The organism is Natranaerovirga pectinivora (assembly GCF_004342165.1).
GTDB lineage: Bacteria > Bacillota > Clostridia > Lachnospirales > DSM-24629 > Natranaerovirga > Natranaerovirga pectinivora.
The window spans coordinates 1-57,671 of the sequence record NZ_SMAL01000003.1 but is presented as its reverse complement, the minus strand read 5'-3'; the positions used below and the strand labels follow the sequence as shown (position 1 = coordinate 57,671).

The window sequence follows — 57,671 nt, the reverse complement described above, 5'->3', positions numbered from 1 at the left end:
TGTTCTCTATCTTTAAGTAATCCTTCATAATTAATTAATTTAGTAAACTCACCAAAAACAGTATCATAAAGCAAATCGTAACCTGCTTTTGATAAGTGAATGCCATCTTCTTGGAATAACAATGCCTTAGAAGGCGTGTTACAGGTAATTGAGAAAAAGTCGATTACAGGACAAGAATAAGTGTTACCTAATTGTTTTGTAATATGTACATATTGATGCAATCGATTATTTGATTTGTCAGAATTTAGATCTTCTTTAATAATACAAGGAGGTGTTATTAAAAAAGGTATTGGAACACAATTGTTTAATCCAGTTCTATTATTAAATTCAGAAATAAGTTCTAACATATTCTGTGTGTTTTTTTCAAATTCATCAATAGTTCGGTGCATTGCATTATCTAATGAAATATCATTAGTGCCTAACATAATCATAACAATATTTGGTTTAAGTGGTAAAATCTTATCTTTTAATAAATCCAATCCCTCGCGAGTGGTAATACCAACTTTGCTAATATTATGGATACTCCATAATATTGAAGGATAGTACTTAGGTAAGTATTTTTCTAATCTGTTAATATAATTATCCCCACCTATCATTCCGTAACCTGAAGTTAAACTATCTCCTAGACCAACAATAGTTGTTTTAATCATTAAATTACCTCCAAATGGAATAAGTGTACAATTAATAAATTTAGTTTACTTAGATAATTTCTCTAAATCATTAAAAAATCCTGGGTAAGAGATGGCTATACAGTCACTATCATTAATCGTTGTTGAACCACTAGCAGATAAGGTTGCAATGGCTAGAGACATGGCAATTCTGTGGTCATGGTAACTTTCAACAGTTGCCCCTTTTAATTTGTTATTGCCATTTATAATCATGCCATCATCTGTAGCAACAATATCAACATTCATTTTTGATAAGTTTTCCACCATAGCATCAATTCTATTAGATTCTTTAACTTTTAACTCTTCTGCATTTTTAACAATGGTTTGACCATCTGCATATGCAGCAGCAACAGATATAATTGGTATTTCATCAATAATATTTGGTATAATATCTCCTTCAAGAACAATACCTTTTAATGTACTAGTTTCAGCTAATATATCTGCTACAGGTTCCCCGTTTTCTAATCGTTCATTTAGAATCTGTATATTAGCATTCATTCGTCGATAGACCTCTAATATACCATTTCTAGTTGGGTTAATACCTACATTTTTAATAAGTATACGTGAATTAGGAACAATTAATGCAGCTGTTATTAAAAAGGCAGCTGAAGAAATATCACCAGGTACAATGATTTCTTGAGCTTTTAGCTGATTAACTGGCTCTACTGTAGTTTCTAAGTCCTTTGTAGTAATTGTACCACCGTAATATTCTAACATAATTTCGGTATGATTCCTAGATGGAGCAGGTTCAATAACAGTTGTTTTACCATCAGCATACAAACCAGCTAATAAAATTGAAGATTTTACTTGAGCTGATGATACAGGAGATTCATAAGTTATGCCCTTTAATGGTTGGCCTGTTATTTTTAATGGTGCACACCCATTATTATTGATGCTTTCAATTTTTGCTCCCATTTTTGACAATGGATCCATAACTCTTTTCATAGGGCGTTTTTGAATTGATGAATCGCCAGTAACCATTGAATCAAAGGCTTGTGCAGACAAAATGCCTGTCATAAGCCTTAATGTTGTGCCGCTATTGCCAACATCTAAAATATCAACAGATGGTTTTAACCCATGAAGACCATTTCCTTCAACTTCAACAACATCGTTATTAATTATAATATTGATGCCTAGTTGTTTAAAACATCGTATAGTTGATAAACAGTCATCACCTTGTAAAAAGTTACGGATAATGCTTTTACCATCAGATAAGGAACTGAACATTATTGCTCTATGAGAAATAGATTTATCTCCTGGTACAGATAATTCACCAGATATTTTGCTAATTGGATTGATAATCAAATTAGTACCTCCTAACGTAGATAAATTGTATAATTAAGTAATTTTAAGATATCTATACTTTTTAATTGACTTTTTTCATCGTAAAAAACAATTTTCAATACACCTTGTTCATATTCACGGTTATGAACAATTCCTATGTTTTTTATACTGATATTATGATTGCTTAATAAAGTAGCGATTTTTGCAATGATTCCTAATTCATCCGGAATATCTACCATAATTTCATAAGATTTTTTTATACTGCCCAAGGATGGATCTAAAAACTCTGATCTGTAATCATTAGCTTCATCAAAAAAATTAAAGATATAGTTGGTATCATCAGTATCTAACATAACCTTAAACTGTTCTAATATCTTAATATATTCTGATATAATTTGCAATATCTTATCTTTATTGGATAAGGTAATTTGCTTCCATAAACTTGGAGAGGAAGAAGCTATTCTTGTTAAATCTTTAAAACCACCAGCTGCTAATTGTTTCATAAGACCCTTGTCATCTAAGAGTTTAACTAGATTTACTAAACTAGACGCTATTATATGTGGCACATGGCTAATAGCGGCAGTAGCATAGTCATGGTCTTCCCAATTTATAATGACTGGGATTGAACCAAAAGCTTCTACTAAATCATATAATTTTTTTATTTTATCTTCGGATACAGAAGAAGTGGGTGTTAGTACATAGTATGCATTTTCTAATAAAATATTAGTGGATGCATTATACCCAGATTTTTCTGATCCTGCCATTGGGTGGCCGCCAATGAAATATTTCTCTAAATCCATTTCAATAATGGAACTATGAATCATTCCTTTAACACTACCAACATCTGTTAAAATGGTTGTGTCAGAAATACAGTTTTTAAGGATTGATAATACTTCGTTATTATATTGGACTGGAGCACATAAAAAAATAATGTCTAATTCTTGAAACCTACTATTAATGTCATCGAAATAATCATCTATTATACCTTCATCTTTTGCTTCTTTTAGAGTGTCTACATCTGCATCATAGGCATATATGTTAATAGGCAGGTTCTTAAAACGTATTGTTTTTGCTAAAGACCCACCTATTAAACCTAAACCTATAATACCTATGTTTTTAATTGATATAAAGTTTTTTTCCTGAAAGTTCAGCATAAGGCTTTAATTCCTTGCATAGAGCTTCGAAAGAATCGAAGGTTAAAGATTGAGGACCATCAGATAATGCAGTTGCCGGATCTGGATGAACTTCAATCATTAAACCATCTGCTCCTGCTGCAATAGAAGATTTTGATAAAGGTGCTACATAATCTTTTACACCTGTAGCATGACTAGGATCGACGATAATTGGTAGATGACTTTTTTCTTTGATAACAGGAACTGCACTTATATCTAAAGTATTTCTTGTTGCAGTCTCAAAAGTACGAATGCCTCTTTCGCATAATATGACATTTCTATTGCCTTCACTCATGATATATTCTGCAGCATTTAACCATTCATCAATTGTAGCTGCCAAACCTCTTTTTAGTAATACTGGTAAGTTTGTTTTACCTACTTCTTTTAATAAATAGAAGTTTTGCATATTTCTCGCACCAATTTGTAACATATCTACATATTTAACAGCAGATTCAACAGATTTAAGACTTGTAACTTCGCAAACTACGGCTAAACCGGTTTCTTGTCTTGCTGTAGCCATAAATTGTAAGCCTTGTTCTTCAAGGCCTTGGAATGAGTAAGGAGAAGTCCTTGGTTTAAATGCACCACCTCTTAGAATGGTTGCTCCAGCTTTTTTTATGGCGTGTGCTGTTTGGAGAAGTTGTTCTTCACTTTCAATGGCACAAGGTCCTGCCATTATAGCAAGTTCATCTCCTCCAATAGAGGTATTACCAACTTTAATGACAGAAGGATTAGGATTGAATTTTTTATTAGCCAGTTTATAGGATTCTGTAACAATAACGATTTTTTCAACGCCATCCCATAACTCCACATTACAATCACTTAGTTGTGATTTATCTCCAATTACGCCAATTATAGTAACTTCAGAACCCTTTGATAGATTTGTTTGTAATCCTTTAGATTCTATACGAGATATAGCGCTCTTAATAGCTTCGTCTTTTGCGTGTTGTTTCATTACAATAATCATAGAGCTCACTCCTTATATATAGATAAAAGTGGCTAAGCCACTTTTAAAATTTAAACTTATTTAAACAAGTAATTCTGTTAATTCAGTAAAGAAAAATTCCATTTGTTCTTGAGTGCCAAGAGTAACACGTAACCATCCCTCTAAGCCAAGGAAACAGCCAGGTCTAATAATTACACCTTTTGATTGTAGTTTTTTAAATGTGTCTAATGTATCTATCTTAATATTGATCATAATAAAATTACCAAAAGTAGGAATATACTCTAAACCTAGTGTTCTACATTTATTGTAGGTCCATTCTTTTATTGTATTATTAAGGGTTATGGATTTCTCTAAAAAAGCTTTATCATTCAAGCTAGCAATGGCTGCTTCTTGAGCTGCTGAAGTAAGATTGAATGGTCCTCTTACTCTATTTAGCAATTCAATAACTGGTTCTTTTGCAATGCCATAACCTACACGCAGTGATGCTAACCCATAAGCCTTGGAGAATGTTTTTAATAATATAATATTTTCATATTCTGCTAATAAAGGAAGTGTGTTAGGAAAACTCTCATCTTCAATATACTCAGAATAGGCTTCATCCATTACTAATAATATATTTTTAGGTACCTTTTTAATAAAATCAAGTTGTTGTTTTTTGGTTATAATGGTTCCAGTTGGATTATTTGGATTGGCAATAAATATGACCTTAGTATGTTCTGTAATAGAATCTAAAATACCATCTAAGTCAAAAGTGAAATCTTTAAGAGGTACTTCTATAATAGTTCCACCCATTAATTTTACAGCAGATGCATATCTGGGAAAACTAGGCGTACAAGTAATTGCTTCGTCTCCTTCTCCAATAAATACCTGAGTGATGAAAGTTATAAGTTCATCTGAACCTGCACCAAAAATAATTTGCTCATCTTTAATATTAAAATGGTTTGACAAAGTTTTTCTTAATTTTGTAGCATTACCATCAGGGTAGATGGCTACATCTTCAAGAGATTTAATAATTGCTTCCTTTGCTTTTTCTGAGCAACCTAGAGGATTTTCATTAGAAGCTAATTTAATAACTTCTTCTAGTCCGTATTCTTCTTTTACATCATCGATAGGTTTCCCAGGTATGTATGGTCTTAAAGTTTCAATAGATTTTCTGCATTTAATCATAACACAAATCCTTTCACTAATATACTATAGTATTTAATATAATCTAGTACAGCTATTCTTTCTAACATTTTACACGTATAAAAAAGGCATGTCAATACTATAATGCGTTAAAGTCTAAAAGTCAACGTAATTAAGAAATTTTAATGTCAAAAGAGATTATATAGTCAAAATTTAGGTAAAAATATATGTATAAATCAAAGTAATATTAATTAACAGTAATAAATTTCACAAAAGAGTTGATGTATAGAACTGTTTTTAGTAGAATATATAATATAAGTGATTTAATTATTGAAGATTGATTTATATGACCTTTTTAATAAATAATTGTACAACCAATTCTGAAATTTTATTAAAAAGTTGTATACAATCGGAGGTAATATAATACAATACTTATGATTTGCATTTAATTACTTTAATTTAACATAAAATGTTCCAACTAGTTAAGTATAAAATTATCTTAGATTGGAGGAAGTAATATGAATGTTTATTCTTCAGATCAAATTAGAAACATTGTTATTCTTGGTCATGGTGGATGTGGAAAAACGAATCTTGTTGATGCAATGGCATTTGTAACAGGTGCTATTAACCGTCAAGGAAGGGTAGAAGAAGGCAATACCATTAGTGATTTTGACAAAGAGGAGATGAAACGAAAAATTTCAATAGGAACTTCTATTATACCTGTAGAATGGGAAGGGTGTAAAATTAATGTTTTAGATACACCTGGATGTTTTGATTTTGCAGGAGAAGTTAAAGAAGCTATTCGAGTAGCAGATGGAGCAATCATTGTAATATCAGGAAAATCAGGTGTAGAAGTAGGTACAGAAAAAGCTTGGGAATATGTTGAAGAAATGAATATTCCTAAAATGTTTTTTGTAACGGATATGGATGATGAGCAAGCTAATTTGTACGATGTAATTGATAGTTTGAAAGAATTGTATGGTAAAAGAATTGCGCCATTTCATATACCCATAAGAGATGAAGGTAAATTTGTTGGATTTGTAAATGTAACAAAAATGGAAGGAAGAAAATTTGTTAAAGACCATGTAGAAACCTGCCCCATACCTAATGATTTAATAGATGAAATAGAACCCATTAGAGAAATGATTCTTGAAGCAGTTGCTGAAACAAGTGACGAGCTTATGGAAAAGTATTTTGCACAAGAAGAATTTACATTAGAAGAAATCCAATCTGCCTTACACAAAGGCGTCGTTGATGGAGAAATTGTACCTATACTATGTGGATCAGGAATGAATAATACAGGCGTTCAAGTTTTGTTAAGTTCAATAGTAAAGTATATGCCATATCCAAAGGAAGAACATCCTTTTGTTATAGGGAAAAATCCAGAAACTTTAGAAGAAATAGAAGTTATATGTGGGGAAGAGCAACCCTTATCTGCTTTTATTTTTAAAACGATAGTAGACCCTTATATTGGGAAATTATCATTGTTTAGAGTTTATTCAGGCGTATTTAAGTCTGATTCAATGGTATATAATGCTAATAAGGATATAGATGAAAAAGTTTCACATCTCTTTTGTTTAAGAGGTAAGGAACAAATTGAAGTAAAACAGCTTGTTCCAGGGGATATTGGAGCAGTAAAGTTAAGCAATTCTTCAACAGGCAATACCTTATGTGATAAAAAGAATCCCGTTTTATTAGAGGCCATTAATTATCCAGAATCATTAGCCGTAATGGCTATTGTTCCTAAAACCAAAGGTGATGAGGAAAAAATATCTGTTGGATTACAAAAGTTAATGGAAGAAGATCCAACAATCAAAGTTGTAATGGATCCTGAAAATCATCAAGAATTATTATACGGTACAGGAGACCAACATTTAGATGTAATTGTTAGTAAATTATCAAGTAAGTTTAAAGTAGAGGTTGATTTAGTAAAGCCGAGAGTGGCTTATAGAGAGACCATTAAAGGAAAAGTTAAAGTTCAAGGTAAACATAAAAAACAATCAGGTGGGCACGGTCAATATGGAGATGTACACATTGAATTTGAGCCATCAGGGGACTTGGAACATCCATATATTTTTGAAGAAAAGGTATTTGGCGGTTCAGTACCTAAAAATTACTTTCCAGCAGTGGAAAAAGGCTTACAAGAATCTGTTCAAAGAGGCGTGTTAGCAGGCTATCCAGTTGTTGGTGTAAAAGCAACATTAGTGGATGGAAGTTATCATCCAGTTGATTCTTCTGAGATGGCTTTTAAAATTGCTACAACTGTGGCATTTAAAAAAGGGTTTCAGGAGGCAAAGCCAGTTTTACTTGAGCCCATTGCAAGTGTTAAAATTTTAGTGCCAGATGTATATATGGGCGATATAATTGGTGACTTAAATAAAAGACGTGGTAGAGTTTTAGGAATGCTTCCAATGAATGGAAAGCAGGAAATTCAAGGAGAAGTTCCTATGGCAGAAATGTTCGGTTATTCTACAGATTTACGTTCCATGACTCAAGGACGTGGGACATTTACAATGAAATTTGAAAGATATGAGCAAGCGCCTTCAGATGTTCAAGAGAAGGTAATAGAAGAAAGTAAAAAAGAAGCTTAATATAGAAGGCTTTTTAAATTTAAAAGGTCTTGACCAGGATATTTTAATATGATAGAATGCTTTTAGTATTATAAGGGAAAGACTGGGAAAAGGAGTAGTAAACAGTAGGTCGATTTTAGAGAGCTGTTGGTTGGTGTAAAACAGTATTGAACTTTGTTGAACTCGCCTTGGAGTCCTTTAGCTGAAACTTAGTAGGTTAAGGCGGTAACTTGCCGTTATAAGTATTAAGGGTATTCTGTCATTACTAGACTATAGTCTATTTTTGCAGGGTAAATTAGAGTGGTACCGCGGAAGTTAACTTTTCGTCTCTATTTATTTAGAGATGAAAAGTTTTTTTGTATTTCAAAAGGTTTATTAAACGTAGCGTCGGATGCCGCGTTAGTGGCTTCGCCAGAATAAAATTAAACCAGAGTTAAAACACCAAAATTCAAAAAGAACATACTTAGGAGGTTACTATGAGTTTTACGTATAATCATAAAGAGATTGAGAAAAAATGGCGTGATAATTGGGATAAGAACCCAGTTAATGTAGAAACAGAAGATAAGCCAAAGTATTATTGTTTGGACATGTTTCCTTATCCATCTGGAAGTGGATTGCATGTTGGTCACTGGAGAGGTTATGTTTTAAGTGATGTTTGGAGTAGATACAAATTACTTCAAGGGTATTATGTGCTACATCCGATGGGGTGGGATGCATTTGGTTTACCAGCTGAGAATTATGCTATAACCCAAGGGGTTCATCCAGCAATTGCTACAGCTGAGAATGTTGAGAATTTTAAGAGACAGTTAAAAGAAATTAGTGCTATTTATGATTGGGATAAAGAAATTAATACAACAGATCCTAATTATTATAAATGGACCCAATGGATTTTTGTAAAGATGTTTAAAGAAGGATTGGCTTATGAAAAAGAAATGCCAATAAACTGGTGTCCTGATTGTAAAACAGGTCTTGCAAATGAAGAAGTAGTTAATGGTGAATGTGAACGTTGTGGATCTGATGTTACAAAGAAAAATCTTAGACAATGGATGTTAAAAATAACGGCATATGCTGAGAGATTGTTAACTGATTTGGACCAATTAGATTGGCCAGAAAAAGTTAAGAAGATGCAATCAGACTGGATTGGTAAAAGTTTTGGTGCAGAAATTGATTTTGACGTGGATAATAATGAAGAAAAAATAAAAGTATTTACTACAAGACCAGATACTTTATTTGGTGCAACTTTTATGGTTTTAGCACCAGAACACCATTTAGTGAATAAAATTGCAACAGATGATCAAAAAGAATCAGTAGAAGATTATGTGTTTAAAGCTTCGTTAAAATCTTCAGTAGATAGAATGCAAGATAAAGAAAAAACAGGTGTATTTACAGGAAGTTATGCCATTAATCCATTAAACGGGGAAAAATTGCCTATTTGGATTTCTGACTATGTTTTAGCAGATTACGGTACAGGGGCTATTATGTGTGTGCCTGCCCATGATGAAAGAGATTTTGATTTCGCTAAGAAATTTGAGTTGAAAATAACACAAGTTATTGCTAAAGAAGAAGATGATGTTAATAAAGAATTAAAAGAAGCTTATACAGAAGATGGTATTATGATTAATTCAGGTGTTTTTGATGGCATGAAAGCTTCAAAAGCAAAAGAAGCAATCATTAACTATCTAGAAGAGCATGAAATAGGAACAAAAACAACCAATTACAAATTGCGTGATTGGGTATTCTCAAGACAACGTTATTGGGGAGAGCCTATTCCAATCGTTCACTGTGATAAATGCGGTGCTGTTCCTGTTCCAGAAGAAGAATTACCAGTTAAGTTGCCAAATGTTAAGTCATATCAGCCAACAGGAACTGGAGAGTCACCTTTAGCAGCTATTGAAGAGTGGGTGAATACAACTTGCCCTACTTGTGGACAAAATGCAAAAAGAGAAACCAATACTATGCCACAATGGGCAGGGTCATCATGGTATTTCTTAAGATATGTTGATGTTCATAATGATAAAGAGTTAGTGTCAAAAGAAAAAGCAAAAGAGTGGTTACCAGTTGATATGTATGTTGGTGGTATTGAGCATGCGGTATTACATTTATTGTATGCTAGATTCTATACTAAGTTTTTATATGACATTGGTGTAGTGGATTTTGCTGAACCATTTAAACGTTTATTCAATCAAGGGATGATTTGTAAAAATGGTGCTAAGATGAGTAAATCAAAAGGTAATGTTGTATCACCAGATGAGTTGGTTAATGATTATGGTTGTGACTCTTTAAGATTATACGAACTATTTGTTGGACCACCTGAATTAGATTCAGAATGGGATGATAGAGGGATAGATGGCGTATATAGATTTATTAACCGTTTCTGGAATTTAGTAATAGATAGCAAAGATAAAAATGTGCAACCAACGAAAGAAATGGAAAAAATAAGACATAAGATGATTTATGAAATTACTAATCGTTTAAATAATGTTAATTTAAATACTGTAATAAGTGGTTTTATGGAATATACAAACAAACTAAATGATATAGCAAAACAAGAAGGTGGTATAGATAAAGAAACCATTGAAAAGGTTATTACTTTAATTGCACCTTTTGCACCTCATATAGCAGAAGAACTTTGGGAAATAACAGGTCATACGGATAGTGTGTTCAATACATCTTGGCCAGAATATGATGAAGAGAAGATGAAAGATGACTCTGTTGAAATGCCTGTACAAGTTAATGGAAAAGTAAAAGCAACCATTACAATAGGCTTAGAAGAAGATAAAGATTCTGTGTTACAAAAAGCAAGAGAAGCTATTGAAAATAAATTAGAAGGCAAATCAATTGTAAAAGAGATTTATGTGCCTAATAAAATCATTAATTTAGTTGTTAAATAAATTATAATAAAACCAATAAACTAAAGTCTTAGGACTTTAGTTTTGTTGGTTTAACATACTCATCATATTAATCATCATATCAATTTTATTTCTTTCAGCAGGAGATAATCCCTCTTTTAAGGAGTTCATAATTAAGTTGGTTTCGTTTGTAGTGAATTGAAGGCCCATTTGCTTCATTTTCATACCATAAGAAAATAATACTTGGATTTTTTGGTCTGTTGGCTTGGATCCCATTTCATTAAACATTTCTACTAAAACCTGAAGTTTTCTAGGATCAATATTTCTAAATGCCTCATTATTTAATATATTACTACTCATTTTTATCATTCTCCTTTTGATTATTATTTATTGAATTCATTTTCATCATTGTACTAAACATATCTACCATATTTCTTTGTTCTGGAGACAGCATACTTTTTAAACCTTCTATCATTGTATTATCCATTGAAGGTTTATTTTCTGATGGTGGTGGCGGTGTTTGTTGTTGCGGGGTGTTAAAATTAAAGGGGGTATTGGACGTAGTTGTTTCAGTCGATTCATCTTTTACATTAGTCTTTGGTTCTTCTTTCTTTAAGGTTTCTTGTTGGAGCCTTTGATAATTCTGCATTAATTTGTTGATGTTTAACATGTTTAAAACGATATCAACTAAGTTTTTATTGCAATCAGAACAGACTGATCGTATATTGCTTAACATAGCTTCACGGTTGTTGCTACCCAGATTTAGTTGTTCTACTTGCTTATAATTGTCATTATTATATAAGTTAAAAGTATTTTTAAGTTCTAAAAATTTGACCATTATTGCCAACTGTTTTTGCATATTATGTTCTAAAAATGGAATAGCTGCTTTAATAATCTGCATATGTTCATTATTGGTTACTTGGTCCAAAGCAGATGCTTGAGCAAGATATTTGGGAGGGGATGGAGTAGGTGATTCTTTAGGAAGCATATTTAATAATTTATTTATATCAAAACTAGTGTCTTGATTACTTTGATTAAATTCACTCATTTCTATATGACTCCTTTCTAGACAAAAGTCTATTTATAAAAGCATACTATGTCATAGTAATATTCTATGTGTTAAAGTCCAAATACTTGACTAATATTGGAAAGTTTTATAAAAAAATAGGCAGAACAAAGTTCAGCAGAATATTTTTGGAAGTCATTTTGTTCTGTGTACATTAAATTATATGAAGAAAAAGTGTGCTAAGATTAAGGAAAGTTTTTTATATATTGAAAAGAAATAATGGGTTCAGGGCATATAAAAAAAATAAAGGTTTTAGTTGCAAAATTATGGGCATAAACATATATTGAATTAAGATATTTATATTGGAGAGAGTGAGCTTGGGCGAAAGAGAGAAAATAGAAGATATCGTTAATATTATGAGTGGGCAAGTGGATATGTCAGATTTTTTTAATGAAATCGTATCAAACATTAATAAAGTAACACAAGAAAAGTTTTTAAACGGCATTAAAGAAACTGTTAATATGTATAAAGAAAAAAGCATGCAAGAATCTATGAAAGAAATTAACTTGCTAAATGCAATGAAAGCTTTTATGCCTGAAAACAGTAGAGGTGAAATTGATAAATTCACCAATATGATGGGGGAAATCAAAGCAATAACTGGTATTTTAAATGATGTTCAACAAACTCAAATTAAATCTCAAGAGAAGAAAAAAGAAGCAGTAAAAGAAGATTTAGATACATTGATTATTGAAGGCAATACCGTTTATGAAATAGATAAGGATTGCCAGGGGCGCGTAAACAGTACATCAGCTATTGGAAGTCATAATATTTTACCCTTATTACTTATGTTTATGTTGATGGGAATTAAATAAAGCATTAATAGGAAAGTTTTTCTAATAAGAAAATAACTTTCCTATTTTTTTATGTAAAAATATATGTAAAAAAAAATCCCTAAATGAATAGGGATTTTTTCTAAGTAATTTTTAGCAAACGCCGAAACCAGTTCCTAAGCCGCCGCCAAATAACATCATAATGATGATAAGGATAAAGAACATTGAATTGTCGCCTGCTCCTGCTCCACCAAAGAGTCCGCCTAAGCCGCCGCCGCCTTGGTTAAATAATAATAAGAAAAAGAACAAGAAAATAATGTTAGATCCTCCACCAAAACCAAATTGAGTTGAAGATACATCAGCCATAATTCATTCCTCCATATATTTGCTTTCAATTTATATTATGAGCCACAGCTTGTATACTTGACAATAATTTTTGTTTTTTTAAAAAAACATTTCCTAGACATTTAAATTTAAAGATTAAAGAGTTTGTCTTTGTAGGATTTCTTTACTATATCAGTGAATAAATTATATATAAATGAATACTATGTATTAAAGTAAAAGATGGGTGATCTAAAATGAGTAATATGTTTATATACTTGATACCTTTTATATTAGGTAGTTATAACAAAAGCAATAGTAAAAAAGTAACTGCAGCGAACATTACAAATAGGAAAATTTTTGGAAGTGAAAAGGAAGAATTAATTCAGGTTATTGTTAGTGGAACAGATTTCAATGATGAAGAGAAGCATATACAAGGAATAGGTAGTGTTAAATATAAACTTCCTATGATCAATTCATATGTTGTAGAAGTGCCAAAAAGTAAAATTGGTCAGTTAAGGAATATAAAGGGTATTAAAAAGGTAGAGCAAGATGCACATATAACCGCTCAAATGAATGTGGCTAGAGAGAGTATTAACTGTAGATGGGCACTTGAGAATAATATTACAGGCAGGGGAATCGGTGTTGCTGTTTTGGATACTGGGATTTACCCACATAAGGATTTAACAGGAAGAAGAAATAGAATCCTTGCTTTTAAAGATTTTGTTAATAACCATAACGAACCCTATGATGACAATGGTCATGGGACACATGTTACTGGTATTATTGGTGGCGATGGATATAGTTCCTCTGGAAAATACATGGGAATTGCACCAGATTGCCACTTTATTGGCGTTAAAGTATTAGATGATAAAGGCGCAGGTAATATTTCTGATGTGTTAGCAGGCTTGCAGTGGGTTATTGATAATAAAGAAAAATACAATATAAAAGTAGTAAATATATCTGTTGGAACAGAAGATAAAGATGGAGAAGGAGAGACCTCGGCTTTAGTTAGAGGTGTTGATGCAGTTTGGGATAATAATTTAGTGGTAATCGTTGCAGCAGGTAACAATGGTCCTAGAACTATGTCCATAACGACACCAGGGATTAGTAGAAAAATTATTACAGTTGGATCTTCAGATGATAAAGAGACTGTAAATATTTTTGGTGAGAATATAACAAATTATTCTGGTAGAGGACCAACGAGTAATTGCATAAAAAAACCTGATGTAATAGCACCAGGCTCTAACATTGTTTCTTGTAATACAGACAAAAAATATAAGAGTGGCGTTATTCAAGATGTTGGTTACACAACAAAAAGTGGTACCTCTATGGCAACTCCAATTATTTCAGGAGCTGTTGCGTTACTTTTATCAAGACATAGAAATATTAGTAATCGAGATATAAAACTGAAGTTAAAAGAATCTACTGTAGATTTGGGATTCATTCAATCTCACCAAGGATGGGGAATGATAGATATAAAAAAATTATTATCATAATAAAAACCTAGGTCAGTATGACCTAGGTGAGTTTTTGTTCTTAATAAACTAAATATTTTTATTTGCTTAATAGAACATTTATAATGTAGCATAGCCACTTTTTTTATAAAATAAGCACTTGTGATTGTTACATTTAAAAAGGTTTTTATTAAGGAATGTTAAATGCCAAAGCCTATGCCGCCGAAAAGCATCATAATAATTATTAATACAAAGAACATACTATTTTCAGCTAAAGCACCTTTTCCACCTAAAAAGCCACCTGTGTTAAACATTAATAAGAAAAAGAATAAAAAGATAATATTAAATTGACCACCTGCGAAACCTGCCATTCTTGTATCCTCCTTTCAATAATTAAGAACTTAGATACCTATATGTTTTTTTTGTTAAGGTATAATACATATTATGAAAAGAGGTTTAATAATGTGATTATGTAATTTGAAATTTCTTTAAAAAATTTGGGTATTATAATTTGCATTATTATTATCTAAGAATAAAAGTAAAAGTAATAGAGTTAACAGAGTTTCATTGTTGTTATTACTATTTATTATTTGATTTTTTACATTATTAGAATGGCTGGTATTTTTATTGACCTGGAATCTTTTAGAGTTAATAGTCTCTACTAACGAACTATGACGTTTAAAAGCATCTGGAATATCTTTAAGTAAATAATAATCTTTATTATTATCTAGCATTTAATAACCCCCTTCAATAGATTATATTCATACAAGCCCATAATTTATTCTTTAAAATTCAAATACAAATAAAAGTTAAAAAATGTTAAATACTGTAAAAAAGTTGTCCGTATATATGAGAATGGTGTCAAGTTTTTTGAGATATAATAATAAAATGTGAATAAGTATGTGGATATTGTGGAAAAGATGAAATTAATACAGACAATTCGACACTAAAAACCAATATTTGTTATAAAATTACATGCAAATTAATACTGAAGACCTATAAAATTTGATTAACAGGTCTTAAGAACTGTTTGTATAGGGTTAGTTTGGTTAGCATTATGATGAAATGAAGTTAACTTATATTGACAATTATAGTATAATTGTATACAATAATACTATTGTTGCAGGAATGAGATTGTAATCTTGCGTAAAAAAGACTAGCTATATTTTCTTTGATAAAGATCTTAACAATTCTTAGGGCTTATCACTTATATTCCAAATTAAGAAAAGCAGGTATTAGATTCTAAATTAGAACTATAGCTATAAGGAGGCATTTATGTTTGGTTTTAGTAAAAAAACTAACTTAATTGAAAGAACAGAAACTGAGTATCCTTTACAAGATGTAAAGGAACCAAATATGTTTCGTAATTTATTCCCATATAATGAACCACCTAAAATAGCATTTAATCATCGTTTGGTACCTATAAATATGCCAGATGAGATTTGGATTACAGATACTACTTTTAGAGATGGTCAACAGTCAAGGGAACCTTATACAACAGAACAAATAGTTAAAATATTTGATTATCTGCATCATTTAGGTGGACCAAAAGGTATTGTTCGTCAAAGTGAATTTTTCTTATACGGCAAAAAAGATCGTGATGCAGTTTATAAATGTATGGAAAAGGGTTATCAATTTCCTGAGATTACAAGTTGGATTAGAGCATCTACAAAAGATTTTCAACTTGTAAAAGAAATAGGGTTAGAAGAAACAGGCATACTAGTTAGTTGTTCTGATTACCATATTTTTGATAAACTTAAAATGACAAGAAAACAAGCCCTTGAACATTATATTTCTATTATTAAAGAATGTATAGAAGCTGGGATAAAACCTAGATGTCACTTAGAAGACATAACAAGAGCTGACTTTTATGGATTTGTAGTACCTTTTGTCCGTGATTTGATGTTGTTAATGGAAGAAACTGGTATGCCAATTAAGATAAGAGCATGTGACACAATGGGTTATGGTATAAGTTTCCCAGGAGCAGTATTACCAAGAAGCGTATCAGGGATTATATATGGGTTGAATCATCACGCTAGAGTTCCTTCGGAGTTAATTGAATGGCACGGTCACAATGATTTTTATAGAGCTGTTCAAAATTCATCAACAGCATGGTTGTATGGAAGTTCCTCTGTTAATTGTTCATTATTTGGAATTGGTGAAAGAACAGGAAATACACCGTTAGAGGCTATGATTTTCGAATATGCTCAACTCAGAGGAACCCTTGATGGTATGAATACCAGAATTATAACTGAAATCGCAGAGTACTTTAAAAAAGAAATAGGATATGAAATACCGCCAAGAACACCATTTGTAGGAGATGAATTCAATGTAACTAGAGCAGGGATTCACGCAGATGGCATTTTAAAAAATGAAGAAATCTATAATATATTTGACACAGAATTATTACTCAATAGACCTATAAAGGTTGCTATTACAAATACTTCAGGTATTTCTGGAGTTGCTCATTGGATCAACACTTATTATAACTTAACTGGTGAGAATGCATTAGATAAAAAACATGCATTAGTTGAAAAAGTAAAAGAGTGGGTTGATTTAGAATATGAGTCTGGTCGAGTAACAGCTATTACTGACAAGGAGTTGTCTATAGTTGTTAATGAATATAAAGAAAAATTAGGTTTCAAATTTTAGACAATTTATGGTAAAATAGATTAGGAAGTAATAATATAAGTGAATCATAATATATCTTTACTTACAGAATGTGAATAATTGGATTGAATCTTACACAAAAACATATTAAATGTAACAACCAAACAAGTATTATTCGTAAGCTTTAATTTGGTTATTATAAAGGTAGCCATTTAATCATAATTTTTGTATGCTGGGAAGGGTAGTAGTTTCCTATGTAAATAAAACTATTTTCATTGTAGTTGGTGATGGAAAATCATAATATTTCCTAGTGTATAAAAAAGGAAAGAAGAAGAAAATATACAATAAATAGGAGGAATTAAAATGGATTATTTAAAGCAATTCGAAACAATTGTAAAAGAACAACTTGAAAGAGTAGAGAGATTAAAAGAACAGAAAGATTTTCTTGACTATAAGTCATTAGATACTATTGTTATTGGTGTTGTTGGTGGAGATGGTATCGGTCCAGCAATTACTGGTCAAGCTCAAAGAATTCTTGAGTTCTTATTAAATGATGAAGTGAATAAAGGAAAAGTAGAATTTAGAGTAATAGAAGGTTGTACTATTGAAAAAAGAGCTGAAGTTGGGAAAGCTATTCCTGATGACGTATTAGAAGAATTAAAAAAATGTCATGTAATATTAAAAGGTCCTACAACTACACCAAGAAAGGGCGATCCATGGCCAAATGTTGAAAGCGCCAATGTTGCAATGAGAAAAGAATTAGACTTATTTGCAAATGTTCGTCCAGTAAAAGTTCCTGAACTTGGTATTGATTGGACTTTCTTTAGAGAAAATACAGAAGACTCTTATGCTTTAGGAAGTCAAGGGGTTAATGTGTCTGAAGACTTAGCAATTGACTTTAAAGTAATTACAAGTCAAGGGACACAACGTATTGCAGAAGCTGCTTTTGACTATGCTAAAAAGAATGGTAAGAAAAAAGTAACAGTAGTTACAAAAGCAAATGTAGTAAAAACAACAGATGGTAAATTCTTAGATGTATGTAAAGAAGTATCTAAAAATTATCCAGAAGTTGAAATGGATGATTGGTACATCGATATTATGACAGCAAAACTTATTGATGAAAAAAGAAGAACTCAATTTGAAGTATTTGTATTACCTAATCTTTATGGTGATATTTTAACAGATGAAGCTGCTGAATTCCAAGGTGGCGTAGGTACAGCTGGAAGTGCAAATATTGGTAAACAATACTCAATGTTTGAAGCGATTCACGGTTCTGCTCCAAGAATGGTAGATGAAGGTAGAGATATCTATGCTGATCCATCAAGTGTTATTAGAGCAGGTGCAATGTTATTAAATCACATTGGCTATATAGAAGAAGCAGATAAATTATATAAAGCATTAGAAATCTGTTCTCAAACTGAGAAAAAACTTGTTATGACTGGTAGAGATACAGGTGCAACAAGTGCGGCTTATGCTAATTATATTATGGAAACAATTGATAAATTAGGGTAATTCAAGGAGGCGCCTCTGTTGAGCGAGTATAAGGTCCAAGATGAAGTAACAGACAAATATTCTTTAAGAGGAAGAGTCTTTCATAGGATTAGAGAAGACATTCTGACAGGAAAATATAAAGAAAATGAATCCTTAAAAGAAACATCTATTTCTAATGAACTAGGTGTAAGTCGTACACCTGTACGTGAAGCAATTCGTCAGTTAGAATTAGAAGGACTAGTTAGTATTATACCTAACAAAGGTGCCGTTGTTATGGGTATTAATGATAAAGATATAAAAGATATTTACGCAATTAGGTCTCTCCTAGAAGGATTGTGTGCAAGATGGGCAGTGGACAATCTTACAGATATAAAGCTAGAGAAGCTGGAAGAGATCATTTGCTTGTGTGATTTTCATATAAGTAAAGGACATTTTGAACATCTATATGAACTAGACAATAGATTTCATGAAGCCTTATATGATGCTGCTAATAGTAGAACTTTAAAGCATATTTTATCGGACTTTCATCATTATGTCCAAAGGGTTAGAAAAGCTTCATTGGCTTCAACAGATAGAGCTATTAAATCTATTGAAGAACATAAAGCTATATTAGAAGCAATAAAAGCTAAAGATAAAGATAAAGCAGAAGAATTGGCTAATCTTCATATTAAAAATACATCAAAGAATGTAATAGACAACAAATTATGAATAAAAAAAGCACAGCTATGTGCTTTTTTTATCAATATATAAATTAGTAAACTTATACAGGAGGATGAAAAGCAAATGGTAAAATTATATGACACAGGTGCTTATCTATTAAATGGTAAAGAATTAATTGCTGAAGATGGAGATGCGGCTTCAATAATCAAAAATAAAATAGGTAAAGAAATTACTAAAGAAGATGCGAAAAAAGGGACGATAACTTATTCAATTCTTAAAAAACATAATACATCAGATAGTGAAAATGATTTAAAAATGAAATTTGATTCATTAACCTCTCATGACATTACATATGTAGGTATCATTCAAACGGCAAGAGCAAGTGGAATGACAAAGTTCCCAGTACCATATGTATTAACAAATTGTCACAATAGTCTATGTGCTGTTGGAGGGACAATTAACGAAGATGACCATAAATTTGCTCTATCAGCAGCAAAAAAATTCGGTGGCATATATGTGCCTCCAAATATAGCGGTTATTCATTCTTACAATAGAGAAATGATGACAAAATGTGGCAATATGATTCTTGGATCAGATAGCCATACTAGATATGGATCTTTAGGGACAATGGGTGTTGGAGAAGGTGGAGGAGAGATAGCAAAACAACTTCTAAGCCAAACTTATGATATAAAAAGACCTGAAGTAATAGGGATTTATTTAACAGGAAAACCACAAAAGGGTGTTGGACCTCAAGATGTGGCTCTTCAAATAATAGGTAATGTATATAAAAATGGTTATGTTAAAAATAAAGTGATGGAATTTATAGGCGATGGTGTTGAGAATCTTGATATTGAGTACCGTAATGGTATTGATGTAATGACAACAGAAACAACTTGTTGGTCATCCATATGGTGTACAGATGAAAAAGTTAAAGAATATTATGATATTCATGGAAGAGTAGAGGATTACTCACAGTTAAATCCAGATGAAATCGCATATTATGATGGTATTGTATATGTGGATCTTTCAACTATTGAGCCTACAATTGCATTACCTTTCCATCCAAGTAATATATATACCATTGAAGAGTTTAAAAAGAATCCTATAGAAATTATGGAAAAAGTTGAAAAAGAAGCAAAAGAAATCTTTGGTTCTTCAGAGATTAACTTTGATCTTAAAAGCAAAGTTAAAGATGGTGAAATTTATGTGGATCAAGGTGTTGTAGCAGGCTGTTCAGGTGGTACTTATGACAATATAATCGCAGTAGGAGACATTCTAGACGGTAAATCAGTTGGAAATGGATTATTTCAATTAAGTATATATGCAGGAAGTCAGCCAACATACTTAGATCTTGTGAATAAAGGGACTATAGGAAAAGTAATGGAAGCAGGTGCCATTGTTCGTTCAGCTATCTGTGGCCCTTGTTTTGGTGCTGGTGATACCCCAGCCAATCAAGAATTTTCTATAAGACATACAACAAGAAACTTTCCTAACCGTGAAGGTTCTAAACCTGGAGAAGGTCAAATATCCTATGTGGCACTTATGGATGCTCGCTCAATTGCAGCGACAGCTATTAATGGAGGCAAGTTAACTTCAGCTACTGAATTAGATGTAACATATACAGAACCTAAATATACCTTTAATCCTGCTATTTATGAAAAAAGGGTTTATAATGGTGTTGGCAATGCACAACCAGAGGAAGCACTTATTTTTGGTCCAAACATTAAAGATTGGCCTCAAATACCAAGTTTAACAGATGATTTATTGTTAAAAGTAGTAAGCTATATCACAGACCCTGTTACGACAACGGATGAGCTTATTCCTTCTGGGGAGACATCATCATTCAGATCAAATCCTCATAGATTAGCAGAATTTACACTTAGTAGAAAAGACCCTCAGTATGTTGGTAATTCAAAAGAAGTTCACAAGCTTGAAATAGATAGAGAAGAAGGCATTAACGTTACTGAAAAATATGAAGAGCTTAAAAAGGTATATGACAACATTAGAAAAATAGATGGATATGAAAACATTGATCCGAGTAATATTGGTATTGGAAGCACTATTTTTGCATATATGCCAGGTGATGGTTCAGCCAGAGAACAAGCAGCATCTTGCCAAAGAGTTATTGGTGCTTGGGCTAATATTGCAAAAGAGTATGCAACAAAAAGATATAGATCTAACTTAATTAACTGGGGTATGGTTCCATTTGAAATCAAAGAGGAAATACCATTTGGTAAGAATGATTATATCTTTGTTCCTAAAGTAAAAGAAGCAATTCTTAATGGTGAAGCACAAGTAAAAGCCTATGTTATTGGAGAAGATGCAAAAGAGTTTACTCTTAATATTGGAAGTTTAACAGAAGACGAAAAGAAAATTCTTGTTTCAGGATGTCTTATTAATTTTAATAGAGTCAACTAAATCCAAAACGTAATGAAAAATAATAAGGTTCAAATTTTCATTCTAGATTAGAATGAGAATTTGAACCTTTTATATGCTAATTGTTTATTCTTCTAAATGGGTCTCCCATAGATCATATAAACTTAATAGGGTCATTTCTAAGGCGCTTTTTTCATCATTTAATTCATTTAAAATAATATGATTGGTATAATTTTCTTCTAAACAGAGAGCAGCATCAATCTCTTCAATCCTTTTCTCTTTTTCAAGAATGCTAGCTTCTAATTTTGATAACTCTGCTAGTCTTTTTCGTTCTTTTGCTTGATTTTCTTTCTTCTTGATCCAATCGTCTTTTGTAGAAGCCATTGATTTAGGATCTAGCATATTTTCGTTAGAAATTTCTTTGCTTTGTGTTTCTTTCTTTTCAACAAAGTAATCATAGTTTCCTAAGTAATTGGTAACGCCAGTAGGGGTTAATTCTAAAACCCTAGTAGCGGTTCGATTAATAAAATATCTGTCATGTGATATATATAAAATAGTTCCTGTATATTGGTTTAAGGCATTTTCAAGAACCTCTTTAGAGAAAATATCTAAGTGGTTAGTAGGTTCATCTAAAAGAAGAAAATTGGCTTCTGATAACATAAGTTTTGCAAGGGACAATCGTCCTTTTTCTCCACCACTTAATTGATAAACTTGTTTAAATACATCATCGCCAATAAATAAAAAAGCAGCCAAGATATTTCTGATTTCACCAGTTTTCATATTTGGATAGGCATTAGAGATTTCTTCAATTAAATTATTTGAATCTGTTAAAGAAGTATATTCTTGGTCAAAGTAACCACATTTAACTTTAGATCCTAATTTAACATCACCTGTGTTTCCTTCTAATTCTCCAAGAATGATTTTTAATATAGTGGTTTTACCTGTTCCATTATCTCCAATTAAAGCAATTTTGTCCCCTTTTTTAATATCAAAAGAAATATTTTCAAAAATCATCCGATCATCAAAGGATTTGCTTATGCTATTTACGGCTAAAACATCATTTCCACTAATGACCTGTGGTTCTAATTGAAGATTCATATCTGTTTTTAATTCTTGAGGTTTATCTAATACATCTATTTTGTTAAGAGCTTTCTCCCGACTTCGAGCACGTTTAACAGATTTTTCTCTGTTAAAAGAACGAAGCTGAGTGATAACTTCTTCTTGTTTTTTTATTTCTTTTTGTTGATTCATATAATGTTTTAATTGAACATCCCTGTCAATAGCTTTTTTTTCAGCATAGTCACTATAATTACCAATAAATATTTTGCATTGAGTATTTTCAATCTCAATGATTTTATTAACTGTTTTATTAAGGAAGTAACGATCATGAGAGATAATAATTAAGGAGCCATCATAGGTGTTTATGTAATTTTCTAGCCAGCTAATAGAATTCATATCCAGATGATTTGTAGGCTCATCAAGGAGTATTAAATCAGGTTTCATTAATAATAGTTTTGCTAAAGAAACTCGTGTTTTTTGCCCGCCAGAGAGGGTGTTTATGGTCTTAGAGTGATCTTCTGTAACAAATCCAAGCCCTTTTAAAACCCCTCTAATTTCACTTTGATAGCTATAGCCGTCTAAATCTTCGAATTTTTGTTGTAATTTAGCATACTCATTCATAAGGGTTTCAAGTTGAGTACTAGTAGCTTCTTTCATTTTCTTTTCAACCGTTTTAATTTTTATTTCTAGTTCAAGAATGTCCTTTTTTGAATCTAACATTTCATCATAAATTGTACTATTAGAGTTTAAATCTTGTTCTTGTGATAAATACCCCAAATTAATTTGATTAGGTATGATAATTTGACCTTCGTCTGGAGTTATATGACCTGATAGTATTTTAAACAGTGTTGTTTTTCCTGCACCGTTTACGCCTACTAAGCCTATTTTTTCTCCTTTTTCTATATGAAATGATACATTATTTAAGATTGGTGTAATACCAAAAGATTTGCTGATGTTTTTACAAGCAAGTATCATTTTGAAACCTCCATAATTCATCTTTTGTCATAGTATATGATACCATTCAAAGTGAATAATGAAAAGGTTATAATTGACTTTATGTTCATAAAATAATATAATAATTTAAAGGAAACAATAGTGAGGGAGTGACCAACATGTTACCAGAAAAAAAAATATCAACAGCAGTAATAAAAAGGCTTCCTAGATACTATAGGTATTTAGGGGATTTACTAGAAAATGATGTTGTAAGGATCTCCTCTAAAGAGTTAAGTGAAAGAATGAAAGTAACAGCGTCTCAAATAAGACAAGACTTGAATAATTTTGGAGGCTTTGGACAACAAGGCTATGGATATAATGTTGAGCATCTTTATAAAGAAATTGGTAAAATATTAGGACTAGAAAATAAGTACAATGTTATTATTATTGGAGCAGGTAATCTAGGACAAGCTTTGGCAAATTATACAGATTTCGAAAAAAGAGGATTTATTGTTAAAGGACTTTTTGATGTTAATCCAAGACTCGTAGGTGTAGAAATTAGAGGATTAGAAATTAAAGATATAGATGAAATAGAAAATTTTGTTATAGAAAACAATATTCATATAGCAGCCCTTACTTTACCAAAACAAAAAGCACCAAAAGTTGCAAGTGATTTAGTAAAAGCAGGGATTAAAGGGATTTGGAATTTTGCTCCTATCGATTTAAACTTACCAAAGGATGTAGTAGTAGAAAATGTACATTTATTAGATAGTTTGATGACATTATCTTATACCATAAGTAGAAAAGAGAAAAAGAAAAAACAACAAAAATAAAATACAGTGTGCGTACAAATAAAAGAAGGTGGATATACCTTCTTTTTCTTGATGGGTGAATTCCTATTTAAATAATTCATATAACTCATAGTAAGATATATGAAATAAGATATAATAGATTATAAGGAGGGATGATGATGTTATTTTTAAACCATAAAAAAACTATTGATATACCTATAAATAAGAAAGTGCCTCTACTAACCCTAGATAACCGATGGCATGAGCTGTTTCCAAGTAATAATAAACCTAAAAAAATAGTAGAATTAGAAAATAAATTAAACAAACTTATTCAAGAACAAGGGAAAGTGAATACAGAGTTTAAAGAATATACGTTACTAAAGAAAAAATTCGTTTCAGAAATAATGAATAATATGTCAGAGGCCTTTGAAAAAAAAGATGAAAATGCGTCTAAAAATATGGAAAAAAGCAAAAAATACATAGATGAAATAAATGAAAAACTTATAAAATACGAAATGATTTTAGATGAGTTACCACACAAAATAAAAGAGACAAATGAAGAACTTCTAAAAGTTAGCGTTAATATATGTTATAATGATATGGAGAAAAGCAAAAAAGAAATAGTGAAGTTAAATGAATGGATTGAAGAAACTAAAAGCAAATTAAAAGAAAACATAATTATAAAACAAGAAAAAGAAGAACAAAATCAAAAAGTGTATACATACTTACATGATTTATTAGGATTTGAAATAATTAACTTATTTGATGATGATTATGGTGATGAAGAATGATAAAAGGGATAGGAACAGATATCATAGAGCTTTCTAGAATAGAAAAAGCAATTAGAAACAAAAGTTTTGTAAATAAATACTTTACAGAAAAAGAAATTAATCTATTTATAGAAAGAAATTGGTCTGTTACTACTATTGCAAGTAATTTTGCCATAAAAGAAGCTGTTTCAAAAGTGTTGGGAACAGGTTTTAGAGCAATTGAATTAGTACATATAGAAGTATTAAGAGACTCTTTAGGTAAACCTTATGTCCTTTTATACAGTAAAGCCAAAGAGTTGCAAAAAGAATTAGGAATACAGACTCTCTTTGTATCTACGTCTCATAATAAAGAAAGTGTTGTAGCATTTGCCATTGGAGAAGGTGACTTATGATAAAATTAGTAACTGGAGAGGAAATGCAATTAATTGATTCTTATACCATAAAAGAAATAGGAATACCATCTATGGTACTTATGGAAAGGGCTGCCCTGGGAATTGTAGACCATATATTAAAAAGAAAGCATATTGAAAACGAAAAAGTCTTTATACTTTGTGGTTCCGGGAATAATGGTGGAGATGGGTTAGCTATTGGCAGATTATTGGGTAACAAAGGGATTCGTACTAACATAATGTTACTAAGTGAAAATTATACACAAGAAACATCTATGCAATTAAAAATATTACAGAACTTAAATATAAAAGTAGACAAATATGATGCTGATCAACTAAAGAAGTATATTAGTGAATCAGATTTAATAATAGATGCTATTTTTGGAACTGGGTTAACGCGAGAGGTAATTGGGCATTATAAAGACACTATTCAGTGTGTTAATAATGAAGATAAGTTTGTAATTTCTGTGGATATCCCCTCAGGAATTTGTTCTAAAAGTGGAAAAGTTCTTGGAGTTGCGATAAAAGCAAACTTGACAGTAACTTTTGGACTTAATAAATTAGGTAATGTTTTATATCCTGGCACATTATATGCTTCAAAAACCAATATAGTAGATATAGGATTTCCTAAGAGAGCTTATGATTCTAGAATGCTTAAACATTTTACTTTTGATGAAAATGCCCTCCAAAAATTACCAAAAAGAGAAGCAAGAAGCAACAAGGGAACTTTCGGAAAGGTTCTTGTAATAGCTGGAGCCATAAATATGAGTGGTGCTGCTTTTTTATCAGCTATGGCAGCTTATAAGATAGGTGGTGGTCTAGTTAACATTATGACTCATGAAGAAAATAGGGTTATAATACAAACAAGTATACCAGAAGCAATAGTTACAACATTTAATACGTTAGATAACAAGGAATTAGATAAAACATGTTTTATAGAATTTAAAAGTAGTATTAAAGATGCAAATGTTATCGTAATAGGTCCAGGTTTATCACAGTGTAAAGCAACGAAAGAATTGCTAGAATATGTAATAAGACATTCAAAGGTGCCTATTATCATTGATGCAGACGGTTTAAATGTATTGTCAAATGAATTATCACTTATAAAAGAGCATCAAGTGGAAATCATAATTACACCTCATCCAGGTGAAATGTCCAGGTTGTTAGGGGTGTCAATAAAAGAAGTAACAGAAAATCTAATAGAGAACGCTAATTTTATAAGTAAGAAATACAATATAATTTGTGCTTTAAAAGATGCAAGAACAATAGTTACGAATCCTTTCGATGATGTATACATTAATACTTCAGGAAACAATGGGATGGCGACAGCAGGAGCAGGAGATGTATTGACAGGCATAATTAGTGGCTTAATTGCACAAGGATTAAGACCATATGAAGCTACTTGTTTAGGTGTGTATTTACACGGTTTATCAGGAGATAAAGCTAAGGAACGAGTAGGGGTATACAGTATGATGGCTAGGGATATAATAGAGGAGATTTCTAAAGTTACAAATATAAATTAGCATTTAAGTGGGATTGTTTGAATATAGAAAAGCTGTAGGAAGTATAATATAATAAAGAATTTACAAAGGTTGGCTTTTACAGGAGGAATAAAAGATGGATAAATACTATCGTGTTTTTGCCCATATTGATATGGATTCCATCATACATAATTTAAAAGAAATTATTAGCATTAAGGATAAGAGTACAGAATTAATGGCAATAATCAAAGCAGATGGTTATGGACATGGTGCTGTACCTATTTCAAAGGTTTTAGTGGAAAATGGAGTAGATCGATTAGGCGTGGCGGTAATTGAAGAAGGAATTTCATTAAGAAAAAGTGGCATAACGGCACCTATACTAGTGTTAGGATATACACCAGAATATCAAATACTACAGCTATTAAAATATGACTTGATTCAAACGGTGTTCAAGCGTGAAATGGCAGAAGCTATCTCAAAAACAGCAATAGAGCATTCTCTGATTGCTAAAATACATATAAAATTAGATACAGGTATGGGGCGTATTGGATTTTATCCAAATGAAGAAACATTAGAAATCATAAGGTATATAAACAGTCTACCTAATTTAGAGATTGAAGGCATTTTTACACATTTTTCAACAGCGGATGAAAAGGATAAAACATTTACCATTAACCAGGTTGATTTATTTAATGGTTTTATTTCTAGACTAGAACAATTTGACATTAATATACCAATTAAACATGCTTGTAATAGCGCCGGGTTAATAGATGTTAAAGAGGCACATTACCAATTAATCAGAGCGGGCATTTCTATATACGGGCTATTTCCTTCAATGGATGTTCAAAGAAATGTTAAGCTTAAACCTGCATTATCACTTAAAAGTCATGTTATCTACTTAAAAGAGTTAGAAATTGGCAAACCTGTAAGTTACGGTTGTACATATATTACTGACAAATTAACAAAAGTTGCAACCATACCAGTAGGATACGGTGATGGATATCCAAGGGCGTTATCATCAATAGGCAGAGTACTTATTCAAGGGCAATATGCGCCTATAATAGGAAGAGTTTGTATGGATCAATTTATGGTTGATGTGACACATATCGATAATGTTAAAGATGGAGATGAAGTTGTGCTTATAGGAACACAAGGGGAGAATACTATAACGGTTGAAGAGATTGCAGAATTAACAAATACGATTAATTATGAAATTATATGTGGGTTAGGAAAAAGAATACCAAGGGTGTATACGAGTAAAAGCAATTTGATTCACACGATAGATTATTTTTAAGATGAAAGTAATAACAAAGCATCTTTCAATAAAATTTATATCTCGTGTCAAGTAAGAGGCATAAGGCGTTAAAGTTTTTGGTTAAAGGTTATAATTTGCTTTTTCATATTCTAAAAGTATATGAGAATAGTTTTTGGGAATACTAATAATAAATAAAGATTCTCTTAATTATTTCTAATATTATTAATTAGAAATTGATTTGATGAATGGAGGCAATCGACTTTGTAATATGTATTTATGAAGTAGGAAAGAAATATGACTTTCTAACTTCACATAAAAATGTACTTAGCTACATTTCTTATAAAAAGTGAGGTTGAAACTACATTCAGCAGAAAATAGCGGAGTGTGAATAATGTGATTGTAAAAAGAGGAGATATATTTTATGCAGATTTAAGACCAGTTATTGGTTCTGAACAAGGAGGCATACGGCCTGTTTTAATTGTTCAAAATGATATTGGTAATAAGTATAGTCCAACTGTGATTTGTGCAGCTATCACTTCACAAATTAATAAAGCGAAACTCCCAACACATGTAGAAATAGATGCAAATAAATACGAGCTTGTAAAAGATTCAGTAATATTACTAGAACAAATTAGAACAATTGATAAAAAACGATTAAAAGAAAAAGTTTGTCATCTAGATAAAGATGTTATGGAAAAGGTTAGTGAAGGATTACTTATTAGTTTTGGGATTGATACATAGAAAAAGTAAATTACTCAATAATAAAGCGTGCACTGCACGCTTTATTATTGAGTAAAATATAAAATAAGAAAAAACTAAAGGAGTTACTTTGAAATGGATTTTTCATTAATATTTAATCAATTATTAGTATTATTTTCTCTAATATTCCTAGGGTATATTTTAAATAAATTAAACATCCTTGATTTACATACAAATAAAAAATTATCAAGTTTTGTTGTTAATGTCAGTGCACCAGCTTTGATTATTGCATCAATGAGTGATCCTACTATAGATAGACAAGAGATTAATCTACTATTAATTATCTTTATCGCGTCAATTTGTTACATATTTCTTTACATATTAACACTTTTTATTCCAAAACTAATAAAAGTTCAAACAGAAGATTATGGTATATATAAATTTATGATAATGTTTTCAAATGTTGGTTTTATGGGTTTTCCTGTTATTGCATCTATTTATGGTAGAGAAGCAATTATATATGCATCTCTTTTTAATTTACCATTTTACTTATTAATATATACATTAGGAATATACTTTGTTTCTCTACACAGTGAAAAGCAAATGAATTTTAATTGGAAATTATTTTTTAATGCAGGGGTTGTTGCAGTAATCATTGGAGTTGGTTTATTATTAACACAACTAAGATTGCCAAGGTTTTTAGAAGATACAGTTAATATGATTGGGGACTTAACCACGCCATTAGCAATGTTAATAATCGGGGTATCCCTAGCCAATATACCTATGAAATCAGTGTTTATGAATACTAGACTATATATATTTAGCTTTTTGAAATTAGTGGTGTTTCCAATAATAATCTGGTTAGCATTAAGAGCCGTATTAGATAATCAATTATTAATAGGTGTATCTGTGGTAATTGTGGGTATGCCTGTAGCAGCCAATGCTGTAATGCTAAGTAATGAATTTGGTGGAAATGAAAAACTTGCATCTGAAGGTGTATTAATGACAACGTTATTTTCAATCATAACGATCCCATTATTGGTTTTTATTTTAAGTTAAATAACCATTATCATAGAAAATAGATATAAAAAACATTGAATTCAGAAAAATTACATGATAAAATATTCTAATAAATAAACAAAAGGTGGTTTAGAGAAATGGCAGGACATTCAAAGTTTGCAAATATAAAACATCGAAAAGAACGACAAGATGCCAAAAAGGGAAAAGTATTCACTAAAATAGGTAGAGAAATAGCAGTTGCTGTTAAAGAAGGCGGGCCTGATGTAAGTATCAATACAAAACTTAAGGATGTTGTTGCAAAAGCAAAAGCCAATAATATGCCTAATGATACAATAGATAGAAGTATAAAAAAAGCATCGGGTGATGCTGATTCAGTTAGTTATGAAGCTATTACATATGAAGGCTATGGACCAAATGGTGTTGCAATAATTGTGGAGGCTTTGACAGATAATAAAAATAGAACAGCTGCTAATGTTAGACACGCTTTTACAAAAGGTGGGGGCAATCTTGGAACAACTGGATGCGTTTCCTTTTTATTCGACCAAAAGGGTCAAATTGTAATAGAGAGAGATGTTGACATAGACGAAGATGAACTGATGATGATTGTTTTGGAGGCAGGAGCTGAAGATTTTATTTCTGAGGAAGAAGGTTATGAAATTATTACTTCACCAGAAGACTTTAGTAAAGTATGTGAAGAAATTGAAAAAACCGGTATTCAACCAATTTCATCTGAAATAACAATGATTCCTCAAACAATAACAGAAATAAATGGTGATGAAATTAAAAAGATGGAAAAAATGCTAGATATTCTAGAAGATGATGATGATGTTCAGAATATTTATCATAACTGGAAAGAGTAACTAGATAAAATAATTAAATTGGGTATTTAGTCCTAGTGCGACAAATTTCGTTTGAAAACCTTATTTGATTAGAACTATAATAGTAGATGTATGAAACACAAACAGATAGAGATAGATATATATAATATGGGGTGTGAATTATGCAAGTAGAAGAGGTATCTAAATTAATCGAACTCACAGAGAATTTTATTGAGTACTTGTCGGATCTTTTTCAAGAAGGGAGAATAACGCAAGAGCAATACAATTTAATGACTAAAAAGAAGATTGAATTTATCGAACAGAATAAAATAACTCTTATTACTTAAGTTTAAGAATTTCCTATTAATAGAAAGGTATTAGATACATTTCTATTGATAGGAAATTTTTTTATATAAAACCCAATTAAATGGCTATAAAATCTTTTTACAAGTGTAATAATATGGTAAAATATGAATGCTGAGTAAACATAAATAAAAGTATGGAGAGGTTTGTATGCCACATTATTCATTGATAAAAATTAGAGAATTAATAAAAACGTTAAATGAAGCCAATAAAGCATATTATCAAGAAAATAGAGAAATAATGAGTAATTATGAATACGATAAATTATACGATGAACTATGTAGATTAGAAGATGAGACAGGTATTATTTTGTCTAACAGTCCAACTCAAATAGTAGGTTATGAGGTGTTAAACGCATTACCAAAAGAAGCACATGACTTGCCTATGTTATCATTAGATAAAACAAAAGAAGTGGATAAATTAAAGGATTGGTTAGGAAGTAATAAAGGTATTTTGTCTTGGAAACTAGATGGGTTAACCATTGTATTAACCTATAGAAATGGAAAACTATATAAAGCAATAACAAGAGGTAATGGTGAAATTGGAGAAGTTGTAACTAGTAATGCAAAAGTTTTTAAGAATGTGCCCTTAACTATTTCATATAAGGAAGAACTTATTCTTAGAGGAGAAGCAGTAATAAAATACTCTGACTTTGAAAAAATAAATGAAGAAATACCAAATGAAGAAAAATACAAAAACCCACGTAATTTATGTAGTGGAACGGTAAGACAGTTAAATAATGAAATAACAGCCAAAAGAAATGTGAACTTTTTTGCTTTTCAAGTTATAAAAGCAGAGGATGAAAATTTTAATGACTCAAAAATAGAGCAGTTAAAATGGTTGGATGAATTAGGATTTGAATGTGTCCAATACAAGGTTGTGGCATCAGATTCAGTGGAAGAAAAGGTAAAAGAATTTGCAGAAGAAATTATATCTAATGATTTTGGTTCTGATGGTTTGGTTTTAACATTTGATAGTATAAGCTATTCTAGCAAGTTAGGGGCCACTTCAAAATTTCCTAGAGATTCTATTGCTTTTAAATGGGTAGATGAGATAAAAGAAACTAGACTTATTAAAATTCTATGGAGCACATCCAGAACAGGCCTTATTAATCCAGTGGCCATATTTGAGCCTATAGAATTAGAAGGTACTACGGTAAGTAGAGCAAGTGTTCATAATGTAAGTATTTTGGAAGCTTTAGAGCTTGGTGAAGGGGATACTATCCAAGTGTACAAAGCCAATATGATTATTCCACAAGTAGCATCCAATCTTACTAAAAGTGGTGCAGGAGAAATACCCAAAGAATGTCCTGTATGTGGTGGAGAAACCACTGTTAAAAAAATAAAAGATGTCAAGGCTTTATATTGTACCAATGACGAATGTGGTGCAAAAAAATTAAAAGCTTTTGCACATTTTGTTTCAAGAAATGCTATGAATATTGAAGGTTTATCTGAAGCCACACTAGAAAAATTTATTCAACGAGGGTTTATCACTACGTTTGCAGATGTATATAGATTAGAAACATATGAAGATGCTATTAAAGATATGGAAGGTTTTGGGGAAAAATCATATAATAACTTAATATCATCTGTAGAAAAATCAAGGCACATCCCTATGCCTAACTTTATATATGCATTAGGTATTGCAAATATTGGATTATCAAATGCAAAGCTTTTATGTAAATATTATTCTTATAATATAAATGCAATAAGAGAGGCTTCGGCTATTGAGTTAGAAAGTATTCAAGGTTTTGGAAAAATACTAGCAGAATCTATCAATGAATACTTTAATAATAAAAAAAGAATAGAAGAGATAGAAGATTTACTTCAATATATTGAATTTAACATACCAAAACAAGAGAATAAGCAAGTTTTAGAGGGGAAAGTATTTGTAATTACAGGAAGTCTTACAACCTATGAGAATAGGGATCAATTAAAGGAAGTTATAGAATCCTTAGGTGGTAAAGTAACAGGTTCTGTATCCAATAAAACCAATTATCTGATTAATAATGACACAGAGTCTTCCTCCTCAAAGAATAAAAAGGCAATTTCATTAGATGTTCCTATAATATCTGAAGAACAATTCAATACTTTGATAAGTGAAAGTGTTGAATAAGAAAATGAGTTGTGTTAGAATAAAATATAATTTTGAACTGTAAAGAAATGGAGGAATTTTGGTGAAAATTACAAAAGAGCAAGTAGAGCATGTAGCGCATTTAGCAAGACTTAGTCTAACAGAAGACGAAAAAGTACAAATGACAAAAGATTTAGAAGCCATTATTGGTTTTGCTGACCAATTAAATTCTTTAGATATAGAGAATATTGAACCCACAGCACATGTTATTCCAATACAAAATGTTTTTAGAAAAGATGAGGTTAGAGAAAGTCTAGACCGTAAGGAATTATTAAAGAATGCACCAACAAAATTAAATGGGTGCTTTAGTGTACCAAAAATCGTAGAATAACAAAAGATAATAGGAGGAGAATTATGTCATTAACTCTCAAATCAGCTTATGAATTAAGTGAAAAGCTTAAAAACAAAGAGATTAGTAGTGAAGAATTAACACGTTCTTATCTTGACAGATTAAATGAAGTAGAAGATAAAGTGAAATCATATGTAACAGTATGTGAAGAGGATGCTATTAATACTGCTAAAAACATAGATGAAAGAAGAGCAAAAGGAGAAAAACTAGGTCCTTTAGCGGGAATTCCAATTGGCGTAAAAGATAATATCTGTACAAAGAATTTAAAGACCACTTGCTCATCTAAAATGTTATATAACTTTGAACCACCATATGATGCAACAGTAGTAAGCAAAATCAAAGAAAATGATTTGGTTATTTTAGGAAAGTTGAATATGGATGAATTTGCAATGGGTTCATCAACAGAGAATTCATATTTCCAAAAAACCAAAAACCCTTGGGACTTGGATAGAGTGCCTGGTGGTAGTTCAGGTGGTTCTGCTGCAGCTGTTGCAGCAAGACAAGCTGTATTTACTTTAGGGTCAGATACTGGTGGATCTATTAGACAGCCAGCCAGTTATTGTGGTGTTGTAGGAATGAAACCTACATATGGTGCAGTATCTAGATATGGATTGGTTGCTTTTGCTTCTTCATTGGACCAAATAGGACCTATCACAAAAGATGTTAAAGATATGGCTTTGGCATTAAATTCAATCGTAGGTTATGATAAAATGGATTCCTCATCTGCAAAAATTGAATATCCAGATTATACGACTGCTCTTGGACAAGATGTAAAAGGGATGAGAATTGCCTTACCTAAAGAATATTTTTCAGATGGTATTCAAAGTGAAATTAAAGAACAAGTGTTGAATGTAGCAAAAGAATATGAAAAATTAGGTGCTATAGTAGAAGAAGTAGAATTAAAAACTACAGAATATGCCCTACCAGCATATTATTTAATCTCATCTGCAGAAGCATCTTCTAATTTGGCACGTTTTGATGGTGTAAAATATGGATATCGTGCAGAAAAATATGATAATCTTCTAGAGTTATACAAACAAACAAGAGATGAAGCTTTTGGAACAGAAGTAAAAAGAAGAATTATGTTAGGAACATATGCATTAAGTTCTGGATATTATGATGCTTACTATAAAAAGGCTCAACGTGTTAGAACATTAATTAAAAATGAGTTTGATGCAGTGTTTAATAATTTTGATATTATTTTAACACCTACAGTACCAGCTACATCATTTAAATTTGGAGCCAAAACAGATAATCCTATAGAAATGTATATGAATGATGTTTGTACTGTGCCAATCAATATAGCTGGTTTACCAGCCTTATCTATGAATTGTGGATTTGACAAAGACGGATTACCAATTGGAGTGCAATTGATTGGAAAAGCTTTTGATGAAAGCACGATCTTAAAAGTGGCATATGCATATGAAAAAACTCAGGAAAATATAAATAAATATCCTACGTTATAGAAAAGAGGTGGCAGAGTGAGTTATCAAGATTATGAAATAGTAATTGGACTAGAAGTCCATTGTGAATTAAAAACAGAATCAAAAATATTCTGTGGCTGTACAACAAAATTTGGAGGAGATCCAAATACCCATTGTTGTCCTATTTGTACGGGGATGCCTGGAACATTACCAGTGCTTAATGAGAATGTTGTAGAATATGCAGTAAGAGCAGGTTTAGCAACGAATTGTAAAATTGCAGAGTTCAGCAAACAAGATAGAAAAAATTATTTTTATCCAGACTTACCAAAAGCATACCAAGTATCCCAATTTGACTTGCCTTTATGTTATGAAGGAGAAGTTGAGATAGAAGTAAATGGTGAAGTCAAAAAAGTTGGACTCACTAGAATTCATATAGAAGAAGATGCAGGGAAATTACTACATGAAGCAGGAGAAGGTTCTTTAGTTGACTATAATAGATGTGGTGTACCACTTATTGAAATCGTTACAGAACCAGATATGAGATCACCTGAAGAAGTAGGCATATTTATGCAAAAGCTTAGATCTATCCTTCTTTATTCAGATGTATCAGATTGTAAAATGAATGAAGGGTCACTCAGATGTGATGTTAACTTATCTGTTAGAAAAAAAGGCAGTACAGAATTTGGAACACGTACAGAAATGAAAAATATAAATTCATTTAACTTTGCAGTAAAAGCGGCTGAGTATGAAGCAAAAAGACAGATTAAAACCATAGAGAGTGGTGGCACCATTGTACAAGAGACACGTAGATGGGATGATGTAAAAGGTGTAACGGTTTCTATGAGAAGTAAAGAAGAAGCTCATGACTACCGTTATTTCCCAGAGCCAGACTTAATGCCAATCATAACACCAAAAGAAAAAATCGAAGAAATAAGAAAATCTCTCCCAGAAATGCCAGACTTGAGGAAAGTACGTTATATCAGTGAGTATGGCATATCTCCAAAAGATGCTGATTTAATAGTAGCTTCAAGAAATATGGCGGACTATTTTGAAACTGCAGCTAAAGCATCTAAAAATGCAAAAACAGTATCCAATTGGATAATTACTGAGATATTTAGTAAATTAAATGAAGACCAAAAAGAAGAAGGTTCTATACCTTTTAAACCTGAGTTACTAGCAGAATTGGTTAACTTAATTGAAGAAGATATCATAAGTAACAGTATAGGTAAAAAAGTTTTTGCACAAATGTGGGAGACAGGGAAAAGTCCTAATACAATCGTTGAAGAAGAAGGCTTAAAGCAAATAAGCGACGACGGTGCGCTTATAGATATGGCAAAAGAAGTTATTAGCAGTAATGAAAAAGTAGTAGCAGACTATTTATCAGGAAAAGAGCAAGCGGTCCAATCTCTAATGGGTCAAATGATGAAAAAAACAAAAGGACAAGCAAACCCTAAAAAAGTTATAGATATCTTAAAAGATATTTTAAATCAAATGAAATAAAAATTAAGGAGCTTGATGTGGATAATATCACAAGGGGGCTCCTTAATTACATATAAGGAAAAACACAGGCATAAGTTCTAGAAGAACAAAGTGTGACTGTATAAAAAATATTTTTACAAAATTTAAGATAAGTGTTAAAATTTTATTATATTTTATTAGAGAAAGGAGAGCCTATGTTTATAGTCGGTTGGGGGTATAGAACTTTTAAAAAATATAGTAAGATTACAAGTAATTGTTTGCATTGTGATAATGTGAGTATGGATATAGATCTTATAAAAGTTACAATATGGTTTACCTTCTTTTTTGTTCCAATTATTCCTACTTCAAAAAGATACCTCTTAATGTGTAGCAAATGTAAAGGTATTGAAGAAGTAGACAAAGACACGTTTTTTGATTATGTAAATGAAAAAGAAAAGCCCGAATCAGTTGGTAATATAGAGGCATTAGAAGCTTCTAAATGGAGGGGCAAAACTGAAACACAGATAAATTACTTAAAAGAAATGGAAGCATTCAAAAAGAAAAAAGAAGAAAATACCTTGTAGATTTTACAAGGTATTTTAAAAAAATATAAGTTTATATGATTTTTATTTCTTGTCCTCTAGAATTAAGTGTAAAGATATTGGTTAATGAGTTTTTCATTTCAAGTGCAAATTTTACTGTTGTTTCATAATGATCACCAAAATGCATAGGAATCAAGTACTTTGGTTTTAATATATCAATAAAATATTTTGCGCCTAAAGCATAATTTTGTTCAAGTCTTTGGTCTACAGGAAAAAAAGCCACATCAATTTTTTCATCCTTCATATAATCTATCTCTTCTTTAAACCACTTTTCAGCTTTTGCGATTTCTTCTTCCGTGTCGTCCCACCAATACCACCAGTTTAAATCACCAGCGTGAAAAATAGTAGACTCATCTACTTTTACTAGAAAGGATACACCTAGATCAGTCGACCCATAGGCTTTTATATTTAAATCATCCAATATTATGCTATCGTAAGGAGATAAGAAAGTCATATAAGGTTCTTTTTTATCGATTACAATATCACTGCTAAAAACATATTGAATAGCCTTATTAACATTAATCCAATCTAATATAATAGGATTAAAATGATCATGATGGCTATGGGAAGAGAAAACAATTATTTTTTTCTTAGTTTCCAAATCTTCTTTTCCAATGAAACCATTAGCAACTGATTTGTTCTCTAATCCATGGTCTTTAAAATAATCAAAAATTAATAAATAATTATTAGTTTCTACAGTAAAACCACTATGATATAAATAATTTATTTTCAGATTATGTTCCATCTACATAAACGCCTCTCTTTCATTTTCTTATAAATATTATTACATACAATAAATTAATTTACCACATTAATTGTAAAAATTACCCATTATAGTTCTTTATTAAAAATTCAAGTTATTGTATAATGAAAAAGAAGTGAAAAAACAGTTGAAAGGAATGTTGTTGTATGAAATTTACCTTTGATCATAATAATTTTAATGTATTAGACTTGGACAAGAGTTTAGCTTTCTATAAAGAGGCTCTTGGTTTTGAAGAAGTAAGAAGAAAAGTTGCAGAGGATGGCAGCTTTATATTAGCTTTTTTAGGTGATGGTGTTACAGATCACAAATTAGAATTAACATGGCTAAGAGATTGGGAAAAACCATATAATTTAGGGGACAATGAATTCCATCTTGCAATAAGAGTAGATGATTTTGACGCAGCTTATGAACATCATAAAAAAATGGACTGTATATGTTATGAAAACAAAAATATGGGGATATACTTTATAAATGATCCAGATGATTATTGGATTGAAATATTGCCGCCAAAAAAATAAAGACATTTAAAAACCTCATTCATTTGAGGTTTTTCTATATTGAGGTATAAGTATGGAGAGTATTCAAAGTAAATTAATAAAATGTCTCATTAAGATAAAAAAAGGCAAGGCCCCTATTGGTGTCTCTAAGGATGAAGTTATTAGAAGACAGACATCAGAAAATATTAATCCACCTAGAAAGATAACCAATAACTTTATAGTAGAAGAAAAGCATATAACCAATTATATCTATTATGTTATAAAACCTAATAACAGTAGTAGTGAAAAGAATATTTTATATCTACATGGTGGTGGTTATGTTTATCAAATAATGTCTTTTCACTGGAATTTTATTGAGTATCTATTAAGAAAAACCAATGCAACGATAACAGTGCCTATATACCCGTTAGCACCTAAAAACGGTGTTAAAGAAATTTTTAATATGCTAAATCCTATCTATAATCAACTTATTAGTAAGGGATCAGAGCGTCTTTCGATTATTGGAGATTCTGCTGGAGGAGGCATTGCTTTAGCACTAGCAGAGCTGCAAAAAAAGAAAGGAAATAGACAACCTAAAAACATTATTTTAATTTCACCTTGGTTAGATATAAAATTGAAAAATCCCAATATAATGAGCTTGTTAAAATATGATGTATTAATGGATTTGTCTTTAAGAAGATTTGGGAAAATGTACGCAAAGAATATAAAGAAGAATCAAGAGTATCTTGTAAGTCCTTTGTATGGAGATTTAGAAGGATTAGGTAAGATCACACTATTTGTAGGAACAAGTGAGTTGTTTTTAGCGGATTGTAGACAGTTAAAGCAAAAATGTGATAGCCTAGGTATAATAATAAATTATAATGAGTACCCCAAAATGATGCATGGGTGGGTTCTACTACCACTACCAGAAGCAAAATTAGCAAGAAAAGAAATTGTAAAGGTGATTCAAGAAAAATAAGAGGGTGGAAGAGTGGATAGTAAAGTAACAATAATAACTGGAGCAAATTCAGGAATAGGAAAAGAAACTGCCAAAGACCTTGCAAAAAGAGGATATAAGGTGATTATGCTGTGTAGGGACAAAGAAAGAGGCGAGATAGCATTACAGGAAGTAATTGACTATAGCAACAATGAGGCTACAGAACTTCATTTATGTGATTTAGGATCCTTTGAAGAAATTAGGCAATTCACAAGAGGCTTTAAAAAAAGATTTAATCAATTAGATGTGCTGATTAATAATGCAGGTGTTATATTACCTGGATATTACAAAACAAAAGATGGATTTGAACTACAATTTGGTGTAAATTATTTAGGGCATTTTTTATTGACCAATTTATTATTGGATTTACTAAAAGTAAGTGATGATGGTAGAATAATAAATGTTTCTTCTGGTGCCCACAAACAAGGTAAAATACACTTTAAAGATATCAACCTTGAAAAAAACTTTTACTTTTGGAAAGCTTATGCCCAATCAAAAAAGGCAAATATATTATTTACATATGAGTTAGCAAGAAGACTTAATGATACTAATATTACTGTAAACTGTCTTCATCCTGGAGCTGTGGCTACTAGTATGGGGATAAACCGTGAAACGGGTTTCGGTACGTTAATTACAAGGGCATTAAAGCCATTTTTTCTTACGCCTCAGGAAGGTGCAGAAACCAGTATTTATCTTGCAACATCAAATGAGGTAGAAGGGGTTACTGGTAAATACTTTTATAAAAAAAGAGCTATACCATCTTCAAAAAGCACATACGATGAATTGTTGGCAAAAAAATTATGGAGATATACCAATGATTTAATAAAATCAAGGAGTGAAAAAAATGCAAGTTAAATCTATCATAGAAACAATTAAGAGAAGAAAATCCATACGAACATATGAAAACAAACTACTAAATACAAAGGACTTAGATCTCATAAATTCTTATATTAAGGAAGAAGCAAACTTAATAAGCCCATTAGGAAAAAAAATAAGATTTCAATTGGTACCAGTAAGTAAAAATCAAACTGAAAAAGGTAAAAAGATTGGCACATATGGCTTTATAAAAAATCCACAGGCGTATATAGTTGGAAGCATTAATAAAAATGAAGGCAGTATTGTTGATTTTGGTTATGTCTTTGAAAAATTTATATTGTATTTAACAGAAATGAACATAGGTACTTGTTGGCTGGGAGGAACATTTAATAGAAATAATTTTGAGGAAGAAATAAATATAGAATATAATGAGATTATTCCTTGTATTACGCCTATAGGGTATGAAAGTGAAAATCAAAGATTTTTAGATAAGACCATAAGACATATGGCGAAATCAGACAAAAGAAAACCATGGAGTGAATTATTTTTTTATAATACTTTTAATAATGAATTAAAGGAAGAAGAGGCTAATATATATAAGATGCCATTAGAGATGGTAAGATTATCACCTTCTGCATCTAATAAGCAACCCTATAGAATTATAGTCTCAAAAGATTATGAAGAAGTTCATTTTTTTCTTGAAAGAACTCCAAAATATCCTGGAAACAACCTAGGATTTGAAATGCAAAAAATAGATATTGGTATAGCCATGTGCCATTTTGAGCTTTCTTGTAATGAACTGGGATTAAGAGGTGAGTGGGAGAAAAAAGAAATAAATATAGATATGCCAAATAAATACTATGAATATATAATGAGTTGGAAAAAAACTATAAATTAAAACAATGCCCAGTACCGAAAGGAACTGGGCTGAATACTACCAAAGTTTATGAACGCCTTCTCTTATATACTTATCATAAATATTTTTCACTTGATCCATTACTTCTTCTGTTAAATTAGGTAATTCAGAGGATATAACATTATCTTTTACTTGTTCTGGTGTTTTGCCACCAGGTATAATACAGCTTATATGATCATTCATTAAAATCCACTTTAATGCAAATTGTGCCATAGTCATATTTTGAGGTTTGATTTTTCTCAGTTCTTCTACTGCCTTCAATCCTAGTTCATAATCAACACCTGAAAAAGTTTCCCCTTTATCAAAAGACTCTCCATTTCTATTAAAGCTTCTATGGTCTTTAGGATCAAAGAAGAAGTCTTTAGTCATTTTACCAGTTAATAAACCACTAGCTAGAGGCACTCTACAAATGATACCTACATTATTATTCTTAGCTAATTGAAAAAATTCATCCCCTGGTTTATGGCGAAACATATTATAAATAATTTGAACAGTTGCAACATTAGGATATTCTAATGCTTTTAAAGCCTCTGAAACTTTTTCTACACTTACACCATAATGAGCAATTTTACCTTCTTTTTTTAGATCATCAAGAGCAGAAAAAACTTCCTCATTATAAAAAACATCTGTTGGTGGGCAATGAAGTTGTAGTAAATCAATACACTCTACGTTAAGGTTTTTTAAACTTCTATTGATAAAATTAGATAAATTTTCTTTATTGTAACCTTCTGCATTATGTGGGTTTAGCCTTCTCCCGGCTTTAGTAGCAATATATATTCTATCTTTAACAGAAGCAGATAGCTTTGATAGCAATCTTTCACTTCTTCCATCTCCATAAACATCTGCAGTGTCAAAGAAATTAACCCCTTGATCAATTGCTTCATCTAATGCCATTAGACTTGTTTTATCATCAACCTCTCCCCAAGTGCCCCCAATAGCCCAAGAACCAAAAGAGACTTCAGAGATTTCATAGCCCGTTTTTCCAAGTGTTCTAAAGTTCATAGTAAATACCTCCAAAAAGATTTGTCTAGGTAATAATATCATATAAAAAATACCAGTTCAATGGATACCACCTAATTATGTACTGTTATAAATAGTTTTATCATATATTATAAAAGAATTGTTTAGGAGGTAGTATATGAATAGGTTAGAAGAAGTATATTTTTGGGCGGGAATATTAAGAGATCATGCAGAGTTTCAATTATTAACATTTTCTTACAGGGAATCAAGAGATATTGCAAAAGCAAAATATTTTAAAGATGCTTTTATTGCATTTAGAAAAAAAGCTGAAATACAATTAAGAAATCCAAATAAAAGAGATACGAGTAATTTCGTTGATCAATTCCTATATATTGTTACGGAGTTTATTGAGTTCAAGAAAAGTTTGCTTCAAAAATTATTAACTTGTAATATAGAATTAGGATTAACCCCCTCTTTTATTAATCATATGATAAATGAAGCCTTAGAGTGTAAAAGAGAGTTATCTAAAGACAAAGCTTGTACAGATATGACAATGGAAAATATTAAGTTGCATTTAATCTGGCTACCAGATGCAGCAGGTCATGCAGCAGCTATTATTGGAGATACAGATTATGTAGAAAAAGAATGGATAGAAATTAGCCAAGAATTTGAAAAAACTTTCTTAGATTTATTTGTTAAAGCCACTGAATTAGGCATGATGTTGGAAAGAACAGGATTGAAAAATGGTGCCCTAGAATTATTAAATGAAGAAGTATGTAAACATATTGAAGACTTTAATGTGTACTTATGTAAAGTAAAGGAATTGCGTGAGGCGTGTAAGCTACTAGGTGTGATTAAACCAATAATGCTAGATCATATGTTAAGAGAAGAAAAGTATTATGTTTCTAAAATTAAAGAGTATATGTGTAAATAACTAGGCATACATAGGGTAGACTATTAGGGAAACTTATGTCTCATTGCCCATAAGGGCATAAATGACAAATGGAAAAAAATAAAAGTAGATATATTTTTAAATTTTTAGATTTAAAAAATATACTATATCACCAAAATAATGTAGTGGTATTGTTAAAGAAACGACTAAAATAAAACATATAATTATAATAAGACCTCTATTGTAAATTTCAGGTAGAGGCCTTATTTTTATTTAACTACTTAAATTTGCTAGAGGATTGTAATGTTTTTGATTGAAGGGTTTTTTGTTGGAGAAGTTTAATTTTATTTATAAAAAGAGAATCACTCTTTTTAGGTTAATTAATTAACGAAACCCTTCTGATTACTTAGAATAACCTTAGTTGACAAAAAATAAAAACATATATAGAATTAAAGCAAATAATGAAAATAGAATAATTAGATGTCTTTAAAAGGATATATTTAAATAGAGGAGATGAAAGATATGGCTCACGTTATGGAAGAATCAAATCGTTGCTTACAATGTAAAAAACCAAGATGTAAAGTTGGGTGTCCAGTTGAAACCCCTATTAATGAGGTTATAAATTTATTTGAAGAAGGTAAAATTCTAGAAGCAGGACAGATGTTATTTGAAAACAATCCATTATCAATTGTTTGCTCGCTTGTATGTCCTCATGAAGAACAATGTGAAGGAAACTGTATATTAAATAAAAAAGGGAATCCAATAAAATTTGGTGCTATAGAACATTATATATCAGATTTCTATTTAGACAATATGGATGCATCAAAGCCTATGGAAAAAAATGGTAAAAAAGTTGCTATTATTGGATCAGGCCCAGCTGGAATAACCATAGCAATCCTACTTGCGAATAAAGGTTATGATATTACAATTTTTGAAGCCCATGATAAAATAGGTGGGGTACTAAGATATGGAATACCAGAATTCCGTTTACCAAAAGCGATTATTGATAAATTATACGATAAACTGATTAATATGGGTGTGAAAATTAGACCAAATACAATGATAGGTCCAGTTATTACAATTGATGATCTCTTTAGAGATGGATATAAAGCTGTATTTATTGGAACGGGAACATGGAGACCTAATAAATTAGGGTTAAAAGGTGAAAGTTTAGGACATGTACATTTTGCAGTGGATTACTTAAAAAATCCAGATGTATATAATCTAGGAAAAAGACTTTGCATCATTGGTGCTGGAAATGTTGCTATGGACGTTGCAAGAACAGCATTACGCCATGGCACTAGAGAAGTAACAGTTATGTATCGTAAGGGATTAGAAGAGGTGTCAGCAAGTAAACACGAAGTTCAGTATGCCAAAATGGATGGTGTTAACTTTGAATTCTATAAGTCACCAATCGAGATTGTGGATGATGGCGTCATTTATGAAAAAATAGAAGTATGGGAAGACGAAAATGGTGTTAAACAATTTAATGTCATTGAAGGTTCAAGAGAGCTATATGAAGCATCTTCTGTTATTATTGCAATTAGTCAAGGACCAAGAACCAATATTATAGCCACTACAAAAGGAATTGATACAGGTAACAAAGGATTGGTAACCGTTGATGATACTGGAAGAACAACAAGAGACGGCGTCTTTGCATCTGGTGATGTTGTAACTGGTGCAAGAACAGTTGTAGAAGCAGTAAAGCACTCAAAGAAGGTTGCTCAAGCAATAGAAGAGTATATAAACCAATTGGAAAATTAACTGAAAATTGTATCAAGGTAATAATATCCAAAAATTTATATCATATAATTTGATATGTTATATATATTGCATGCTTATTTTATTAAGATATTTAACAAAAGAATGCAAAAGATATAATAATAGGGTCAATGCTATCAGTAATAGTATAATAATAAAACAAAAGTTATTAAATGGTTAAAATGAAGCATAAAAAAAATTTTAATTCAATATATTGAAAATATATTAAATTAGTGGTATAGTGTTTATAAGGTAAAATGAAAAACAAAATATAACTTAAAAGAGATGCATAATCCAAAATTTTAAATAAAGTTAATAGATAATGAATTAAACTTTATAAATCTTTATGCTAAGTGATTAATACTTAGAATTGGGCAAAGGCGCTCTCAATTCACTGAAAAGTGAATTGAGGGTGCCTTTTCTTTTTTGAAACAAGTAAAACTTTATTAAGGTCTAAAGTCAATACCGACTTTAAATATATAATTTCTAAAAGATAAGAAAGGATGATTAGTATGAGACAAATAGCTATTTATGGAAAAGGGGGAATCGGTAAATCAACGACAACTCAAAATTTAACAGCTGCTTTAGCAGAAGCAGGTAAACAAATCCTGATCGTTGGTTGTGATCCAAAAGCCGATTCAACAAGATTGGTATTAAATGGGTTAGCACAAAAAACAGTTTTAGACACTTTAAGAGATGAAGGAGAAGATATTGAATTAGATGAAATATTATTAACAGGTTATGGCAATATCCGATGTGTAGAGTCCGGTGGTCCTGAACCTGGCGTTGGATGTGCAGGGAGAGGTATCATTACTTCCATTAACTTATTAGAACAATTAGGTGGATATACAGATGATTTGGATTATGTCTTTTACGATGTATTAGGAGACGTAGTTTGTGGTGGATTTGCAATGCCAATCCGTGAAGGAAAAGCTGAAGAGATTTATATTGTTGCAAGTGGTGAAATGATGGCCATGTATGCAGCTAATAATATTGCAAAAGGTATCAGTAAATTTGCCAATACAGGTGGAACAAGACTTGGAGGAATTATCTGTAATAGCCGTAAAGTTGATAACGAGTATGAAATGTTAAAAGCATTTGCATCAGAATTAGGCACACAACTGATTCATTTTGTACCAAGGGATAATGTGGTTCAAAGAGCAGAAATTAATAAAAAGACGGTTGTAGATTTTGATCCAAAAGATCCACAAGCAGATGAATACAGAACATTAGCTAAAGCCATAGATGAAAATAAAATGTTTGTTATACCGAAACCAATGTCTCAAGATAAATTAGAAGAAATTCTAATGGAGTTTGGAATTATAGGATAAGAAGTGAAATAAGGAGCAGATTGACCGTCATTACCTTATTCCACCACCAATACCAATTGTGGGCATAAAACTGCCCACTAAATTATAACAAAAAAAGCTAAAATTAGCAACCTTTCGCGAAATAACAAGATAAAAGTATATATAGATAAGAAAATATAAGGATTGGAGTGAAGTGAAATGAAAATGATTAGAGCAATTATTAGACCTGAGAAAGTATCACAAGTATTACAAGATTTGGCTGAGGCTGATTTCCCAGCGGTAACGAAGATAGATGTTTTTGGTAGAGGGAAACAAAGAGGTGTAAAAGTAGGAAATGTACATTATGATGAAATCCCAAAAGAATTATTAATGATGGTAGTAAGGGATGAAGACAAAGATGATGTGATACAAATCATTACAAAAAGTGCTAAAACAGGTGATGGTACTTTTGGAGATGGTAAGATATTTATTAGTGATGTAGAAGAAGTTTACACCATTAGTTCAGGTGCAAGTGAACTTTAGGAGGGAAATGATATGAAAGAAGTAATGGCTATTATCCGAATGGATAAAATCAATGACACTAAAAAAGCATTATCGGATGCAGGTTTTCCTTCAATAACTTGTCGTCGAGTGAGTGGTAGAGGTAAGAAGAAAGTAGATTATGCTCTCATTCATCAACTAATTGATGGTCAGCCAATTGGAGAACCTAATGTTTTAGAATCTATCTCAGAATCACATAGATTAATCTCAAAAAGAATGTTAACCATTATTGTTAAGGATGAAGATGTTAAACAGTTAATAGATACAATAATAGAAGTGAATCAAACGGGTAATATGGGAGACGGTAAAATCTTTGTGTTTAATATTGAAGAAGTTGTGAGAGTTAGAACCAATGAAATCGGAATAGAAGCAGTTTAATGGAGGTGAAGGAAATGAAAAGTCAAGAGTTTCTAGATAAAGTTTTAGAAAGTTACCCTTCAAAGGTAATGAAGAATAGAAAGAAACACATTATTATAAAAGATTCTAATGAAAAGCAAGAAATAGCTGCGAATACAAGAGCAATACCTGGGATCATTACAAATAGAGGGTGTTGTTATGCAGGATGTAAAGGGGTAGTTGTTGGACCAATTATAGATATGGTTCATATTGTTCACGGGCCTGTTGGTTGTTCCTACTATGCTTGGAATACAAGAAGGAATAAAGGGAAAATAAGAGAAGGTGGAAAAAACTTTTTAGAGTACTGTTTTACTACAGATATGCAAGAAAGTGACATTGTATTTGGCGGTGAGAAAAAGCTAGCTAAGGCAATTGATGAAGCTGTAGAACTCTTTAAACCAAATGCCATTTCCATATCTGCCACTTGTCCAGTAGGGCTTATAGGAGATGACATTAATCAGATTGCAAAACAAGCTCAACAAAAACACGGTATACCAGTATTAGCTTTTAATTGTGAAGGTTATAAAGGTGTAAGTCAATCAGCAGGGCATCATATAGCCAATAATAAGCTTATGAAAGATATTGTTGGTACCAATGATGAAGAAGTAATAGGAAAATACAAAATCAATCTTTTAGGAGAATATAATATCGGTGGTGACGAATGGGAAATCTCTAGAATTTTAAACAAGGTTGGGTATAAAGTTGTTACGACAATGACTGGTAACAGTACCTATGAAGAGATAGCAAGAGCCCATCAAGCTGATTTGAATTTGGTTCAATGTCATAGATCCATCAACTATATTGCCGAGATGATTGAAATTAAGTATGGGGCACCTTGGATGAAAGTCAACTTTATAGGAGTTGAATCCATGTCTACTACCCTAAGACATATCGCAAAATACTTTGGCGATGAAGACTTAATGGCTAAAACTGAAGAAGTCATAGCAGAAGAAACAGAAGAACTATTACAAGAAATGGCAACCTATAAAGAAAAATGTGAAGGTAAAACAGCAGTATTATTTGTTGGTGGTTCAAGAGCCCATCATTACCAAGGCCTATTAAAAGAAATGGGTATTGAAACAATTGTGGCAGGTTATGAATTCGGTCATCGTGATGATTACGAAGGAAGAGATATCATTCCAGATATTAAATTAGATGCAGATACACGTAATATAGAAGAAATAACTGTGGAAAAAGATGAGCAAAAATACAATTTAAGAATCCCAGAAGACAGATTAGAAGCATTGAAAAAAGAAATTCCACTTGGAGATTATGCAGGGATGATTAAAGATATGGAAGATGGGACAGTTTTAATTGATGACCTTAACCATTTTGAAACAGAAATGATTATAAAAGCATTAAAACCTGCCTTCTTTGGATCTGGGGTTAAAGACAAATATATGATTCAAAAAATGGGTGTTTATTCAAAACAAATGCATTCATATGATTATTCTGGTCCTTATGCAGGATACAGAGGGGCAGCTAATTTTGCTAGAGATGTTGTAGCGGGAATTTTCACACCAGCTTGGCAATATATGAAAGCACCTTGGAAAACACAACCTATTCTTAATGGAAAAGTAGAGGAAGGAGTTGAAAAGGTATGTTAAATTATACGACCAAAGAAATAAAAGAAAGATCAGCCTTAGTAGTTAATCCAGCAAAGACTTGTCAGCCTATTGGCGCAATGTACGCAGCACTTGGTATTAATAAATGTTTGCCTCATAGTCATGGTTCCCAAGGGTGTTGTTCTTATCACAGAATGCATTTGACCAGACATTTTAGAGATCCTATTGTTGCTTCAACCAGTTCCTTTACTGAAGGTGCTTGTGTATTCGGTGGTAAATCAAATTTGTCAAAAGGATTGGAAACAGTATTTGAACTTTATAATCCTGATATCGTTGCGGTTAATACAACTTGTTTATCAGAAACCATTGGTGATGATTTAACAGAAATTATTAAATCAACAAATCTTCCAGAAGACAAAGTTGTTATTTATGCCAATACACCAAGTTATGTTGGTTCTCATGTAACGGGGTTTTCCAATATGACCAAAGCCATGGTTAGTCATTTGGCTAAAAAAGAAAGAGACGTACCCAGTAATACAATAAATATAATACCAGGTTATGTTGAACCATCTGATATGGGTGAAATAAGAAGAATGTTAAAGCTATTGGATATTCCATCTATTATGTTCCCTGATACAAGTGGGGTTGTGAATGCACCTAATAAAGGGAAATACGAAATGTATCCAGAAGGCGGCGTTACCATTGAAGAGTTAAAAGCAACTGGAGACTCAAAAGCAACAGTGGCATTAGGAAGTTTTTCTTCTAAAGAAGCTGCTTATGAACTTGAAAAACGCTTTGATATTCCCCCACATATTTTGAAACTACCTATAGGAATAAAGGCTACAGATGAATTTTTAATGAGTTTATTGTCTTTAACTGGAGATGTGTTTATCCCAGAGGAGTTAGAAATTGAAAGAGGTCAGTTATTGGATGTAATGATTGATGTGCACCATCATTATCACGGTAAGAAGGTTGCATTGTTTGGTGACCCAGATATTATGATTGCTCTAACAGAATTTGTTATAGATTTAGGTATGATACCAAAATATGTCATAACAGGAACACCAGGTAAGGAATTCGAAAGAACTATAAAAGGAATGTTTGAAAAGGCAGATTTAAAAGAATGTGTTGTAAAAGCCGAAGCAGATTTAATGACATTACATCAATTAATAAAAAATGAATCAGTAGATTTATTAATAGGTAATACCTATGGAAAATATATAGCAAGAGCTGAAGATATTCCATTGGTTAGAGTAGGTTTTCCTATATTAGACCGTGTTGGTCATAGTTATTTCCCAACAGTGGGCTATAAAGGGGCATTAAGATTAATTGAAAAAATAAGTACTGCAATTTTGGATAAATATGATGAAACTTGTCCTGAAGAAGATTTTGAGTTGGTTATGTAAAGCAATGTAACCATGAAGCAATACCATTCCTATTAGTTAAATATCTATAGATCCTTCTTTATTTAGAAGGCGCCTCCTCTCTTATGTCTACCTAAAAAAGAGAAGGATCTTAGATATATATTGGATCAGGCCATTTCAGTTCAAGAAATATATAATTAAATTGGTTGCCTTTTGTTATAGCAAGTCCATATCAATTCAATTATATATTCCTTGAATTAACAACATTGTCAACAATAAAGGAAACTATTAAGAACATAGTTTTTATATTAAAGGGTGGGTGATTAGTATGTCGAAGAATCCAATTATATTAGAAGAAAGAAAGTCTTTTGTATTATCTAATCAAAAGAAACAGGAAAGTATTATCGATTGTGAAAAAGATAGTGTGTCTGGTGCGGTTAGTCAAAGAGCCTGTGTTTATTGTGGTGCAAGAGTTGTTCTAAATCCAGTAACAGATGCCATTCATTTGATACATGGTCCTATTGGATGTGCTAGTTATACTTGGGACATAAGAGGGAGTTTAAGTAGTGATAATGAGAATTATAGAAACAGTTACTCTACTGATTTACGAGAAGAGGATATTATTTTTGGTGGTGAAAAGAGACTTGAAGCTGCCATTGATGAAATAATGGAGAGCAAATCGCCAAAGGTTATATTTGTCTATGCAACTTGCGTAGTAGGAGTCATAGGTGATGATTTGAAAGCCATTAGCAAGAAAAAATCTCAAGAGTACAATATAAAAGTAATACCAGTACAATCTTCTGGATTTGCAGGAAATAAAAAAGATGGTTACAAAGCTGCCTGTCATGCCTTGTTAGAATTAATGGGGCCAAAAGAGGAAAAAGAAAAGGATTATTTTGAAATCAATTATTTAGGAGATTTTAACTTAGCTGGTGAAGCATGGATTATAAGAAATTACCTTAGTGAAATAGGTGTTAAAGTTAATGTTACTGTGACGGGGGATGCCACTTGTGAAGCAATTGAAAAAGCAGGAAATGCCCATTTAAATATGGTTCAATGTGCTGGTTCAATGACCTACTTAGCCAAACAAATGCAATTAAAATATAATATACCATTCGAGCAAGTAAGTTTTTTTGGTGTAACTGATACAGCTAAGAGTCTAGAAAAAATTGCCTTATTATCAGGAGATAAAAAAATCATAGAACGAGCTCAAAATTTTGTTAGAGAACAAGTAGAAACAGCGAATATAGAATTAAAAAAATATTTAGAGCGGTTAAAGGGAAAAAAAGTAGCAATTTACGTAGGGGGTGGCTTTAAGGCCATTTCATTAATAAAACAGTTTGAAGATATGGGTATTCGATCTGTTGTGGTAGGGACACAAACAGGTAAAGAAGAAGAATACAAGAAAATCAAAGAACTGACTGAGGAAGGTACAATAATATTAGATGATACCAATCCATCTGAATTAGAATATTTTTTGCGTAAGACAAAAGCAGATATTTTAGTAGGTGGTGTAAAAGAAAGACCTTTAGCCCATAAACTTGGTGTAGCTTTTATAGATCACAACCATGAGAGAAAACATCCTCTATGTGGATTTGTAGGTGCAGTGAATTTTGCTAAAGAAGTAGATTTAACAGTGAATAGTCCAGTTTGGTCATTTATTGAAAAAAAAGGAGGGGAAGCTTATGTCTACGAAGAAGAATTTTACACACTTGAACGTCAATCCTTGTAAAATGTGTATGCCTATGGGTGGTTCTTTAGCATTCAAAGGTATTGAGCGAAGCATGATATTAATTCATGGTTCCCAAGGATGTAGTACCTATATTAGACGTCATATATCAGCTCATTATAATGAACCTGTAGATATAGCTTCTTCTTCCCTAACAGAAGAAGGCACTGTATATGGTGGTACTCATAACTTAAAAAAAGGGTTAAGAAATTTAATAGCCTTGTATAATCCAAGTATTATTGGTGTATTAACGACCTGTTTAGCTGAAACCATTGGTGAAGATATTCAAGGGATTATAAGAGAATTTCTAAACGAGGAAAATATAGAAGATAAAATAAGCATTGTACCTGTTTCAACGCCTGGTTATAACGGGAGTCAATATGAAGGCTACTATTATGCTTTAAGACAAATTTTAGAAAATCTGACAGAAGAAGTAGGGAAGAATGATTATATTAATATCGTTGTTTCAAATATGACTTGTGAGGATATTAGAGAGTTAAAGAGATTGGTTGCTTACTTTCAAAAAAAATGCGTTATTTTTCCAGATATCTCTGATACATTAGATGCACCATACACTTCTGAATACAACAAATTGTTAAGTGATGGCACCAAACTAGATAGAATAAAAGCTATGGGTGGGGCTGTTGCAACAATAGAGTTTGGAGAATTTGTTAAAGAGCAACACTCACCAGGCAAATACTTAGAAGATCAATACAATGTACCATTATATAGATTGCCTATTCCAGTAGGCTTAGAAAACAGTGATACTTTTATCAATATATTATCTAAAATAACAAATAAACCAATACCCAATGAACTACAAAAAGAACGAGGTAGAATGCTAGATGGAATGATTGACTCTCATAAATACAATGGAGAAGGAATAGCAGCTGTTTTTGGAGATCCAGAAATGAATTATGCCATTGCCAGTTTATGTATTGAAAATGGCATCAATCCCAGATTAATAATGACGGGTACAAAAAGTAAAAGGTTAAAAGAGATGATCATTACTAAAGGAAGGAAGTTTAATATAACACCAATAGTAATGGATGATTCTGATTTTAGTTCTCTTCAACCTTTAGTTAAAGAGAATGATGTTAATATCCTTATTGGCAACTCAGATGGAAAATTTATAAAAGAAAAAGAACATTTGCCACTAATAAGAGTAGGTTTTCCAATACATGACCATATGGGTGCTCAAAGAAAACTCAATATTGGTTATAAAGGGTCATTAAGATTATTAGATGAAATAACAAACACCTTAATTGATTTAAAACACGATGATTATAGAGATCGAATGTATAAAAATTACTTTGAACCATTATTAAAAGCTTAAAGAGGAGGGAATAACTATGAATCTTTCTATGGAATTAATTAATAAAACAAAAACTCATCCCTGTTACAGTCCAAATGCACATGATTATGCAAGAATGCATATACCAGTTGCCCCAAAATGCAATGTAAAGTGTCATTACTGTAATCGAAAATTTGATTGTCAAAATGAAAGTCGTCCAGGGGTAACAAGTAATATTATGACACCTGAAGAAGCATTAAAACATTATGTAAACATGAAAGAAAAAGTAGATAAATTAACGGTAGTTGGAATAGCAGGACCAGGGGATGCCTTAGCAAACTTTGAAGAAAGTAAAAAATCAATTGAATTAATAAAAGAATATGATAAAGATGTTACCTTTTGTTTATCAACTAATGGGGTATCACTACCAGATTATATGGAAGAGATTGTTAGATTAGGTATAAGTCATGTGACAATAACCATCAATGCAGTAAAACCTGAAATTGCATCCAAAATTTATAAGTATGTCATCTATAGAAGTCAGAGATATGAAGGCATAGAAGCAGGAAGAATTGTTGTAGAAAATCAATTAAAAGGATTAAAGTTTTTAGCAGAAAATAACGTCTTAGTAAAAGTCAATATTGTTTATATAAAAGGTATAAATAATGAGCATATAGAAGAAATTGTTCAAACAACTAAAGCGTTAGGAGCCTGTATGACCAATATAATGCCTTTAATTCCAGTTGAAGGAACTGTTTTTGAGAATAAACCAGTAGTATCTCAAGAAGAGTTATTAAAAGTTAGAAAGAAATGTGAAAAACATTTAAAACAAATGTATCACTGTAAGCAGTGTAGAGCCGATGCAGTAGGAAAGCTTGGAAAAAGTTGCTGTAAAAAAGAAATTAGTTAAGCAGAGGTGATATATATGAAAAAAATAGAAATCGTAGACACTACATTAAGAGATGGAGAACAGGCAGCAGGAGTTAACTTTAATCTTTTTCAAAAAAAACATTTAGCACGATGCTTAGATGGATTAGGTGTTGATATCATTGAAGTTGGTATTCCAGCAATGGGAAAAGAAGAAATCCAAGATATTTATGAAATTAATAATCTAAATCTTAACACCCAGTTATTAACATGGAATCGAATGAAAATATCGGATATTGATTGCTCCATTGAAACAGGTTGTAAAAATGTGCATATAACAGTACCAGCTTCAGATGTTCATATAAAGAAAAAGTTAAACAAAACACATATTGAAGTAGTTAATGAAATGAAAAAAGTAATCGCTTACGCTAAGTCAAAAGATTTACGAGTATCCATAGGTGCTGAGGATGCATCAAGAGCAGATTTTGATTTTTTAATATATTTATATACTGAGGCAAAAAGAGAAGGTGCAACAAGAATTAGGTATGCAGACACTTTAGGTGCATTAGACCCTTTCAATACTTATGAAATAATAAAGCAAATAAAATTAAATGTGGATTTGCCTTTAGATTTTCATGGTCATAATGATCTGGGCTTAGCAACGGCCAATGGATTAGGCGCAATAAGAGGTGGAGCAGAAATAATCAGTTGTAGCATTAACGGATTAGGCGAAAGAGCTGGTAATACCCCTTTAGAAGAAATTGCAGTAATATTAAAACTAAAAGATTTATACGATACCAGTGTTGATATTAGTCAATTGACCAAGATATCTAAAATAGTAGAAAACTACTCAGGTAGAAAATTGGAAAAACAAAAGCCAATAGTTGGCGAAGAAGTGTTTTCCCACGAATCAGGAATTCATGTAGATGGTTTATTAAAGGATTCTAATACCTATGAGTTATTTGCTCCTGAATTATTAGGAAGACAAAGAAAAATTGTAATTGGCAAGCATTCAGGAAAAAAAGCCATAGAACATTGGATTAAAGAAAATGGTTATAAAGTTCAATACAATGAGATAAAAAATATCATTCACACATTAAACAAAGATAGCAATATTAGTAGCTTTACACTAATGTAGTAAAATGTACCATATATGGCATTAAAAGCATAATCTAAAACAAGGAGTATAAAGAGGTGGATTATGCAAAAAGAAAAGTGTGAAATAGCAAGAGCAATTATTGTTGGAGGTCCTTTAGCACCTGATATTAAAGGAGTGGTAATAATAAGAGAAGCGCCAGGTGGATCAGAGGTATATACTAGTGTTTCAGGTTTGCCTGAGTTTAAACCAGCAGATAATGGTGATCCTGTGGGGCCTCATGGATTTCATATACATGAATTTGGTGATTGTACAGTAGGCAACCCAGAAGATCCATTTCAAGAGGCAGGGCAACATTGGAATCCTGATAATCAGCCCCACGGCAACCATGCAGGCGATTTTCCAGTTTTATTCTCTAATAATGGAAGGGCCATTATGAGTTTTTATACCAATAGGTTTAAGCCGGAAGACGTTATTGGTAAGTCAATTATAATACACAAAAACCCTGATGATTATAGATCTCAGCCAACAGGGGATGCTGGAAAACGATTAGCTTGTGGTATTTTTGAATGTATAATGGAGTAGCAGATGGAGATGACTGTAGTTAATACAGTCTCTTTTTTTGCTTGAAAATTACATCTACCATTAAAAAAACTGGGGTATAACTAAAGAGACTAGCTGTTTGTGTTTTAGATTATTTTGACAAATGCTTAAAATGATTATAAAATATAAGTGAATATGATAAGTTGTGGAATTTGAAAAGGTGGTATATATTTTATGATACTTTCAGGAAAAGAAATTAAAAGTAAAATAGGCAAAGAAATAATTATAGAACCTTATAATGAAAAACAATTGAATCCTAATAGTTATAATCTTAGATTACATAATGAGTTATTGATTTATGAAGATAATCTGTTAGATATGAAAAAAGAAAATAAAACTAAAAAAATTATAATCCCAGTAGAGGGATTGGTCTTAGAACCAAATAAATTGTACTTAGGAAGAACAATCGAGTATACAAAAACGGACAAATATGTACCAATGCTCGAGGGGCGCTCCTCAATTGGAAGGTTGGGCTTATTTATACATGTAACAGCAGGATTTGGGGATGTTGGTTTTTCCGGGTATTGGACCCTAGAAATATTTTGTGTTCAACCCATAAGAATTTATTCTGATGTAGAGTTGTGCCAGATCTATTATCACTCAATTGAAGGGGAATATGAAAAATACACAAGTGGTAAATACCAAAACAATGAAGGGATACAGCCAAGCTTACTATACAAGGATTTTGAGTAGAGGTTAATTGATAGGGGAACCAATAGTTATTTAAGGGTAGAAAAAAATAAGAGAACATTTAGGATGTTTCTTACGTTAATTACAATTAAATTTGTTTGGGAGGCAATAGATGAGTAAGTATCAGGAAAATATATTATTACTAAAGCCAAAAGCTAGATCAAAGACAAGAATTCTACTTGGTAAAAAATATTACACCTATAAAAGATATCTTAGTTGGTTCTTAGGAAATAATAAATACTCTAATGAAAAGGTAGAAGAAGCTTTCAGATACACTTGTGCGTCACATAAAACACCGTTGTATAGAAAACTAAAAGATGTAGATATGTGGTATCAGTATAATAAAGTAATTAACTTGAAACTGGCTATTCAAAAACTGAATAAGGTAGTCGTAAAACCTAATGAGACATTTTCATATTGGAAGCTAATTGGTAAACCTACGAAAAGAAAAGGTTATGTTGATGGAATGGTATTGTTTAGTGGTGGTTTCAAACCTGGGGTAGGGGGAGGTTTATGTCAGTTATCTAATTTAATATATTGGATGACATTACATACACCCCTTACAGTAATAGAAAGATACAGACATAGTTATGATATTTTTCCAGATTCAAAAAGAACTCAACCATTTGGAAGTGGCGCTACATGTGTATATAATTATAGAGATCTACAAATTTATAATAATACAAATGATACCTATCAATTAAATTTAAAAATAACAGATAATGAATTAATTGGTGAATGGAAAACCAATACAAAGCCTTATTGTACATATGAAGTGTATGAAAAAGAACATATAATAACTCAAGAATATTGGGGGGATTACTTTAGGCATAATATCATTTATAGAAAATGCATTGATCAAAATGGAGAGTTATTAGAAGACGAATACATTGCTGAAAACCATGCTATAATGATGTATCAACCCTTCTTAAGTGATGGTAGTAACTAAGAATAAATACAAACCAGATAAAATTAAATAAAAAAGTAGCTTGATAAAATTCTAATAGTATGTTAGACTAACCTTCCTGTCAAAACAATGGCAAATAGAAATTGGTATAAAAGAAGTTTCATATAGTTTTTTGAGTAATGAGTAAAATGTATAATTTCGTTGTTGTTTAAAATAAATAAAAATTATTGTTGACAGAGAATGAAAAAAATGATACTATTACCTTCCGCTGATTTGGAGAAAAATTAGCAGGAAACAGAGAAATAAAAAAGTAGTTGACATAAGATGATGAAAGTGATAAGATATCATTCGTTGTCGAAAAAAGCACATTGATAATTGAACAGTGAAGCAACCCTAAGATTTCAAAAAAAATGAGTCGGCTTTAAAATTTATTTTAAACCATCTCAAACATTTGGGTCTTAGACACCTAAGAGTCGGTTTTGAAATTCATTTCAAAACGATCTCTAAAAATGTAAGTCTTACTTGAACTTGTTCAAAAGACTATAAAGATTGAAAGTTAATTTCTTAGAAAATAACTTTTAGCCAGCAAATTAGATTGCTAAGGCAAACATCAATAAGTTATTTAATTCTTTGTAAGCAAATTTTGAAATACATTTTCACTTAACTACGTTAAGTTAAAGTTATAATTTTCAAACCCTTGCAAGCAAGTTTTAAAATTACAACTTTAAATTGAGAGTTTGATCCTGGCTCAGGATGAACGCTGGCGGCGTGCCTAACACATGCAAGTCGAGCGGACGAATATCAATGAAGCCTTCGGGTG

At 31.3% G+C, this 57,671-nt stretch carries 52 protein-coding genes, 1 rRNA gene and 1 other annotated feature (1 of these 54 running past the window's edge); of the genes, 40 read left to right on the top strand and 13 right to left on the bottom strand.

The genetic code is table 11. The features are described from left to right. The 5 genes in view from EDC18_RS05090 to hisC are tightly spaced (at most 60 nt apart) and all read right to left on the bottom strand, a layout consistent with a single transcriptional unit that may run on beyond the window. On the bottom strand, window positions 1-650 hold the 5' portion of the coding sequence (locus EDC18_RS05090) for an SGNH/GDSL hydrolase family protein (RefSeq protein ID WP_132250966.1). It extends 13 nt beyond the left edge of the window; the window shows 650 of its 663 coding nt (coding positions 1-650); its start codon is at window positions 648-650; its stop codon lies beyond the left edge, outside the window. A 45-nt stretch (window positions 651-695) separates the two neighbouring features. After that, a complete protein-coding gene (gene aroA / locus EDC18_RS05085) occupies window positions 696-1,973 on the bottom strand; it encodes a 3-phosphoshikimate 1-carboxyvinyltransferase (RefSeq protein ID WP_132250964.1) in 1,278 nt (425 codons plus the stop codon). Window positions 1,974-1,984: 11 nt separating this feature from the next. Next, window positions 1,985-3,106, bottom strand: coding sequence for a prephenate dehydrogenase (locus EDC18_RS05080; protein ID WP_132250962.1), 1,122 nt, complete (start codon window positions 3,104-3,106; stop codon window positions 1,985-1,987). Then, window positions 3,069-4,091 (bottom strand): 3-deoxy-7-phosphoheptulonate synthase, encoded by a 1,023-nt coding sequence (gene aroF / locus EDC18_RS05075; RefSeq protein WP_132250960.1) that lies wholly within the window; start codon window positions 4,089-4,091, stop codon window positions 3,069-3,071. Before aroF ends, EDC18_RS05080 begins: the two co-directional genes overlap by 38 nt. 60 nt (window positions 4,092-4,151) lie before the next feature. Continuing rightward, the gene (hisC, locus tag EDC18_RS05070; protein WP_132250958.1) at window positions 4,152-5,237 is read right to left on the bottom strand and encodes a histidinol-phosphate transaminase; all 1,086 of its coding nucleotides are present in this window, start codon (window positions 5,235-5,237) and stop codon (window positions 4,152-4,154) included. 476 nt (window positions 5,238-5,713) lie between these two features. Between hisC and fusA the strand changes: the two genes are divergently transcribed. Continuing rightward, window positions 5,714-7,786, top strand: coding sequence for an elongation factor G (gene fusA / locus EDC18_RS05065; protein ID WP_132250956.1), 2,073 nt, complete (start codon window positions 5,714-5,716; stop codon window positions 7,784-7,786). A 75-nt stretch (window positions 7,787-7,861) separates the two neighbouring features. Further along, window positions 7,862-8,099, top strand: a binding site (T-box leader). 142 nt (window positions 8,100-8,241) lie between these two features. Then, window positions 8,242-10,656 carry a leucine--tRNA ligase gene (gene leuS / locus EDC18_RS05060; RefSeq protein WP_132250954.1) on the top strand — a complete coding sequence of 805 codons (2,415 nt, stop codon included), beginning with the start codon at window positions 8,242-8,244 and terminating at the stop codon, window positions 10,654-10,656. A 36-nt stretch (window positions 10,657-10,692) separates the two neighbouring features. Here leuS and EDC18_RS05055 read toward each other — a convergent pair whose 3' ends face one another. Continuing rightward, on the bottom strand, window positions 10,693-10,974 hold the full coding sequence (locus EDC18_RS05055) for a hypothetical protein (RefSeq protein ID WP_132250952.1): 282 nt from the start codon (window positions 10,972-10,974) through the stop codon (window positions 10,693-10,695). Continuing rightward, entirely contained in the window at window positions 10,967-11,662 is a 696-nt protein-coding gene (locus EDC18_RS05050) for a hypothetical protein (protein ID WP_132250950.1), read from the bottom strand. The genes EDC18_RS05055 and EDC18_RS05050 overlap by 8 nt, the downstream gene beginning before the upstream one ends. 335 nt (window positions 11,663-11,997) lie before the next feature. Between EDC18_RS05050 and EDC18_RS05045 the strand changes: the two genes are divergently transcribed. Next, window positions 11,998-12,492, top strand: coding sequence for a hypothetical protein (locus tag EDC18_RS05045; RefSeq protein WP_132250948.1), 495 nt, complete (start codon window positions 11,998-12,000; stop codon window positions 12,490-12,492). A 111-nt stretch (window positions 12,493-12,603) separates the two neighbouring features. Here the strand turns inward: EDC18_RS05045 and EDC18_RS05040 are convergent, their stop codons facing one another. After that, window positions 12,604-12,816 carry a hypothetical protein gene (locus EDC18_RS05040; RefSeq protein ID WP_132250946.1) on the bottom strand — a complete coding sequence of 71 codons (213 nt, stop codon included), beginning with the start codon at window positions 12,814-12,816 and terminating at the stop codon, window positions 12,604-12,606. Between the two features lie 527 nt (window positions 12,817-13,343). Here EDC18_RS05040 and EDC18_RS05035 point away from each other — a divergent pair. After that, window positions 13,344-14,270, top strand: a complete 927-nt coding sequence (locus tag EDC18_RS05035; protein WP_132251641.1) for a S8 family peptidase — start codon at window positions 13,344-13,346, stop codon at window positions 14,268-14,270. A 158-nt stretch (window positions 14,271-14,428) separates the two neighbouring features. Here EDC18_RS05035 and EDC18_RS14530 read toward each other — a convergent pair whose 3' ends face one another. Together EDC18_RS14530 and EDC18_RS05030 are read right to left on the bottom strand one after the other, a co-directional pair. Further along, window positions 14,429-14,599: a hypothetical protein gene (locus tag EDC18_RS14530; RefSeq protein WP_165878483.1), complete on the bottom strand. Its 171-nt coding sequence runs from the start codon at window positions 14,597-14,599 to the stop codon at window positions 14,429-14,431. A gap of 117 nt (window positions 14,600-14,716) precedes the next feature. After that, complete coding sequence (locus tag EDC18_RS05030) at window positions 14,717-14,962, bottom strand: hypothetical protein (protein ID WP_132250944.1); 246 nt, start codon at window positions 14,960-14,962, stop codon at window positions 14,717-14,719. Window positions 14,963-15,503: 541 nt separating this feature from the next. Here EDC18_RS05030 and EDC18_RS05025 point away from each other — a divergent pair. The 4 genes from EDC18_RS05025 to EDC18_RS05010 all read left to right on the top strand — a co-directional run bounded on the left by EDC18_RS05025 (window position 15,504) and on the right by EDC18_RS05010 (window position 21,407). Beyond that, window positions 15,504-16,880: a hydroxymethylglutaryl-CoA lyase-like TIM-barrel protein gene (locus EDC18_RS05025; protein ID WP_132250942.1), complete on the top strand. Its 1,377-nt coding sequence runs from the start codon at window positions 15,504-15,506 to the stop codon at window positions 16,878-16,880. Window positions 16,881-17,201: 321 nt separating this feature from the next. Further along, the gene (locus tag EDC18_RS05020; protein ID WP_132250940.1) at window positions 17,202-18,350 is read left to right on the top strand and encodes an isocitrate/isopropylmalate family dehydrogenase; all 1,149 of its coding nucleotides are present in this window, start codon (window positions 17,202-17,204) and stop codon (window positions 18,348-18,350) included. Between the two features lie 18 nt (window positions 18,351-18,368). Next, window positions 18,369-19,037 (top strand): GntR family transcriptional regulator, encoded by a 669-nt coding sequence (locus EDC18_RS05015; protein ID WP_132250938.1) that lies wholly within the window; start codon window positions 18,369-18,371, stop codon window positions 19,035-19,037. 75 nt (window positions 19,038-19,112) lie between these two features. Continuing rightward, window positions 19,113-21,407 (top strand): hydratase, encoded by a 2,295-nt coding sequence (locus EDC18_RS05010; RefSeq protein ID WP_132250936.1) that lies wholly within the window; start codon window positions 19,113-19,115, stop codon window positions 21,405-21,407. Window positions 21,408-21,491: 84 nt separating this feature from the next. Here EDC18_RS05010 and abc-f read toward each other — a convergent pair whose 3' ends face one another. After that, window positions 21,492-23,399, bottom strand: coding sequence for a ribosomal protection-like ABC-F family protein (gene abc-f, locus EDC18_RS05005; protein WP_132250934.1), 1,908 nt, complete (start codon window positions 23,397-23,399; stop codon window positions 21,492-21,494). A 137-nt stretch (window positions 23,400-23,536) separates the two neighbouring features. Here abc-f and EDC18_RS05000 point away from each other — a divergent pair, with 137 nt between their 5' ends. The 13 genes from EDC18_RS05000 to EDC18_RS04940 all read left to right on the top strand — a co-directional run bounded on the left by EDC18_RS05000 (window position 23,537) and on the right by EDC18_RS04940 (window position 36,891). Then, complete coding sequence (locus EDC18_RS05000) at window positions 23,537-24,190, top strand: redox-sensing transcriptional repressor Rex (protein WP_132250932.1); 654 nt, start codon at window positions 23,537-23,539, stop codon at window positions 24,188-24,190. Between the two features lie 137 nt (window positions 24,191-24,327). Next, window positions 24,328-24,939 (top strand): hypothetical protein, encoded by a 612-nt coding sequence (locus tag EDC18_RS04995; protein ID WP_132250930.1) that lies wholly within the window; start codon window positions 24,328-24,330, stop codon window positions 24,937-24,939. Further along, window positions 24,936-25,310: a holo-ACP synthase gene (acpS, locus tag EDC18_RS04990; protein WP_132250928.1), complete on the top strand. Its 375-nt coding sequence runs from the start codon at window positions 24,936-24,938 to the stop codon at window positions 25,308-25,310. Before EDC18_RS04995 ends, acpS begins: the two co-directional genes overlap by 4 nt. After that, on the top strand, window positions 25,307-26,830 hold the full coding sequence (locus EDC18_RS04985; RefSeq protein ID WP_132250926.1) for an NAD(P)H-hydrate dehydratase: 1,524 nt from the start codon (window positions 25,307-25,309) through the stop codon (window positions 26,828-26,830). The genes acpS and EDC18_RS04985 overlap by 4 nt, the downstream gene beginning before the upstream one ends. 94 nt (window positions 26,831-26,924) lie before the next feature. Then, window positions 26,925-28,082 carry an alanine racemase gene (alr, locus tag EDC18_RS04980; protein ID WP_132250924.1) on the top strand — a complete coding sequence of 386 codons (1,158 nt, stop codon included), beginning with the start codon at window positions 26,925-26,927 and terminating at the stop codon, window positions 28,080-28,082. 354 nt (window positions 28,083-28,436) lie between these two features. Further along, entirely contained in the window at window positions 28,437-28,784 is a 348-nt protein-coding gene (locus EDC18_RS04975) for a type II toxin-antitoxin system PemK/MazF family toxin (protein ID WP_132251639.1), read from the top strand. 93 nt (window positions 28,785-28,877) lie between these two features. Continuing rightward, a complete protein-coding gene (locus EDC18_RS04970; protein WP_132250922.1) occupies window positions 28,878-29,801 on the top strand; it encodes an AEC family transporter in 924 nt (307 codons plus the stop codon). A gap of 98 nt (window positions 29,802-29,899) precedes the next feature. Further along, window positions 29,900-30,622 (top strand): YebC/PmpR family DNA-binding transcriptional regulator, encoded by a 723-nt coding sequence (locus EDC18_RS04965; RefSeq protein WP_132250920.1) that lies wholly within the window; start codon window positions 29,900-29,902, stop codon window positions 30,620-30,622. A gap of 471 nt (window positions 30,623-31,093) precedes the next feature. Then, a complete protein-coding gene (gene ligA, locus EDC18_RS04960; RefSeq protein WP_132250918.1) occupies window positions 31,094-33,058 on the top strand; it encodes an NAD-dependent DNA ligase LigA in 1,965 nt (654 codons plus the stop codon). 61 nt (window positions 33,059-33,119) lie between these two features. Further along, window positions 33,120-33,407 (top strand): Asp-tRNA(Asn)/Glu-tRNA(Gln) amidotransferase subunit GatC, encoded by a 288-nt coding sequence (gene gatC, locus EDC18_RS04955; RefSeq protein WP_132250916.1) that lies wholly within the window; start codon window positions 33,120-33,122, stop codon window positions 33,405-33,407. Between the two features lie 23 nt (window positions 33,408-33,430). After that, the gene (gene gatA / locus EDC18_RS04950) at window positions 33,431-34,891 is read left to right on the top strand and encodes an Asp-tRNA(Asn)/Glu-tRNA(Gln) amidotransferase subunit GatA (RefSeq protein WP_132250914.1); all 1,461 of its coding nucleotides are present in this window, start codon (window positions 33,431-33,433) and stop codon (window positions 34,889-34,891) included. 15 nt (window positions 34,892-34,906) lie between these two features. Continuing rightward, window positions 34,907-36,349, top strand: coding sequence for an Asp-tRNA(Asn)/Glu-tRNA(Gln) amidotransferase subunit GatB (gene gatB / locus EDC18_RS04945; protein ID WP_132250912.1), 1,443 nt, complete (start codon window positions 34,907-34,909; stop codon window positions 36,347-36,349). A 173-nt stretch (window positions 36,350-36,522) separates the two neighbouring features. Then, window positions 36,523-36,891, top strand: coding sequence for a zinc-ribbon domain-containing protein (locus tag EDC18_RS04940; RefSeq protein ID WP_132250911.1), 369 nt, complete (start codon window positions 36,523-36,525; stop codon window positions 36,889-36,891). Window positions 36,892-36,922: 31 nt separating this feature from the next. On the opposite strand, the gene EDC18_RS04935 is transcribed toward EDC18_RS04940, so the two are convergent. Beyond that, window positions 36,923-37,654, bottom strand: a complete 732-nt coding sequence (locus EDC18_RS04935; RefSeq protein WP_132250909.1) for an MBL fold metallo-hydrolase — start codon at window positions 37,652-37,654, stop codon at window positions 36,923-36,925. A 164-nt stretch (window positions 37,655-37,818) separates the two neighbouring features. Between EDC18_RS04935 and EDC18_RS04930 the strand changes: the two genes are divergently transcribed. Genes EDC18_RS04930 through EDC18_RS04915 form a run of 4 tightly spaced genes read left to right on the top strand, consistent with a single transcriptional unit; the run spans window position 37,819 to window position 40,859 of the window. Next, complete coding sequence (locus EDC18_RS04930) at window positions 37,819-38,190, top strand: VOC family protein (protein ID WP_132250907.1); 372 nt, start codon at window positions 37,819-37,821, stop codon at window positions 38,188-38,190. A gap of 52 nt (window positions 38,191-38,242) precedes the next feature. Further along, entirely contained in the window at window positions 38,243-39,127 is an 885-nt protein-coding gene (locus tag EDC18_RS04925) for an alpha/beta hydrolase (protein WP_132250906.1), read from the top strand. A gap of 12 nt (window positions 39,128-39,139) precedes the next feature. Next, window positions 39,140-40,000, top strand: coding sequence for an SDR family oxidoreductase (locus EDC18_RS04920; protein ID WP_132250904.1), 861 nt, complete (start codon window positions 39,140-39,142; stop codon window positions 39,998-40,000). Then, window positions 39,990-40,859: a nitroreductase family protein gene (locus EDC18_RS04915; RefSeq protein ID WP_132250902.1), complete on the top strand. Its 870-nt coding sequence runs from the start codon at window positions 39,990-39,992 to the stop codon at window positions 40,857-40,859. Before EDC18_RS04920 ends, EDC18_RS04915 begins: the two co-directional genes overlap by 11 nt. Window positions 40,860-40,895: 36 nt before the next feature. Here the strand turns inward: EDC18_RS04915 and EDC18_RS04910 are convergent, their stop codons facing one another. Further along, complete coding sequence (locus EDC18_RS04910) at window positions 40,896-41,879, bottom strand: aldo/keto reductase (RefSeq protein ID WP_132250901.1); 984 nt, start codon at window positions 41,877-41,879, stop codon at window positions 40,896-40,898. A 136-nt stretch (window positions 41,880-42,015) separates the two neighbouring features. Between EDC18_RS04910 and EDC18_RS04905 the strand changes: the two genes are divergently transcribed. The 15 genes from EDC18_RS04905 to EDC18_RS04835 form a co-directional block, all read left to right on the top strand. Then, a complete protein-coding gene (locus EDC18_RS04905; RefSeq protein WP_132250899.1) occupies window positions 42,016-42,771 on the top strand; it encodes a DUF2935 domain-containing protein in 756 nt (251 codons plus the stop codon). 480 nt (window positions 42,772-43,251) lie between these two features. Beyond that, window positions 43,252-44,493, top strand: a complete 1,242-nt coding sequence (locus EDC18_RS04900) for an NAD(P)-dependent oxidoreductase (protein ID WP_132250897.1) — start codon at window positions 43,252-43,254, stop codon at window positions 44,491-44,493. A 509-nt stretch (window positions 44,494-45,002) separates the two neighbouring features. After that, on the top strand, window positions 45,003-45,821 hold the full coding sequence (nifH, locus tag EDC18_RS04895; RefSeq protein WP_132250896.1) for a nitrogenase iron protein: 819 nt from the start codon (window positions 45,003-45,005) through the stop codon (window positions 45,819-45,821). A gap of 177 nt (window positions 45,822-45,998) precedes the next feature. Further along, complete coding sequence (locus EDC18_RS04890) at window positions 45,999-46,322, top strand: P-II family nitrogen regulator (protein ID WP_132250894.1); 324 nt, start codon at window positions 45,999-46,001, stop codon at window positions 46,320-46,322. Between the two features lie 12 nt (window positions 46,323-46,334). Further along, window positions 46,335-46,718, top strand: coding sequence for a P-II family nitrogen regulator (locus EDC18_RS04885; RefSeq protein WP_132250892.1), 384 nt, complete (start codon window positions 46,335-46,337; stop codon window positions 46,716-46,718). Between the two features lie 14 nt (window positions 46,719-46,732). Beyond that, on the top strand, window positions 46,733-48,343 hold the full coding sequence (nifD, locus tag EDC18_RS04880) for a nitrogenase molybdenum-iron protein alpha chain (protein WP_132250890.1): 1,611 nt from the start codon (window positions 46,733-46,735) through the stop codon (window positions 48,341-48,343). Further along, entirely contained in the window at window positions 48,337-49,707 is a 1,371-nt protein-coding gene (gene nifK, locus EDC18_RS04875; protein WP_132250888.1) for a nitrogenase molybdenum-iron protein subunit beta, read from the top strand. The genes nifD and nifK overlap by 7 nt, the downstream gene beginning before the upstream one ends. 286 nt (window positions 49,708-49,993) lie before the next feature. After that, window positions 49,994-51,397: a nitrogenase iron-molybdenum cofactor biosynthesis protein NifE gene (nifE, locus tag EDC18_RS04870; protein WP_132250886.1), complete on the top strand. Its 1,404-nt coding sequence runs from the start codon at window positions 49,994-49,996 to the stop codon at window positions 51,395-51,397. After that, the gene (locus EDC18_RS04865) at window positions 51,351-52,730 is read left to right on the top strand and encodes a nitrogenase component 1 (protein WP_132250884.1); all 1,380 of its coding nucleotides are present in this window, start codon (window positions 51,351-51,353) and stop codon (window positions 52,728-52,730) included. The genes nifE and EDC18_RS04865 overlap by 47 nt, the downstream gene beginning before the upstream one ends. 16 nt (window positions 52,731-52,746) lie before the next feature. Continuing rightward, window positions 52,747-53,598 carry a nitrogenase cofactor biosynthesis protein NifB gene (gene nifB / locus EDC18_RS04860; RefSeq protein ID WP_132250882.1) on the top strand — a complete coding sequence of 284 codons (852 nt, stop codon included), beginning with the start codon at window positions 52,747-52,749 and terminating at the stop codon, window positions 53,596-53,598. Between the two features lie 15 nt (window positions 53,599-53,613). After that, window positions 53,614-54,693, top strand: coding sequence for a hydroxymethylglutaryl-CoA lyase-like TIM-barrel protein (locus EDC18_RS04855; protein ID WP_132250880.1), 1,080 nt, complete (start codon window positions 53,614-53,616; stop codon window positions 54,691-54,693). A 63-nt stretch (window positions 54,694-54,756) separates the two neighbouring features. Beyond that, window positions 54,757-55,236, top strand: coding sequence for a superoxide dismutase family protein (locus tag EDC18_RS04850; RefSeq protein WP_207669168.1), 480 nt, complete (start codon window positions 54,757-54,759; stop codon window positions 55,234-55,236). Window positions 55,237-55,428: 192 nt separating this feature from the next. After that, entirely contained in the window at window positions 55,429-55,947 is a 519-nt protein-coding gene (gene dcd, locus EDC18_RS04845) for a dCTP deaminase (protein WP_132250876.1), read from the top strand. Window positions 55,948-56,056: 109 nt separating this feature from the next. Next, window positions 56,057-56,893, top strand: coding sequence for a VanW family protein (locus EDC18_RS04840; protein ID WP_132250874.1), 837 nt, complete (start codon window positions 56,057-56,059; stop codon window positions 56,891-56,893). A 683-nt stretch (window positions 56,894-57,576) separates the two neighbouring features. Further along, window positions 57,577-57,671 (top strand): 16S ribosomal RNA (locus EDC18_RS04835); the annotation flags it as partial.

Excerpts from the sequence above, each read along its gene's own strand:
- EDC18_RS05080 (WP_132250962.1), bottom strand. The coding sequence starts at position 3,106 with ATGCTGAACTTTCAGGAAAAAAACTTTATATCAATTAAAAACATAGGT.
- aroF (WP_132250960.1), bottom strand. The coding sequence starts at position 4,091 with ATGATTATTGTAATGAAACAACACGCAAAAGACGAAGCTATTAAGAGC.
- hisC (WP_132250958.1), bottom strand. The coding sequence starts at position 5,237 with ATGATTAAATGCAGAAAATCTATTGAAACTTTAAGACCATACATACCT.
- fusA (WP_132250956.1), top strand. The coding sequence starts at position 5,714 with ATGAATGTTTATTCTTCAGATCAAATTAGAAACATTGTTATTCTTGGT.
- leuS (WP_132250954.1), top strand. The coding sequence starts at position 8,242 with ATGAGTTTTACGTATAATCATAAAGAGATTGAGAAAAAATGGCGTGAT.
- EDC18_RS05055 (WP_132250952.1), bottom strand. The coding sequence starts at position 10,974 with ATGAGTAGTAATATATTAAATAATGAGGCATTTAGAAATATTGATCCT.
- EDC18_RS05050 (WP_132250950.1), bottom strand. The coding sequence starts at position 11,662 with ATGAGTGAATTTAATCAAAGTAATCAAGACACTAGTTTTGATATAAAT.
- EDC18_RS05040 (WP_132250946.1), bottom strand. The coding sequence starts at position 12,816 with ATGGCTGATGTATCTTCAACTCAATTTGGTTTTGGTGGAGGATCTAAC.
- EDC18_RS05035 (WP_132251641.1), top strand. The coding sequence starts at position 13,344 with ATGAATGTGGCTAGAGAGAGTATTAACTGTAGATGGGCACTTGAGAAT.
- EDC18_RS14530 (WP_165878483.1), bottom strand. The coding sequence starts at position 14,599 with ATGGCAGGTTTCGCAGGTGGTCAATTTAATATTATCTTTTTATTCTTT.
- EDC18_RS05030 (WP_132250944.1), bottom strand. The coding sequence starts at position 14,962 with ATGCTAGATAATAATAAAGATTATTATTTACTTAAAGATATTCCAGAT.
- EDC18_RS05025 (WP_132250942.1), top strand. The coding sequence starts at position 15,504 with ATGTTTGGTTTTAGTAAAAAAACTAACTTAATTGAAAGAACAGAAACT.
- EDC18_RS05020 (WP_132250940.1), top strand. The coding sequence starts at position 17,202 with ATGGATTATTTAAAGCAATTCGAAACAATTGTAAAAGAACAACTTGAA.
- EDC18_RS05010 (WP_132250936.1), top strand. The coding sequence starts at position 19,113 with ATGGTAAAATTATATGACACAGGTGCTTATCTATTAAATGGTAAAGAA.
- abc-f (WP_132250934.1), bottom strand. The coding sequence starts at position 23,399 with ATGATACTTGCTTGTAAAAACATCAGCAAATCTTTTGGTATTACACCA.
- EDC18_RS05000 (WP_132250932.1), top strand. The coding sequence starts at position 23,537 with ATGTTACCAGAAAAAAAAATATCAACAGCAGTAATAAAAAGGCTTCCT.
- EDC18_RS04995 (WP_132250930.1), top strand. The coding sequence starts at position 24,328 with ATGTTATTTTTAAACCATAAAAAAACTATTGATATACCTATAAATAAG.
- acpS (WP_132250928.1), top strand. The coding sequence starts at position 24,936 with ATGATAAAAGGGATAGGAACAGATATCATAGAGCTTTCTAGAATAGAA.
- EDC18_RS04985 (WP_132250926.1), top strand. The coding sequence starts at position 25,307 with ATGATAAAATTAGTAACTGGAGAGGAAATGCAATTAATTGATTCTTAT.
- alr (WP_132250924.1), top strand. The coding sequence starts at position 26,925 with ATGGATAAATACTATCGTGTTTTTGCCCATATTGATATGGATTCCATC.
- EDC18_RS04970 (WP_132250922.1), top strand. The coding sequence starts at position 28,878 with ATGGATTTTTCATTAATATTTAATCAATTATTAGTATTATTTTCTCTA.
- EDC18_RS04965 (WP_132250920.1), top strand. The coding sequence starts at position 29,900 with ATGGCAGGACATTCAAAGTTTGCAAATATAAAACATCGAAAAGAACGA.
- ligA (WP_132250918.1), top strand. The coding sequence starts at position 31,094 with ATGCCACATTATTCATTGATAAAAATTAGAGAATTAATAAAAACGTTA.
- gatA (WP_132250914.1), top strand. The coding sequence starts at position 33,431 with ATGTCATTAACTCTCAAATCAGCTTATGAATTAAGTGAAAAGCTTAAA.
- EDC18_RS04940 (WP_132250911.1), top strand. The coding sequence starts at position 36,523 with ATGTTTATAGTCGGTTGGGGGTATAGAACTTTTAAAAAATATAGTAAG.
- EDC18_RS04935 (WP_132250909.1), bottom strand. The coding sequence starts at position 37,654 with ATGGAACATAATCTGAAAATAAATTATTTATATCATAGTGGTTTTACT.
- EDC18_RS04930 (WP_132250907.1), top strand. The coding sequence starts at position 37,819 with ATGAAATTTACCTTTGATCATAATAATTTTAATGTATTAGACTTGGAC.
- EDC18_RS04925 (WP_132250906.1), top strand. The coding sequence starts at position 38,243 with ATGGAGAGTATTCAAAGTAAATTAATAAAATGTCTCATTAAGATAAAA.
- EDC18_RS04915 (WP_132250902.1), top strand. The coding sequence starts at position 39,990 with ATGCAAGTTAAATCTATCATAGAAACAATTAAGAGAAGAAAATCCATA.
- EDC18_RS04910 (WP_132250901.1), bottom strand. The coding sequence starts at position 41,879 with ATGAACTTTAGAACACTTGGAAAAACGGGCTATGAAATCTCTGAAGTC.
- EDC18_RS04905 (WP_132250899.1), top strand. The coding sequence starts at position 42,016 with ATGAATAGGTTAGAAGAAGTATATTTTTGGGCGGGAATATTAAGAGAT.
- EDC18_RS04900 (WP_132250897.1), top strand. The coding sequence starts at position 43,252 with ATGGCTCACGTTATGGAAGAATCAAATCGTTGCTTACAATGTAAAAAA.
- nifH (WP_132250896.1), top strand. The coding sequence starts at position 45,003 with ATGAGACAAATAGCTATTTATGGAAAAGGGGGAATCGGTAAATCAACG.
- EDC18_RS04890 (WP_132250894.1), top strand. The coding sequence starts at position 45,999 with ATGAAAATGATTAGAGCAATTATTAGACCTGAGAAAGTATCACAAGTA.
- EDC18_RS04885 (WP_132250892.1), top strand. The coding sequence starts at position 46,335 with ATGAAAGAAGTAATGGCTATTATCCGAATGGATAAAATCAATGACACT.
- nifD (WP_132250890.1), top strand. The coding sequence starts at position 46,733 with ATGAAAAGTCAAGAGTTTCTAGATAAAGTTTTAGAAAGTTACCCTTCA.
- nifK (WP_132250888.1), top strand. The coding sequence starts at position 48,337 with ATGTTAAATTATACGACCAAAGAAATAAAAGAAAGATCAGCCTTAGTA.
- nifE (WP_132250886.1), top strand. The coding sequence starts at position 49,994 with ATGTCGAAGAATCCAATTATATTAGAAGAAAGAAAGTCTTTTGTATTA.
- EDC18_RS04865 (WP_132250884.1), top strand. The coding sequence starts at position 51,351 with ATGTCTACGAAGAAGAATTTTACACACTTGAACGTCAATCCTTGTAAA.
- nifB (WP_132250882.1), top strand. The coding sequence starts at position 52,747 with ATGAATCTTTCTATGGAATTAATTAATAAAACAAAAACTCATCCCTGT.
- EDC18_RS04855 (WP_132250880.1), top strand. The coding sequence starts at position 53,614 with ATGAAAAAAATAGAAATCGTAGACACTACATTAAGAGATGGAGAACAG.
- EDC18_RS04850 (WP_207669168.1), top strand. The coding sequence starts at position 54,757 with ATGCAAAAAGAAAAGTGTGAAATAGCAAGAGCAATTATTGTTGGAGGT.
- dcd (WP_132250876.1), top strand. The coding sequence starts at position 55,429 with ATGATACTTTCAGGAAAAGAAATTAAAAGTAAAATAGGCAAAGAAATA.
- EDC18_RS04840 (WP_132250874.1), top strand. The coding sequence starts at position 56,057 with ATGAGTAAGTATCAGGAAAATATATTATTACTAAAGCCAAAAGCTAGA.